The sequence below is a fragment of the Amedibacterium intestinale genome (assembly GCF_010537335.1).
Classification (GTDB): domain Bacteria; phylum Bacillota_I; class Bacilli_A; order Erysipelotrichales; family Erysipelotrichaceae; genus Amedibacterium; species Amedibacterium intestinale.
In genome coordinates this window covers 2,018,499-2,076,169 of the sequence record NZ_AP019711.1, presented here as the reverse complement: position 1 = coordinate 2,076,169, position 57,671 = coordinate 2,018,499, and the positions used below count along the sequence as shown (strand labels likewise).

52 protein-coding genes (2 of these 52 cut by a window edge) are annotated in these 57,671 nt (G+C 32.1%); 17 read left to right on the top strand and 35 right to left on the bottom strand.

Annotated features, from left to right (window positions below):
* Window positions 1–250: the end of an ATP-dependent DNA helicase gene (locus A9CBEGH2_RS10305; protein WP_115716137.1), read on the top strand. It extends 1,103 nt beyond the left edge of the window; the window shows 250 of its 1,353 coding nt (coding positions 1,104–1,353); its start codon lies beyond the left edge, outside the window; the stop codon is at window positions 248–250.
* A gap of 29 nt (window positions 251–279) precedes the next feature.
* Here the strand turns inward: A9CBEGH2_RS10305 and A9CBEGH2_RS10300 are convergent, their stop codons facing one another.
* The 3 genes from A9CBEGH2_RS10300 to glmU are packed head-to-tail and all read right to left on the bottom strand — an operon-like array spanning window position 280 to window position 3,022.
* Complete coding sequence (locus tag A9CBEGH2_RS10300; protein ID WP_115716138.1) at window positions 280–636, bottom strand: DUF1622 domain-containing protein; 357 nt, start codon at window positions 634–636, stop codon at window positions 280–282.
* 43 nt (window positions 637–679) lie between these two features.
* On the bottom strand, window positions 680–1,636 hold the full coding sequence (locus A9CBEGH2_RS10295) for a ribose-phosphate diphosphokinase (RefSeq protein WP_115716139.1): 957 nt from the start codon (window positions 1,634–1,636) through the stop codon (window positions 680–682).
* A gap of 30 nt (window positions 1,637–1,666) precedes the next feature.
* Window positions 1,667–3,022, bottom strand: coding sequence for a bifunctional UDP-N-acetylglucosamine diphosphorylase/glucosamine-1-phosphate N-acetyltransferase GlmU (gene glmU / locus A9CBEGH2_RS10290; RefSeq protein ID WP_115716140.1), 1,356 nt, complete (start codon window positions 3,020–3,022; stop codon window positions 1,667–1,669).
* Window positions 3,023–3,268: 246 nt separating this feature from the next.
* On the opposite strand from glmU, the gene A9CBEGH2_RS10285 reads away from it, so the two are divergent.
* From A9CBEGH2_RS10285 to A9CBEGH2_RS10265, 5 genes are all read left to right on the top strand, one after another.
* Window positions 3,269–3,709 carry a MarR family winged helix-turn-helix transcriptional regulator gene (locus A9CBEGH2_RS10285; protein ID WP_115716142.1) on the top strand — a complete coding sequence of 147 codons (441 nt, stop codon included), beginning with the start codon at window positions 3,269–3,271 and terminating at the stop codon, window positions 3,707–3,709.
* Window positions 3,699–5,027, top strand: coding sequence for an MATE family efflux transporter (locus A9CBEGH2_RS10280; protein WP_118362031.1), 1,329 nt, complete (start codon window positions 3,699–3,701; stop codon window positions 5,025–5,027). The genes A9CBEGH2_RS10285 and A9CBEGH2_RS10280 overlap by 11 nt, the downstream gene beginning before the upstream one ends.
* 72 nt (window positions 5,028–5,099) lie before the next feature.
* Complete coding sequence (locus A9CBEGH2_RS10275; protein ID WP_118362030.1) at window positions 5,100–5,831, top strand: class I SAM-dependent methyltransferase; 732 nt, start codon at window positions 5,100–5,102, stop codon at window positions 5,829–5,831.
* Between the two features lie 52 nt (window positions 5,832–5,883).
* Window positions 5,884–6,465 (top strand): GNAT family N-acetyltransferase, encoded by a 582-nt coding sequence (locus A9CBEGH2_RS10270; RefSeq protein WP_118362029.1) that lies wholly within the window; start codon window positions 5,884–5,886, stop codon window positions 6,463–6,465.
* Window positions 6,466–6,629: 164 nt separating this feature from the next.
* On the top strand, window positions 6,630–7,253 hold the full coding sequence (locus A9CBEGH2_RS10265) for a YigZ family protein (protein WP_163104722.1): 624 nt from the start codon (window positions 6,630–6,632) through the stop codon (window positions 7,251–7,253).
* A gap of 10 nt (window positions 7,254–7,263) precedes the next feature.
* Here the strand turns inward: A9CBEGH2_RS10265 and A9CBEGH2_RS10260 are convergent, their stop codons facing one another.
* The 6 genes from A9CBEGH2_RS10260 to A9CBEGH2_RS10235 all read right to left on the bottom strand — a co-directional run bounded on the left by A9CBEGH2_RS10260 (window position 7,264) and on the right by A9CBEGH2_RS10235 (window position 13,300).
* Window positions 7,264–7,764, bottom strand: coding sequence for an NAD(+) diphosphatase (locus tag A9CBEGH2_RS10260; RefSeq protein WP_163104720.1), 501 nt, complete (start codon window positions 7,762–7,764; stop codon window positions 7,264–7,266).
* A gap of 207 nt (window positions 7,765–7,971) precedes the next feature.
* The gene (locus A9CBEGH2_RS10255) at window positions 7,972–9,423 is read right to left on the bottom strand and encodes a glycoside hydrolase family 1 protein (RefSeq protein ID WP_118362026.1); all 1,452 of its coding nucleotides are present in this window, start codon (window positions 9,421–9,423) and stop codon (window positions 7,972–7,974) included.
* Window positions 9,424–9,436: 13 nt separating this feature from the next.
* Entirely contained in the window at window positions 9,437–10,837 is a 1,401-nt protein-coding gene (locus A9CBEGH2_RS10250; protein WP_118362025.1) for a PTS transporter subunit EIIC, read from the bottom strand.
* 66 nt (window positions 10,838–10,903) lie between these two features.
* Window positions 10,904–11,722 carry a PRD domain-containing protein gene (locus tag A9CBEGH2_RS10245; RefSeq protein WP_118362024.1) on the bottom strand — a complete coding sequence of 273 codons (819 nt, stop codon included), beginning with the start codon at window positions 11,720–11,722 and terminating at the stop codon, window positions 10,904–10,906.
* Window positions 11,719–12,198 (bottom strand): PTS sugar transporter subunit IIA, encoded by a 480-nt coding sequence (locus tag A9CBEGH2_RS10240; protein WP_118362023.1) that lies wholly within the window; start codon window positions 12,196–12,198, stop codon window positions 11,719–11,721. Before A9CBEGH2_RS10240 ends, A9CBEGH2_RS10245 begins: the two co-directional genes overlap by 4 nt.
* Window positions 12,199–12,460: 262 nt before the next feature.
* Window positions 12,461–13,300 carry a hypothetical protein gene (locus A9CBEGH2_RS10235; protein WP_118362022.1) on the bottom strand — a complete coding sequence of 280 codons (840 nt, stop codon included), beginning with the start codon at window positions 13,298–13,300 and terminating at the stop codon, window positions 12,461–12,463.
* 372 nt (window positions 13,301–13,672) lie between these two features.
* Between A9CBEGH2_RS10235 and A9CBEGH2_RS10230 the strand changes: the two genes are divergently transcribed.
* A complete protein-coding gene (locus A9CBEGH2_RS10230; protein WP_115716151.1) occupies window positions 13,673–14,161 on the top strand; it encodes an Lrp/AsnC family transcriptional regulator in 489 nt (162 codons plus the stop codon).
* Window positions 14,158–15,336: an aminotransferase class I/II-fold pyridoxal phosphate-dependent enzyme gene (locus A9CBEGH2_RS10225; RefSeq protein ID WP_163104718.1), complete on the top strand. Its 1,179-nt coding sequence runs from the start codon at window positions 14,158–14,160 to the stop codon at window positions 15,334–15,336. Before A9CBEGH2_RS10230 ends, A9CBEGH2_RS10225 begins: the two co-directional genes overlap by 4 nt.
* An 86-nt stretch (window positions 15,337–15,422) precedes the next feature.
* On the opposite strand, the gene A9CBEGH2_RS10220 is transcribed toward A9CBEGH2_RS10225, so the two are convergent.
* The 7 genes from A9CBEGH2_RS10220 to A9CBEGH2_RS10190 form a co-directional block, all read right to left on the bottom strand.
* Window positions 15,423–21,254 (bottom strand): endo-alpha-N-acetylgalactosaminidase family protein, encoded by a 5,832-nt coding sequence (locus A9CBEGH2_RS10220; protein ID WP_163104716.1) that lies wholly within the window; start codon window positions 21,252–21,254, stop codon window positions 15,423–15,425.
* A gap of 188 nt (window positions 21,255–21,442) precedes the next feature.
* Entirely contained in the window at window positions 21,443–22,846 is a 1,404-nt protein-coding gene (locus tag A9CBEGH2_RS10215) for a phospholipase D family protein (RefSeq protein ID WP_118361388.1), read from the bottom strand.
* Between the two features lie 180 nt (window positions 22,847–23,026).
* Complete coding sequence (locus A9CBEGH2_RS10210) at window positions 23,027–23,782, bottom strand: Fic family protein (RefSeq protein WP_163104714.1); 756 nt, start codon at window positions 23,780–23,782, stop codon at window positions 23,027–23,029.
* 344 nt (window positions 23,783–24,126) lie between these two features.
* Window positions 24,127–25,296 (bottom strand): type II toxin-antitoxin system RelB family anti-toxin, encoded by a 1,170-nt coding sequence (locus A9CBEGH2_RS10205; RefSeq protein ID WP_163104712.1) that lies wholly within the window; start codon window positions 25,294–25,296, stop codon window positions 24,127–24,129.
* A gap of 220 nt (window positions 25,297–25,516) precedes the next feature.
* Window positions 25,517–26,983, bottom strand: a complete 1,467-nt coding sequence (locus A9CBEGH2_RS10200; protein WP_163104710.1) for a family 1 glycosylhydrolase — start codon at window positions 26,981–26,983, stop codon at window positions 25,517–25,519.
* Window positions 26,984–27,069: 86 nt separating this feature from the next.
* Window positions 27,070–27,387 (bottom strand): PTS sugar transporter subunit IIA, encoded by a 318-nt coding sequence (locus tag A9CBEGH2_RS10195; RefSeq protein ID WP_115716161.1) that lies wholly within the window; start codon window positions 27,385–27,387, stop codon window positions 27,070–27,072.
* 1 nt (window position 27,388) lies between these two features.
* Window positions 27,389–27,691: a PTS sugar transporter subunit IIB gene (locus tag A9CBEGH2_RS10190; protein ID WP_115716163.1), complete on the bottom strand. Its 303-nt coding sequence runs from the start codon at window positions 27,689–27,691 to the stop codon at window positions 27,389–27,391.
* 155 nt (window positions 27,692–27,846) lie between these two features.
* On the opposite strand from A9CBEGH2_RS10190, the gene A9CBEGH2_RS10185 reads away from it, so the two are divergent.
* Entirely contained in the window at window positions 27,847–29,043 is a 1,197-nt protein-coding gene (locus A9CBEGH2_RS10185; RefSeq protein ID WP_115716165.1) for an AraC family transcriptional regulator, read from the top strand.
* Here the strand turns inward: A9CBEGH2_RS10185 and A9CBEGH2_RS10180 are convergent.
* The 7 genes from A9CBEGH2_RS10180 to A9CBEGH2_RS10150 all read right to left on the bottom strand — a co-directional run bounded on the left by A9CBEGH2_RS10180 (window position 29,040) and on the right by A9CBEGH2_RS10150 (window position 35,560).
* Window positions 29,040–29,924: an ROK family protein gene (locus A9CBEGH2_RS10180; protein WP_115716166.1), complete on the bottom strand. Its 885-nt coding sequence runs from the start codon at window positions 29,922–29,924 to the stop codon at window positions 29,040–29,042. The genes A9CBEGH2_RS10185 and A9CBEGH2_RS10180 overlap by 4 nt on opposite strands.
* Entirely contained in the window at window positions 29,921–31,330 is a 1,410-nt protein-coding gene (locus A9CBEGH2_RS10175; RefSeq protein WP_115716168.1) for a 6-phospho-beta-glucosidase, read from the bottom strand. The genes A9CBEGH2_RS10180 and A9CBEGH2_RS10175 overlap by 4 nt, the downstream gene beginning before the upstream one ends.
* Window positions 31,317–32,624, bottom strand: coding sequence for a PTS sugar transporter subunit IIC (locus A9CBEGH2_RS10170; protein ID WP_115716169.1), 1,308 nt, complete (start codon window positions 32,622–32,624; stop codon window positions 31,317–31,319). The genes A9CBEGH2_RS10175 and A9CBEGH2_RS10170 overlap by 14 nt, the downstream gene beginning before the upstream one ends.
* Before the next feature lie 252 nt (window positions 32,625–32,876).
* The gene (locus A9CBEGH2_RS10165; RefSeq protein WP_118361396.1) at window positions 32,877–33,650 is read right to left on the bottom strand and encodes a histidinol-phosphatase; all 774 of its coding nucleotides are present in this window, start codon (window positions 33,648–33,650) and stop codon (window positions 32,877–32,879) included.
* Window positions 33,651–33,734: 84 nt separating this feature from the next.
* Window positions 33,735–33,974: a hypothetical protein gene (locus A9CBEGH2_RS10160; protein ID WP_232057278.1), complete on the bottom strand. Its 240-nt coding sequence runs from the start codon at window positions 33,972–33,974 to the stop codon at window positions 33,735–33,737.
* 253 nt (window positions 33,975–34,227) lie between these two features.
* On the bottom strand, window positions 34,228–35,106 hold the full coding sequence (locus A9CBEGH2_RS10155) for a YitT family protein (protein WP_118361400.1): 879 nt from the start codon (window positions 35,104–35,106) through the stop codon (window positions 34,228–34,230).
* Between the two features lie 67 nt (window positions 35,107–35,173).
* Window positions 35,174–35,560, bottom strand: coding sequence for a multidrug transporter (locus tag A9CBEGH2_RS10150; RefSeq protein ID WP_118361402.1), 387 nt, complete (start codon window positions 35,558–35,560; stop codon window positions 35,174–35,176).
* Window positions 35,561–35,716: 156 nt separating this feature from the next.
* On the opposite strand from A9CBEGH2_RS10150, the gene A9CBEGH2_RS10145 reads away from it, so the two are divergent.
* The gene (locus A9CBEGH2_RS10145) at window positions 35,717–37,090 is read left to right on the top strand and encodes an NAD(P)/FAD-dependent oxidoreductase (RefSeq protein ID WP_456298097.1); all 1,374 of its coding nucleotides are present in this window, start codon (window positions 35,717–35,719) and stop codon (window positions 37,088–37,090) included.
* A gap of 44 nt (window positions 37,091–37,134) precedes the next feature.
* On the opposite strand, the gene A9CBEGH2_RS10140 is transcribed toward A9CBEGH2_RS10145, so the two are convergent.
* The 5 genes from A9CBEGH2_RS10140 to A9CBEGH2_RS10120 form a co-directional block, all read right to left on the bottom strand.
* A complete protein-coding gene (locus tag A9CBEGH2_RS10140; protein ID WP_163104708.1) occupies window positions 37,135–37,818 on the bottom strand; it encodes an ATP-binding cassette domain-containing protein in 684 nt (227 codons plus the stop codon).
* A gap of 4 nt (window positions 37,819–37,822) precedes the next feature.
* Window positions 37,823–38,551, bottom strand: coding sequence for a hypothetical protein (locus tag A9CBEGH2_RS10135; protein ID WP_163104706.1), 729 nt, complete (start codon window positions 38,549–38,551; stop codon window positions 37,823–37,825).
* Entirely contained in the window at window positions 38,551–39,789 is a 1,239-nt protein-coding gene (locus tag A9CBEGH2_RS10130) for a hypothetical protein (protein ID WP_163104704.1), read from the bottom strand. Before A9CBEGH2_RS10130 ends, A9CBEGH2_RS10135 begins: the two co-directional genes overlap by 1 nt.
* On the bottom strand, window positions 39,786–40,424 hold the full coding sequence (locus A9CBEGH2_RS10125) for a hypothetical protein (protein ID WP_163104702.1): 639 nt from the start codon (window positions 40,422–40,424) through the stop codon (window positions 39,786–39,788). The genes A9CBEGH2_RS10130 and A9CBEGH2_RS10125 overlap by 4 nt, the downstream gene beginning before the upstream one ends.
* A 139-nt stretch (window positions 40,425–40,563) precedes the next feature.
* The gene (locus tag A9CBEGH2_RS10120) at window positions 40,564–40,932 is read right to left on the bottom strand and encodes a GntR family transcriptional regulator (protein ID WP_115716182.1); all 369 of its coding nucleotides are present in this window, start codon (window positions 40,930–40,932) and stop codon (window positions 40,564–40,566) included.
* Window positions 40,933–41,078: 146 nt separating this feature from the next.
* On the opposite strand from A9CBEGH2_RS10120, the gene A9CBEGH2_RS10115 reads away from it, so the two are divergent.
* Window positions 41,079–42,830, top strand: coding sequence for a DUF885 family protein (locus A9CBEGH2_RS10115; RefSeq protein WP_163104700.1), 1,752 nt, complete (start codon window positions 41,079–41,081; stop codon window positions 42,828–42,830).
* Window positions 42,831–42,878: 48 nt separating this feature from the next.
* Here the strand turns inward: A9CBEGH2_RS10115 and A9CBEGH2_RS10110 are convergent, their stop codons facing one another.
* From A9CBEGH2_RS10110 to A9CBEGH2_RS10085, 6 genes are all read right to left on the bottom strand, one after another.
* The gene (locus tag A9CBEGH2_RS10110) at window positions 42,879–44,555 is read right to left on the bottom strand and encodes a putative manganese-dependent inorganic diphosphatase (RefSeq protein ID WP_118277170.1); all 1,677 of its coding nucleotides are present in this window, start codon (window positions 44,553–44,555) and stop codon (window positions 42,879–42,881) included.
* Window positions 44,556–44,641: 86 nt separating this feature from the next.
* The gene (locus A9CBEGH2_RS10105; RefSeq protein WP_115716187.1) at window positions 44,642–45,085 is read right to left on the bottom strand and encodes a GNAT family N-acetyltransferase; all 444 of its coding nucleotides are present in this window, start codon (window positions 45,083–45,085) and stop codon (window positions 44,642–44,644) included.
* A gap of 63 nt (window positions 45,086–45,148) precedes the next feature.
* Window positions 45,149–46,048, bottom strand: a complete 900-nt coding sequence (locus A9CBEGH2_RS10100; RefSeq protein WP_115716188.1) for a PHP domain-containing protein — start codon at window positions 46,046–46,048, stop codon at window positions 45,149–45,151.
* Between the two features lie 46 nt (window positions 46,049–46,094).
* Window positions 46,095–47,357 (bottom strand): bifunctional folylpolyglutamate synthase/dihydrofolate synthase, encoded by a 1,263-nt coding sequence (locus A9CBEGH2_RS10095; RefSeq protein WP_163104698.1) that lies wholly within the window; start codon window positions 47,355–47,357, stop codon window positions 46,095–46,097.
* 2 nt (window positions 47,358–47,359) lie between these two features.
* Window positions 47,360–48,019, bottom strand: a complete 660-nt coding sequence (locus A9CBEGH2_RS10090) for a uracil-DNA glycosylase (protein ID WP_118277173.1) — start codon at window positions 48,017–48,019, stop codon at window positions 47,360–47,362.
* Window positions 48,020–48,608: 589 nt separating this feature from the next.
* Window positions 48,609–49,529, bottom strand: coding sequence for a calcium/sodium antiporter (locus A9CBEGH2_RS10085; RefSeq protein ID WP_115716193.1), 921 nt, complete (start codon window positions 49,527–49,529; stop codon window positions 48,609–48,611).
* 361 nt (window positions 49,530–49,890) lie between these two features.
* Between A9CBEGH2_RS10085 and A9CBEGH2_RS10080 the strand changes: the two genes are divergently transcribed.
* The 4 genes from A9CBEGH2_RS10080 (at window position 49,891) to A9CBEGH2_RS10065 (ending at window position 55,215) form a co-directional block, all read left to right on the top strand.
* A complete protein-coding gene (locus A9CBEGH2_RS10080) occupies window positions 49,891–50,556 on the top strand; it encodes an ATP-binding cassette domain-containing protein (RefSeq protein ID WP_118277175.1) in 666 nt (221 codons plus the stop codon).
* On the top strand, window positions 50,553–51,521 hold the full coding sequence (locus A9CBEGH2_RS10075) for a hypothetical protein (protein WP_163104696.1): 969 nt from the start codon (window positions 50,553–50,555) through the stop codon (window positions 51,519–51,521). Before A9CBEGH2_RS10080 ends, A9CBEGH2_RS10075 begins: the two co-directional genes overlap by 4 nt.
* Window positions 51,522–51,641: 120 nt before the next feature.
* Entirely contained in the window at window positions 51,642–54,158 is a 2,517-nt protein-coding gene (locus A9CBEGH2_RS10070) for a ribonucleoside-diphosphate reductase subunit alpha (RefSeq protein ID WP_163104694.1), read from the top strand.
* 13 nt (window positions 54,159–54,171) lie between these two features.
* Complete coding sequence (locus tag A9CBEGH2_RS10065) at window positions 54,172–55,215, top strand: ribonucleotide-diphosphate reductase subunit beta (RefSeq protein ID WP_118277178.1); 1,044 nt, start codon at window positions 54,172–54,174, stop codon at window positions 55,213–55,215.
* Between the two features lie 90 nt (window positions 55,216–55,305).
* Here A9CBEGH2_RS10065 and A9CBEGH2_RS10060 read toward each other — a convergent pair whose 3' ends face one another.
* Complete coding sequence (locus A9CBEGH2_RS10060; protein ID WP_118318150.1) at window positions 55,306–56,142, bottom strand: hypothetical protein; 837 nt, start codon at window positions 56,140–56,142, stop codon at window positions 55,306–55,308.
* Window positions 56,143–56,400: 258 nt separating this feature from the next.
* On the opposite strand from A9CBEGH2_RS10060, the gene A9CBEGH2_RS10055 reads away from it, so the two are divergent.
* Both A9CBEGH2_RS10055 and A9CBEGH2_RS10050 read left to right on the top strand, forming a co-directional pair.
* Entirely contained in the window at window positions 56,401–57,075 is a 675-nt protein-coding gene (locus A9CBEGH2_RS10055) for a response regulator transcription factor (RefSeq protein ID WP_163104692.1), read from the top strand.
* Window positions 57,072–57,671, top strand: partial view of a sensor histidine kinase gene (locus tag A9CBEGH2_RS10050; protein ID WP_163104690.1) — the 5' portion only. 765 nt of this gene lie beyond the right edge of the window; only the first 600 of its 1,365 coding nucleotides appear in the window; its start codon is at window positions 57,072–57,074; the stop codon falls past the right edge of the window. The genes A9CBEGH2_RS10055 and A9CBEGH2_RS10050 overlap by 4 nt, the downstream gene beginning before the upstream one ends.

Sequence of the window (57,671 nt, the reverse complement as noted above, 5' to 3'; positions counted from 1 at the left end):
AATTAATCTTTGTCCATTTCTTGAAATCAACACAGAAATGGAAGAAGAAGTTGATGGATTAAGAGATTTTCTAGCTACTGCACATCATTTTGATTTTGGATATGCGATTACCATTCATAAAGCACAAGGATCTGAATGGGATCATGTACTTGTTTATGGTAATTTTTGGGGAAAAGAGAAAAAAGAAATGGCATATACAGCCGCTACAAGAGCATCAAAAAAATTAGTTTGGCTTCAAACAAACGACTAAAAAGGTGGCAAATGCCACCTTTTGTGATTCTAATAATTATTAAACGATGCTTCATCCTTTGAACCGTGCTGTGCTTCCGCTTTAATTTCATAATGAATCATTAAAGAAAGCATAGCTCTTAAAAGGATAATAGAACCTAAAATCAAGATTTCATTCAGACTTCTTACAAGTACCGTTTTTAAAATTTCGGCTCCCATTTTAAATTCCAGTCCTAATGCCAATGCATTGGCTAATTCGATTCGAATAGGATACCTTTTCTTTGTAAAGAATGAATGTATGTAATAATAGAATGCCTTTACAGCTCCACAGCTGATAACGATAATTCCTATCAGCTCAAGTAAGGATATGATTTCTGGAAGTAACGATGCAATAAAATGTTCCAGCATATGAATTTCCTTTCTGTCTGCCAGGCAGACGATTTATTTCTTCTTAGTTTCCTGCGTATTCTGCAACAACTTCACTTACTGGTTTATTTTCTTCCATTGCCTTGATAACATTTCCAAGTACAGGTCCTACAGACAATACATGCATTTTGTCATATAGTGGAAGTTTATCATTTTGTTCAATTGTATTTGTACAAATGAACCCATCAAGATTTGCAGCTTTTAAACGATCAATTGCAGGTCCAGATAATACACCATGGACACAGCTTGCATATACAGCTTTTGCCCCTTTATCACGAAGCATATTGATTCCTGCAGTCAATGTTCCAGCAGTATCTACGATATCATCAACGATAACTGCAGTTTTTCCTTCTACATCCCCAATCAAGTTCATAGCTTCTGCTACATTTGGTTTTGGACGACGTTTATCAATGATTGCGATTGGAGCATGCAGCATTTCAGCAAGTTTTCTTGCACGTGTTGTTCCACCATGGTCAGGAGAAACGACAACGATATCTTCTAAGTTTAAAGACTGTACGTATTTTCCAATGATACAGATTGCAGAAATATCATCTGCAGGTACATTGAAGAATCCCTGAATCTGTGTAGCATGCAATTCCATTGTCATAACATGGTTAGCTCCTGCTGTTTCCAGTAATGTTGCGACTAATTTAGAAGTAATTGGCTGTCTTGGTTTTGCTTTACGATCCTGTCTTGCATATCCAAAATATGGCATTACTACTGTGATATGTGCAGCACTTGCACGTTTACATGCATCAATCGCAATCAGCACTTCCATTAAGTTGCTGGATACAGGATTGCATGTAGACTGTACGATATATACATTTTTACCACGTACAGATTCTCCAAGTTCTACCATAATTTCCCCATCTGCAAAGTGTTTTACTTCACATAACCCTAAAGGGATACCCAACTGAGCAACAATTTCATTTGCTACTCCTACACTAGATGTTAACGCAAATACAACCGCTTTGTTTTCCATTTTTCTTCTCCTTTTTCCAAATACTTGTATTTATTTGTTTTTATATACTGTTCCATAACCTTTTTTTATGGACTGACGTGATCTTGCAATTCCCATATCTCCATCTTCAACAGAAGATGTAATGGTAGAACCAGCCGCAAGCAAAGCATTTTCTCCAATGGTTACCGGCGCAATCAAGTTACAATTGCTTCCAATGAAAGCCCCATCTTTAATTGTCGTACGGAATTTGTTTTTTCCATCATAATTGACCGTAACAACTCCACAGCCAAAATTCACACCTTTTCCAACATCGCTGTCTCCAACATAAGTTAAATGTGCACATTTGCTTCCTTCTCCAAAGTTTGTATTCTTGAATTCCACAAAGTTACCAATACGACAATTAGAAGCTACTACTGTGTTATTTCTTAAATGAGACATTGGTCCAACAGTAGAATTTGCCCCAACTTTGCTTTCTACTACTTTACTGCTGTCAATCACAGCACCATCTTCAATAACTGCATTACGCAGATAAGAATTAGGGAAAATAGTTACATTGTTTCCAATCACTGTGTTTCCTTCCAAATGCACATTTGGATAAATCACACTATCTACCCCAATGCTTACTTCTGTATCGATATACGTATTATCTGGATCAATTAACGTAACACCATTCATCATGTGTTTTTTATTCACATGCTGTTTCAGCCACTTCTGTGCTTTCGCAAGATCCACACGATCATTGACACCCATAGTTTCATCTACATCATCAACAACCATAGCATTTACAGATAATCCTTTTTTATTAAAGATTTCTACTAAATCTGTTAAGTAATATTCATTTTGTGCATTGTTGTTTTTGATTTCCTTTAACCCTTCAAACAACAACTCATTTTTGAAACAGAAAATTCCAGTATTGATTTCTTTAATTTCCAGTTCTTCACTGCTGCAATCTTTTGCTTCAACAATTTTTTCAACTAGATTTTTTTCATTACGAACGATTCTTCCATAACGTGCACCATCTTCCAGCACTGCTGTAACAACACTGCAGGCATGATCTTTATTTGCTTCAAATACCTTTAAAATCGTTTCACTTTGAATGCATGGACCATCCCCACATAAAATGATGGTATCGCCCTTTTCTTCCTTCAGCATTTCTGCCTGCATTGCCGCATGTCCTGTTCCAAGCTGAGGTTCCTGCAAAGCATATTCTACGCTATCTTTCAAATATTCTTTGACACTTTCTGCTCCATGACCTACCACAACCACAATACGATCAACATTTGCTTTTCTTAAGCTTTCTACAATATGGCCAATCATTGGTTTATGCAAAACTTCATGCATGACCTTGCATTTATCCGATTTCATTCTTGTGCCCTTACCGGCAGCTAAAACTATCGCAGATCTCATATTATTACCTCCGTACCTATTTTAACAAAATTCACACTTAAAAAAAAGCTTATCTAGACATTTCTAATAGTTTTTGAAAAATTTTACATCTATACATTCCTATCCTCATCTTACATTGTATTATTCTTCCTGTTTTTTAGAAAAATCATGATGCTGCATTATGAAGAAAATTGACAAAAAAAAGGAAAGCCCCTAAAATAGTTAAGTAATTATAATTAAATTTGCTTAACTATAAAGGAGGATACTATGCTTTTAAAAGATACTCTTAATCATTTTTTCTACACAATGAGTGTAAACGAGCTTCAACTAATGAATGAAAAATTCAAGAATCTGAATATCACATACAATAGCCTGCTGTATTTAGATCTTATTGCCCAGACACCAAAATGTACGATCACACAACTTGCACAAACACTTCATATTTCCAAGTCTGCCGTTACCTTAAAAGTGAATGAACTGGTTAAGCAGGGACTTTTAATCAAGCAACAAAGCAAACAGGATAAGCGTGTCTACTATTTACATCTAGAAGAAGAAATCAAAGACATCTATACACAGTATGACAAAGCTTTATATAAAGCTATGCAAAAAGTAAATGAACAGTTTTCTATAGAAGAACAGGAAATTTTTTCTAAAATACTAAAGGAAATTGAAGAAAGTTATATAAAGGAGATTTTTAATGGAAAATAAATTAGCACAAAACTTTACCATCACATCATTATTAAAATTTACAGCACCTACCTGTATTATGCTTGTATTTATGTCTTTATACCAAATGACAGATGCTGTTTTTGTATCCAATTTTGTTGGTGAAAATGCTTTATCTGCATTAAATATCGTATTTCCCATTCCAAGTATTATTATCGCAATTGCCATCATGCTGGCAACTGGAGGAAGTGCCATTATTGCGAAAAACATGGGAGAGGGAGAACCTAGAAAAGCAAAACAAAACTTCTCAATGATCATTATGGTCGGCATCATTCTTGGTTTTATTGTTATGATTATTGGACTGTTATGGATAGAGCCAATCATTAAGATTTTAGGTGGAACTCCTAAGTTATATTCATATTGTTATGATTATCTATTTATCTTGCTTCTAGCATGTCCATTGACCGTTGTACAAATGTTGTTTCAAACCTTTTTCGTTACTGCCAGCAAGCCGCATCTAGGTTTAGCTTTAACCATATTAGGTGGTGTATCCAATATCGTTTTTGACTATTTGTTTATCGTAGTTCTTCAAATGGGAGTAGCTGGAGCCGCCATAGGAACTTCTATAGGTTATGCTCTTCCTGCAATCATCTCACTTCTTTATTTTGCATTGAATCGTAAAGGAACACTTTATTTGATAAAGCCTGTCTTTGATAAAAATGTATTATTAAAAACATGTACAAATGGTTCTTCTGAAATGGTTACAAACCTTGCCATTGCGATTGTTACTTTATTGTTTAATAAAATCATGTTAAAGTATATGGGAGAAAATGGTGTAGCGGCAATTACGATTGTCTTATATGCACAGTTCTTGCTTACTTCTATTTTCATGGGATTCAGTTCTGGTATTGCTCCTGTATTTAGTTACAATTATGGAAACAACAACAAAGTACAAATAAAAAAATTATTCAAAATGAGCGTAGGTATCATTTCTGTTTTATCTCTTGCAATGTTTCTTATTGCCATCCTGTTTGCTACTCCTATCATTTCTGTATTTACAAGTCCCGACAGTGAAGTATTTGCGATTACTTACCACGGCTTCTTCTTATTTTCTATCAGTTACTTATTTACAGGTATGAATATCTTTTCTTCAAGTATGTTTACTGCATTTTCCAATGGTAAAGTATCCGCAATGCTATCTTTTTTAAGAACATTTGTGTTTTTGATTGCTGCCTTGCTTATCCTTCCAGAGCTTATGGGCGTTGATGGCATCTGGCTTGCTGTTCCTATCGCAGAGCTATTAGCTATCATCGTTTCTATTACTACCATATATAAAAATAAAGAATACTTTCAGGCTTAAATTCTTTCTAAATTCTCGTATAGCAAATAAGAATAACAGTAAAAATCATATATGTATAAGGAGAAAAAACATATGAAAGAAAACAAATATGATGATGAACAATTTTTTAAAAAATACAGTGAAATGGAACGTTCTAAAAAAGGATTAGAAGGTGCTGGAGAGTGGCATGAACTGCAAAAAATTCTTCCAGATTTCCATGATAAAAAGGTTCTTGATTTAGGATGCGGCTATGGCTGGCATTGTAAATATGCTGCAAATCATGGTGCTGCTTCTGTTTTAGGAATAGATATATCCCATAAAATGCTAAACATCGCAAAACAGAAAAACAAGGATGAAAAAATAGAGTATCAATGTATCGCAATGGAGGATTTAGATTTTGAAGAAGCATCCTTTGATGTTATCATAAGTTCTTTAGCTTTCCATTACGTAAAAGATTTTGAATCCCTGGCAAACAATATTTCCAAATGGCTAAAACAAGGTGGAGAATTTGTATTCTCTGTTGAACATCCTGTCTTTACTTCCTATGGCACACAGGACTGGTATTATGATGAAAACGGAAATATCCTTCATTTTCCAGTAGATAACTATTATTATGAAGGAAAGCGAGAAGCTGTTTTTTTAGGAGAGAAAGTAATCAAATATCATAGAACACTGACAACGTATCTTAATACTCTACTACAAAAAGGATTTATGCTTCAACATATCATAGAACCAAAACCTCCACAATCTATGATGCATTTGGAAGGTATGAAAGATGAAATGCGTCGTCCTATGATGCTTTTACTATCTTTTAAAAAGTTGTAATTTAAACATCTTCATCGTAAAACAATTAAAAAATGTAAAGAGGTAATCGTATATGAAACCAAATCTTATCTGGCAAAAAAATAATTTTACTATTCGTTTTGCACAGCCTAGTGATTTTGAACCATACTTCAACAATAGTTTTTGTCCTTCTGATAAAGAAGTCATTCGCTTAACTGGCTCTAAAGAGAAATATACAAAAGCAGAAGTCAAAGCTTTCTTTCAAAACGCAATTAAAAACGAAGACTTCTATCTATTTCTCATTCTTTCCCCTAATCAGGATATCATAGGAGAAGTTGTAATAAATGAAATAGATCATAGACTTCGCTGTGCTAATTTTCGTATTGCCATCTTTTCAGCCAATGCACGAGGAAAAGGCATTGGCAGCTGGGCAGTAAGATGTATTCGAGATTTCGCCTTTGAATATCTAAAACTTCATCGCTTAGAACTTGATGTTTTTGATTTTAACCCAAGAGCAAAACACTGTTACTTGAAAGCTGGATTTAAACAGGAAGGTATTCTTCGAGATGCTGTTTTAGATGGAGAAACTTATGCAAACAGCATTATCATGTCTATTTTAGAAGATGAATGGAAAGAAATAAAAAAAGTTGAAAATAACAAGGAAAATCCTATATAAAATTACAAGCTATATTATAAGTTTCCAATACAGCATCTAAATTTCCCTTTTGATTTTTCTATTTTCTAGCACTTTTGCTGAGAAATAAGCAATGCATATCATACCATGCGTACAGTTCTTTTCTAAAACCAGTTTTCTATGATAAAATACAGGTGGTGAGAAATATGTATCGATTAAAAGAAGACCATATGGAAGAATTAGAAATTAAAAAAAGTCGTTTTCTTTGTTATTTGCATAAAACATTTAGTGAAGAAGATGCGAAAGAATATATCTTAAAAATAAAAAAAGAACACCCAAATGCCAGACACCACTGCTATGCTTTTATCATTGGAGAACATAATGAAATCCAAAGAAGCAATGATGATGGTGAACCAGGTGGAACAGCTGGTGTACCTATGCTGGAGTGTTTAACAAATCGAAATATGCAAGATACCCTTGCGGTAACTGTTCGCTATTTTGGAGGTATTAAATTAGGTGCAGGTGGATTGATTCGTGCTTATTCAAAAAGTGTTGCCAATGCACTTGATCATGCTGTATTAACACAAAAGGAAATCATGCAGGAATATACACTATCTTTCTCTTATGATTTGGTAGGTAAACTTGATTATTACTTTAGAAGTCATCAAATTGAGATAAGTGATAAGCAGTATGACGAAGAAGTTTGTTATACCTTTTTATCAAAAACAGATGTAAACGACGATATTTTAGAAATCACAAATGGAAAATATCAGGCACAGTTTCAAAAAGAAATCTTACTTGATGTGGAAGTTCATACGATAGAGGAGTAATCCTCTTTTTTTATACCTTCACGTTTTTATACATATCAAGAAAGTACAACAAAAACTGCTCTGCCAAAGAATTTTTCGCAATCTCATTTTTAGCTTCTTCAAAGGAAAACCACTTTGCTTCATCTACTTCCTCTTTATCTATATCTAAAGTTTCACTATCCAAAACAACAGCAAAGTTTAACATAAGCGTATTTGTTTTTTCATAATAAGAGCTTTTTAAATATTGATAAGAAATAATATCTCTTCCTATTTCCTCTTTCATCTCTCTTTGTATCGTTTCTTCTGCATTTTCGCCCTTATTCACATAACCAGCTACTAGTATATTACGATTTTTTCCATACTGTTTAATTAACAGTATCCTATCTTTTTTAGGATTTAACGCAATCATCGATACTGCTGTATTAAACATCGGAAAATATAGTTTATCACAAGAACTGCAATAAGGTATCTTCCCTTCTTTTTCTATACTTTTTAAAACAAGTTCTTTTCCACACTGTTCACAATATTTCATAAATCCTCCTATTTAGTTTTTCTACCAAATATTATAATAACTTCTATTGCTAAAACAATCTTCATTCATATGTTTTAAAATTATTAATTAAACACCACTTTCTTTGAATTTAATTTATCAAGATACATATTTTCTTATAATTTATAATCAAAAATTCAAAAAGAGCAGAACCTTGTCTGCTTTTTTTGAATATATTATTCTGAAACTCTAAATAGACAAATCTTCTCCATTAGAATTAATTACTTTTTTATACCAATAGAATGAATCTTTGCGATATCTATTATATGTTCCATTACCTTCATCATCAGCGTCTACATATACGAATCCATACCTTTTTGTCATTTGGCAATTTCCACAACTAACTAAATCAATACATCCCCACGGAGTATAACCAATTACATTGCATCCATCATTTAATGCATCCTTAATTGCTTGAATGTGTTTCGATAAATATTCAATGCGATATGCATCATGTACACTTCCATCAGTTTCAAGTTTATCATGTGCACCTAATCCATTTTCGACAATAAATATAGGCAAACCATAGCGATCATTCATATCATTTAAAGTAATTCTAAGACCAATTGGATCTATACACCAATCCCAATCTGTTTTCTTCAAATATGGATTTGAAAGATTTCTAATAAAGGCTCCTATAGGTTCTTTTTTATCTTTATCATTACTTATAACTGCTGTATGATAATAACTAATGGAAATAAAATCTACTTTACCTTCTAATAATATTTTTTCATAGTCTGGATAATAGTCTATGTTAATATTATTTTTCTTATAATAATTTAAAATTGATTTTGGATAAAATCCCTTAGCCTGTACATCTGTAGGAAAATAATTAAATTGATTTTGTTGTTGAGTGGCTAATACATCTTCTGGTTTACATGTATATGGGTAATTTTGCAATCGAGCAATCATATTTCCAACATAACTTTCTTTTGCATGTTCATGAAAATATTTGACAGTTAATGCACTAGCAATTAATTGGTGATGAAGTGCTTGATGTATACACTCTTCATTTGAGCGCTTAGACTTTTCGACAAATAGACCTCCACCTAAATACGAAGAATTCATAATCATGTTAATCTCGTTAAATGTAATCCAGTATTTAACCTCATGAGCATATTCATCAATCAAAAATTTTGTATAATGTGTAAAAAATTCAATAAGTTTAGGACTTTCCCAGCCATTGTATTCTTCTAAAAGAGAAACAGGTATTTCATAATGTATCATCGTAACCAATGGTTCTATACCATATTTATGACACTCTCTAAATACATTATGATAGAACTCTACCCCATCTTTTAGAGGCTCTTTTTCTTTACCAGTTGGAAACAGTCTACTCCATGAAATACTCATTCTAAAGGTTTTAAACCCCATTTCTGCTAATAATGCAATATCTTCCTTATATCGATTGTAAAAATCGCTCCCTCTACGAAAAGCAAAGTTATATTCATTTTCATGCAATTTATGGTCATTGTACATTTCTTCAGTAACATTAATTGGAAATGTTTTATCTGTATCATCTTTCTCTACTCTTCTAATATAATCTAAATGTGATTTCCCTCTACCTCCAATAGCATAACCTCCTTCATATTGAGATGCTGATGTAGCACCACCCCATAAAAAATTTTTTGGAAAACTCATGACTTTTTACCTCCTATTTTACCTTTTCTGGCTTATATAAAATAAATGTTGCTATAAATGAAACTATTAATGTAATTACGACTCCTATGCAGGCATGAATCAAATTATTTGCAAGAGCACCTTCACCTACATATGCAGTTAATTGGAATAGATTAGGTGGCAAAAATGCCAAAGTTCCAACATGCATTAATCCATAATATAATCCTCCAAATCCACTGCCTATCATGGCTCCAATCATTGGTGTTTTATATCTTAATGTAATACCATACATTCCTGGTTCACTGATTCCTGGAACGATATCAGAGAAAGCACTACTAAATGCAAATGATTTTAATTTTGAATCTTTAGTTTTTACTCCAACCGCTAAACACGCTCCACCTTGACCAAAATTTGCAATAAAGAATGATGGCATCATTATTGGATCAATTCCTGTTTCTGCAATTTGACTAATAGCAATTGGTACAGTTCCAACATGCATACCAACCATAACTACCCAAGGAATAAATGCAGATAATAATGCTACTGCTATAAACCCAAAAGTATTGTAAAATGTTGTAACTAAGCTTGCAAAACCAGAAGATAACATAGTACCTATTGGTGCTAAAAGACAAAATGTCAATGGTGTCATAATTAGTAATGTTAAAACAGGTTCTAGAACGGTTCTTATAGATTTTGGACTATACTTTGAAATTACTTTTTCAACATAGCTCATTACCCATACAGATAGAATAACCGGAACAACAGTACTGCTATAGGATGCAGGATAAATAGGTAATCCAAAAACACTTAAAGATGTCCCTTCATTTACTGCTGAAATGAATGAAGGGTGTATTAAAGCAGCTCCTATCATTCCTCCTAACGCTATATTTGCTCCAAATTTTTTAGCAGCAAATCCACCTATAATTACTGGCATAAAATAGAATGCTGAATCTGCTACAAAACTCAAAGTTATTAAAGTCGGAGAGTTAACATCTAGCCATTCAAATTGTTGGATGACTAATACAATAGCTTTTAATAATCCTGATGCTATAAGCATAGGTAATATTGGTACCATACAACCTACTATACCATCGACAATTGCTGAAAATATTCCTTTAATTGTCTTTCTTTTCTTTTTAACTTCATCATTTTTTTTATCTAAATTTTCTTCTATGATTTCACTTTTATTAAGTCCTGTTAATTTTATAAATGCATCATAAACTTCATTGATCTCATTTCCTATAATAATTTGAAGCTGTTCTCCTGTAAACTGTGCTCCAATAACATCTAACTCTTTGATAGCATCTAAATTTACCAATCCTGTATCCTTAAAATTTAAACGTAATCGTGTATAACAATGCATTGCATTAGTGATATTTTTTTTACCACCAACATTTTCTAGAATAGACTTAGCTAATGCGTTATAATCTTTCATTTACTTATCCTCCCATTCTATAATTTTGGTTGTTTAATATTGGCCACCTATTATACAAACCGTATATTATACTCGTGTACACATTCTATTAATGTGTAACATGAGATATAAACGTTCTTCTTTGTTCAACTTTCTTTGTAGTTTTTCATCAAAAACTTGTTCAATGAGTAAGGTACATTCATATGCTTTTTCAAATCTCTTTTTTATTTCATCATACATTTTTTCATTATCGCTATCTATTTGTTCATTTTTGATAATGCGTTTAATTAAATAATCCATATGAGTAACAAATCTAGAATAATTAAAACTATTTACATCTATCTTTATTTTATATACTTTTTCTAAAATACTCCTAATTTGATGAACTAATTCTTCTGAATCAATTGAACAGTCGCTATATTTTTTTATTTGGCTATTTATAAAATGCAATGCTAGAGTTCCAACTTCCTGTGTCGGTAAATCATAGCCAGTATATTCTTTAATTGTTTTAAGTGCTTTTTCAGCATAAAGAATTTCTTTAGGATATAACAGTTTTAAATCTTCTTGAATTGGCATCTCCATTTTTACATTCTCTACATTACGTTTAATAGCAAAATTAATATGATCCGCAATGGATAATGCTGCGCTTGATAACATTGTTACATTTAAACTTTTCTCTAGTTCTTCAACAATTTTAATGCTTACCTCTATGACATTAACCGGTATTTCTTCTAATACACTATAATCAGATATATTATGACTATAAAAAGTCCTATCAATCTTTTCCAAAGGGATTTCATAAGGGGGTCTTATGAAACCTATACCTTTCCCAAAAGCTACGACCTCTCTTCCTTTAGAATCTATACATAAAGAGACATTATTATTAATGTTTTTTATTACTTTCACATTTCATCACCTAACTTAACTACTACAGAATCATTATCAACAATTCCTTTATTTGAAATAATTGTTAAATTAATATCTTTAGTAATGATAACCATTGGAGTAGTTAGATTTGCATTTTCTTTTCTAAAAAAATCTAAGTCTACTTCAATCAACTTTTGTCCTTTTTTTACTTTCTGATTATTTGAAACAAAACATTTAAAACCTTTACCATTATAATTAACAGTATCTAACCCTACATGTATCATAATTTCTGTGCCATTTTTAGCTTTTAAACCTAGAGCATGTTTTGTTTCTGCAACCATAGTAATAGTTCCATCACAAGGAGAAGAAATTGTATTGTTTAATGGTTTAAATGCAATTCCATCACCTAATAACTTATTTGAAAAAACTGGATCTGGTACATCTTCTATTGCTATGCATTCACCTTTAACTGGAGCATACAAATCCATTTTTTTATTTCTAAATAATCCAAACATAAATACCTCCTAATATTTAAAAAGGTTCCTTAAAGCCATCCTAAAAAAACTAAAGTCATTTTAGGACAAGCCTCAAAGAACCTTTGAGTAACAAACCTATCTTACAATATAAAGTATAATGAAAACGATTCCAAATGTCAACGCTTTTTTTTATTCTTTCTAAATCCTATTTCGTTACCTTATTTTAATGATACAGTGTATAATTCTAAAATCGAATTAGAAAACATTTTATTATATTTAGACTATCATCTTTCGACACCTTCTAATGATCTAGTTCTTTTGTTAGTTTCCAGAGTTCACTCAGAGAAATAAAACAGATTGCATCACTTTTCTCTTTTGCGACTTGACGTTGTTTTTTCACATTTCCTTCATATAATTTATGCAATGTATTTTTATCCATCATATATTGCACATAAGAAAATTTCTTCATCAAAAACCATTTTACAATGATTTGATAAATTGCAGTTTCTTTATCTTCACTTGCTAATAAGATATCTTTTATATGTTCTTTTTGTTCCTGTGCCATTGCATTTGCCATTTCATACATTTCATCATAACTGTCAAAAACGATGGAATCCAGTTGTCTTTGTACAATACCAGCTTTTCTACGCTGATGGAAAAAGGCTGTTACACTCTCCAGCATTCTACTAATCGTTTCCTTTGAAACACTCATGGCTATAATTTCATTTCTAGTTCCTTCATACTCATTTTCTGGTTCACTAATGACATAGTAAAGTGCCTTTGCAAGTATGTATTCTTCTTTATCCCCTATTGTTAAAATTAATGCTTTTTGCTCTCCGTCAAAATTTCCATATACGATATATGGACAGCATATTGTTTCTTTAGGAAGTTTAAATGCATCTTTATATCGAATAATCTGATTTGCAATTGCATCTTTATTTATATTTAATCTTAAGTTACATACAATTCGTAAATCATTATCTTCTTCAAATAAAGCCTGTAAAACTTCTTTCGTTTCTTTCATTTCTTCATTTGTTTCAATGATGGAAAGGTAGTCTTCTAAAAATCCATTAAAATCACTGATTCCGCTATCCTCTTCTCTTTTATCCTTCACCTCATATAATATATCATAGATTGCCATAGTTTTTTCCTCCTCTCCCAGTCGATGTTCATACTTTTCGTTTATAAAAACTATGTAAATGTCCCTTTCTTCTATTATAAAAAATAAAAGGCATATCAGCCAAATATCCCTCTTCTAGGATTTATACTTAATGTGATATTTACAATTACATTTTACAACTATTTTGATTTTTTTCAATAACTATTTAAGCGTTTTCATTCTTTGTTTGGCATTTTATAGTATATCTATCTTTTCAAGTCTTGTCTCTATCTACATTCATTATTCTTCTATATCTTACATATCCTATTATCGTATGAAACCTTATGTTTTATATTTACTAATTGTATTGCAAGGAGTAAAATATAGACAATATATTTAAAGAAGGTGAATGCTATGAATAAAGAAATGCTGTTGTCTTTATTAGAGACAAACGCAAGATATGATACTAGAGATCTTGCGGACATCTTATTAGAAGATGAAGAAAGTGTTATCCATACCATGAAGGATATGGAAAAGAAAAAAATTATATGTGGTTATCATACAATCATTAACTGGGATAAAACAAACAAAGATAAAGTTATGGCTATGATTGAAGTAGAGGTCGCCCCTGAAAGAGATTATGGATACGATCGCATTGCGAGAAATATTTATCGTTATCCAGAAGTGGATACGATGTATTTAATGAGTGGTAAAAGTGAATTCATTGTAATTATCTATGGAAAGACAATGCAGGAAATATCTAATTTTGTTGGCGCAAAACTGGCTACTACCGACCATGTTACCTCCACTTCTACTTTTTTTGTATTAAAACAATATAAAATCAATGGTGTTATTTTTGATGAAGAGGATAGAGCTGAAAAAAGGTTGGTTGTGACACCATGAGAGATTATGAATCCTATTTAAGTGAAACGGTTCGTACAATCAAACCAAGTGGAATTCGTCGTTTCTTTGATTTGGCGAATGATATGGAAAATGTAATTTCTCTTGGTGTAGGGGAACCGGATTTTGATACTCCTTGGCATATTCGAGAAGCAGCTATCTATTCTATCGAAAGTGGAAAAACACATTACACCGCAAATCAGGGACTTCTTAGTTTACGTGAGGAAATCTGTTCTTATATGAAGAGAAGATTTCATTTAGAGTATAATCCAAATGATAATGTAATTGTTACAGTTGGAGGAAGTGAAGGTATCGATATTGCCTTACGTGCCTTTGTAGATATCGATGATGAGGTCATCTTAACACAGCCAAGCTATGTAGCTTATACTCCAGGTGTCCAGCTATGCAAAGCAAAGCCAGTTTATGTACAGCTGGAGGAAAAAGATCAATTTAAACTAACACCAGAAAAGTTATTGGCTGCTATCACACCAAAATCAAAAGTTTTATTGATTAATTTTCCTAGTAATCCAACAGGTGGTGTGATGACAAAAGAAGATTATGAAAAACTAGTGCCAATTATTAAAGAACATGAATTGATCGTTATCAGCGATGAAATTTATGCAGAACTTACCTATGATGATAGTTTTTATTCTTTAGCTAATTTCGATGAAATCAAAGATCAGGTTATTATCATTAGTGGTTTTTCAAAAGCCTATGCGATGACCGGATGGAGATTAGGGTATGTCCTGGGAAATAAAACTTTTATCAAGGCAATGAATAAAATTCATCAATATATCATTATGTCAGCCTCTACCCCTGCACAATATGGTGCAATTGATGCCATGCGTAATGGAGATATCCATGTGCAGGAAATGCGTGAATCTTATCTTGCTAGAAGAAATTATATAACCAAGGGATTTAATCGTTTAGGGTTAACAACACATCTTCCACAAGGGGCGTTTTATATTTTTCCGGATATTCGCTCTACTGGATTAACAAGTGATGAATTTTGTGAAAAACTATTACAGGAACAGCATGTTGCCTGTGTTCCGGGAACTGCTTTTGGAGAAGCAGGTGAAGGTTTTATTCGTGTGTCTTATGCATATAGTATTGAGCATATAAAAGAAGCATTAGATCGTATTGAGAAGTTTTTAGATAAACTTCATGCAAATAAATAGTATTAATACAAAAGAAACCGACTCATTACGGAATCGGCTTCTTTTTTATTCATCTGCCTGTTTTAAAGAGGACAATTGCAGAAGAATTAATCATTTAATTTTCTTCTTTTTTTAAGAAGTGAAACAATAGCTCCACCAGATAACAAGGCAAATGCCAACAATCCTTTTGTATTGCTTTCTACACCTGTTTTTACATCATCTTTGTTTTCGATAGAACTATCTTTATCCCCAGATGATGGTTTTTCTGGTTTTTGTTCTGGAAGTGTTCCTTGTTCTTTTAATACAAGAGAAGTAATTGCTTTATCTAATGCAGCATAGGCTTCATTAACTTCTTTCTGTGTTGCTTTTTCGTTATCAATTACTTTCTGTGCATTTGCTATCGCATTTTCTAACACTTTCCAGCTTTCTGGAGTATAGTATTTACTATCCAAGCGAAGTGCTGTAGACAATTTATCCATTAATGCTGTCTTATCTACATTTGTTTCTTCTTTTAACTGCAATCCATTCATTGCTTTTTCCAAAGAAGTTTTTGCACTGTCTACTTTTTCTTGTGTAGCATTTTCATCTGCATTTATTTCTTTTGCTTCAGCCAATGCTTTTTTAAATACATTTACACTTTCTTCTGTATAACGTGTTGTATCAATTAAATCTGCTCGTTTAATTAAATCGTTCAATGCCGTTTTATCTACTTCTCCAGGCCCTGGTTCTGTAATAGGATCAAGTGCCTGAATAGCTTCAGATAGATTTGCTGTTGCTAATAACACATCATAATCTGTAGCATTATCATCTTTCATTACAACTTCTGCTTTTTCTAATTTTTCTTCTAATACTTTCCAAGAATCTGGAGTATAATCTTTTTCATTTAATTTTTTAGCGTCATCAATTGCAGCTTTTAATCCAGATTTATCAACAACGATTGGCTGGTCAATCTTTTCTCCCATTAAACGAATTTCTGCTGCTGATGCATATTTATTTGTTGTATCTCCAATTGTTTTTGTTGCTTTTACTTTTACATTCGTTACATTTTCAACTGCATCAAAGTTTACAGCCTGCCATCCTTTCGTACCGAATTTAGCTTCTTTCACTTTTGTATAGTCTTTGCTATCTTTTGTTTTTACCCAAATTTCCGCTTCTGTAATAACTCCATTATTTCCATTTGAACGTGGCATCATTCTTAATCCGGCAACTGTTGCTGGTTCTTTCAACGCAATATCAATCCACTGGTTATCTTGAGAAGTTCCACCCCAGCTTGTATGCCAGATTGTTCCTTCATCACCATCTAGTACATTTTTTGCAGGGCCTTCATCACCTGTTGTCGCTTGTTCATTTCCAGCCGTTGCTTTCATTCCATCTGTCGCAATATCACGAGATTCGTCACTTCCATCAACACCAGCAGATGTATCCATTCGTATTATTGCTCCTCTTAATGCATAGAACGCTTCTTCAATATCTTCTTGTGTAACGTTATCCTTATCTAAAGCTACACGAGCTTTTGCGATTTCTTTTTGGAATGCATTCCATACTTCTGGCTCATAATCTGTTTTATTATATTTTGATTCTGCTTCTTTGATTAAATCATTCAAACTACTTTCATTGATTGTTTCTTTTACCTGTTCAATTACGACATTATCTAATACAATTTCTTTATAACCGCCAAAGTTTGCTGCTGAACCACTTGTTCCCTGTAAATCTGGAGCTTTATTTGTGGAATAAATACCAAACCATGTTTGTCCACTTGCATCTCCAATAATTTCTGTTGTATAATGTCCATCTTTATCTTTACCCATAGACATAGGCAATTCATCTAATTCTACATTGCCATTGTATTCTCCATTTCCAACAGCAACCGCATAGGTTCCTTCGCTTCCTGTTTGATAATCAAAGCTTACTTTATATTTTTTACCTGGTTCAAAACGGAAGTTTTGTGGAATTGTTTGATAAATTAGATTATTTTTCTGTGTTAATCCATTTACTTTTACAGACCAGTTTCCATCAAGTACATCATCCATTTTCTTTACATCCCATCCAGCTTGTGTATATGGGGCATGCAATTCAGAAAGGTGAATACGATTGTCTTCTACGCCTTCACTTCCACTAACAACAAATGGATAAATTCCCTGTACATTGTTTTCAAAATCCTGTTCAAATTTAACAACTTCACCATCTGCATTTTTTGTTATATTTTTAGCTTCATTTTCTACAATACGTACATCATCAAAGTATGTTGCTCCTTCTCCTGCATCACGAGATAGTGTTAATGTAACTTCTCCTGATTGTGGAGCTGTAAAATGTACATACATATGCTGGAAATAACTACTTCCATCAACCGTTGCACTTGCATTGCTATGTGTATATGCTTTTACATAATTTTTCGCAATTGATCTTGTTGTATAGTTAGAATCTAATACTTTATCGCCTGATTTAACAGTCATTTTGGCTTTCGCATCGCTTCGATTGTCAACACCAACCAATACCGCATATTGCTTTCCTGGAGTTAAATCTGTCAATGTCTGTGTCATTGACACTTCACCACTTAATTTCATCATTGGATTGCTGTATTGACTCTTCGCAATTTCTGCTTTTCCACTTCCCTGTTTTGTCCATGCATCAAAATGACCACTGTTGAATCCTGCATCTACGATATGCATTCCTTCACTCCATGTAATATCAAGATTTCCTTTTTCACCTTTATATACAACATAAGGAACTTCAGATTCAGCCTCTAATGTAATTTTTCCATTTTTTACTGGTACTGTTTTTTCTTCTGTTTTTCCCAAATCTGTAAGTTTATAAACTTTAACATCTTTTAAGTCTTTCCAGCTATCAGGAAGATCCCATTCGCTAGTACCTCCCTGTGTATTCCAATGATAAAGTTTTTCATCTTCGGATTTTACAGGATCACCTGTTTTCGCATCCCAGAACCAAGGCAATAAATAAGTTTCTGTTCCTTTAGCACCTGTATCTCCTCTTGATACAGCACCTTTAGAAATTACTTTGCCATTTAATGTCATCGTTCTATCTCTATATGCAGGATCATTTGGATCATCAGAACCTCTTTCAAGAACTAAAGTATCTTTGCCATCTTTTAAAGTAATCTTCATTTCTGGTGTCCATGTATAAGGTTTACCATCTGGATTTGTAGCAGTAAATGATTTTCCATCTTCCCAATCTACAATTTCATGATGCTGAATAAATTTTGTAGTTAAATCATGTGTGTAAATATTTTTAATATAAGCATCATAGTCGTTACGACCTTGCCATCCTTCAAAGTCTTTCATATTATATCCGCCAAGTAAAGGCGCAATCGCTGCTCCACCATAATTTGGATAATCTCCTACCCAAGAATCTTTTTGATGGTTGCGTAAGAAACGCATTACTTCACTGTTTTCACCTTTTAGTGTATAACCTCCATATGTAAGGTCTGTTGCCCAATGCTGGAATGTAGAATCGTATTCATTTGCAGAACCCCATTCTGTAGCCATTCTCCATCCATTATCATTAATTTCTTTTGATAACTTACGTGTCTGCCATGAATCATCGCTTCCACCTGTCTTATTTCCCCAAATATCTACATAAACAAAGTCAAGCTTTTGTCCAACTTTTTCTTCCAGTTCATCAAAACGTTTTTCTCTTGATCCTGTTCCTAAGTCATATACGCTGTCAATTCCAATACCCTGGTCAATCCAGTTCCAGCCATAACGAAGGTTTCCATTTGCATCACGACGAACTAAATCTTCATTAAATGCTTTGGCTTCTGGATACATTTCACCAGCATTGACATGAATACCAAATCTAGCACCATATTCTGCACCTTTTTCCATTAAGGTATTCATATCTTTTTCTCCACCGATTCTTTGTCCAATATTTGCATAATCCGGATGACCTGAGTCATGACCTTCATTTCCATATCCTTTTAATAATACAGATTGTCCAAGTCCATCTGTGTGCATTGCGACACGTTTTACATTATCCAGTGTTGTTAAGAATGGGTTTTGTGCCTGCCCACCAAAATTCATCGCAATTCGATAAGAAACAAGTTCTGGAACATCTTCACTCTTATATGGGTTATGCATAATATCACGGAAAGCAACAGCACCATCCTGCCAGTCGATTTCTTTATCTCCATTGATATTTCCTGCAATCGTAATTTTTGCCTGTGGATTTGCAGTTTCTTGTACTAAATGCCATTTCCCTTTAGAATCTTTTTCTTCTCTATGCCAATACCATTTCGTACTAGAAAGACCTAGTGATACATGTCCATCTTTTTCTTCTGTAGTTGCCATAACTCTTGTGTTGTGACTTCCTCCAGATACCCCAACAGAAACAGCACGTCCTTCATTTTCTGCATTACTCCAAAGCCCTGCGCTCATTTCATCATTAGAGATAAATGCATACATATAATCTCTGTTTCCAGATGCGGTTTTATCATTGACTTCAATATATTCATCACCACTAATGGTTGTGTTTGAAGACATTGCGGCACCTTTTAAGTTTGCCCCTTTCTGATCACTGTTAACTGAAATCAAACTATGATTTGGAATTTCAATGCTTTGAATTGCATAAATATGTTTTCCATTTTCATCTGTATATTTCTCATTCAATTTATTTTTAACATCTGTAATTTCAAAGGATAAAGCATCATCTTTTACTGATAAAACAGCTGTAATATCAGCATCAATTGTTCTTTCCTCTTTATTGAGTTTATTATTGTATACATGCATTTTATAAGTTGCCTGTGTTTTACCCTCATTAACCGTAAATTGAACATCGTCTGCTGAAAGTTTTATATCTTCTCCATTGATACGAATCGTATTTATATTAGAAGTTTGCCCATAGAATGTTTTATTTTTCAAATCTCCTTCTTTCATTACATATTTTTGAACACTTGGGAAGTTTTTATTAATAGAAACATCCATGTATGGAGTAGATAATGTTTCTGTTACTAGTTCTGGAGCCTTTGTTAATTTAATTTCCCCCAGATTTAATCCATCTCTACCTACTGTTATTTCATCTGTATAAGTTTCATATCCTTGTGCAGAAACAGATACCATGTATGTTCCTGGTTGAAGGCTTACTTCAAAATTACCTGATATATCTGTTTTTACACTTTCTGATCCTGCTTTAACTAAAGCATCTTTTATCGCATTACCCTCTGCGTCAAGAATTTTTCCTGTTACATTAACTTTTTCTGCCTCTTTTTGTCCAGGATAATGAATATCTTTCAATAGAATATTAGAACCACTATTTCCCCATGAACCTGCTTTAATCGCAATCTGATTTCCCATAGATGCAAAGATTCCAGAGAAGTCTTCTTTATCAAAGATTACTTTATCATTTAATTTAAAACTCATTTTATGATCAGCTGTCCATTCTACACGAACTTTATATTCCACACCTTTTTTTGGAGCAGCTTCTCTAGTTCCTTGATACCAGTCACCATTGCCATCTTTATATTTCTGCCAGAACCATCCACCATTATCATAGCCGATATACATACCATTATGATCGGTATTATATCCCAAATAAATACCAAAACGATCGCTATTATCTATATTGGTGTTTTCATTGTTTGACTTCATCGTAAATTCGAAATACCCTTCTTTTGTAAAATCAAACGTATTTGGATTGACTGTCATATAAGGATTTGTTCCAGGATTGTTTCTATCCCCTGGAGCGGATACAATATGAAGCCATCCATCTTCTACCTTAGAAGAATCGCCTTCTTGTACATTTTGCCCTTTCCATTCATCATAAACCCCATCTTCATAAACTACTTGTTTCTTTGTTTTTTTCTTTGTTGTATCTACAGTCTGTTCCTTTGCAGATACTGTATAAATATTTGATAAGACGGGTGTGCTAACCATTGCAGCAGCCATTGTAAGGTTGAATACCTTCAATAGTTGTTTCTTTTTCTTCATATTTTTCCTCCTCGTATCTCACATAGAAAAGATATCATGTAATCGCTTGCAAAGTATATAAAAATATTCACTTGTTTTTTATACATTTTGCTTAGCGTTCTAAAAGAATTTTTAAAATTTTCAATATATCTACAATTTAAGACAATATTCTTATGTAAAAAAAAAGATGATACAATTAAGTTCATCTTTTATAAAAATCCTCGAATCGGTACTGTTATTATACGAAAGATACTATACATGATTTTTTTCCCAATCCCTAATTCTTTAGGAACATAGTTCTTTCCATAGGTATATTCTCCATCTTTTCCCATTGTTTTACTATACGTTTTATTTTCTTCTACTTCCTGTCTCATCTGTTTATTTAATTCTTTAGAATCCACCGCAAGCATTAACTCTGTATCCTGATACGTGCTTCTCATATCCATATTATATGATCCAACAAGGCTCATCTCATCATCAATTAACAATGCTTTGGTATGACTGGAGTGTTTTCCCATATATTCATATACCTGTACCCCTGTATTCCATATCTTTTTCTTTTGATTTAAGTAGTCGCTGCATCCCCATGGATTTGCGCCGCTGGCTACATCATTTGTGATAATATCAATCTTTTTCTTCTGTTTCGTTAGATTTGTTAAATCACGATACATCTCCTTGCCACAAATAATATAAGGAGTCACAATTGTTGTATCGTTTCCCTGTTTTATTAGCTGAGTAATTGCATACCACATGTAGGGTTCTTTATTTTCTGCTTCAATCGGATTAGAAAGCAATGTAATCTTATCTGTTTCTATTGTTTTCTCTTCATAATTCCATTTTTTATAGGCATCTGGATATTGTTCCTGCAGTTTTTTGTATCTTTCTTCTAGCTGATGAATACTTTCCTCTATCTTTTTATTTACATTTTCACATGTATACTGTTTACTGTCAGAAAGTTGCCATACGCTGTTAAAATAATCTTTTAACTGATGAATCGATGCATTTTTATTCTTCTGTGTCTCATATACAAAAAGTTCTCGATCAATATTTTTTTCTTCTGTATATTCTCCTAAAAATAAATTCATAGTATTTCTTCCGCCTAATACATACATCTTATCATCAACGATGACATACTTATCATGTAACCTTGCCTGCAGTTTCCATGGTGTTAAAAGATTTATAGAGTTATATACCTTAACTTCAATATTTTCATGTGATGCCAAGGCTTTAAAGTAAGAATTTCCTCGCATATCTAAAAAGCCGCTGATTCCATCTACAATTACTTTTACTTTGACATTTCTTTGTGCTGCATGCAGTAAAGCTGCCATCATATCCTTTCCTGCAGCATCCGCATTAAAATCAAACGTAGACAATATAATTTCATCCTGTGCTTCTTCTATCATATGAAGTCGATAAAGAAGAGCATCTGTATTATCATCAATATAATCTACTCTTTCTGTCCCTGTTTTATCTGCATAAAATGCAGTTTGCTGAATACTTGTTTTATACGTTTCATTTACTTCTTTATGTGGAATATAAGGAATGGTTGCTGCACCTATATATACCAGAATAAAAGCTAAAAATGCCCATTTTATATATCGTTTTTTAAACATATTTGTTTCTCCTCATATATTCTTATTTACTACAATAATTAAGTGTATCCCCCTTTCCTGTTTCGTCAAGCATTTTTATAGAAATATAAGTTTAATTTAATATTCTGCTATATAAATATAAAATAATCTTAAAAACACGTATTTATAAGATATAAAAAACGCAGTTCATTTCCTGCGTTTTTAAATTGATTGATTTGGATTCATATCTACTTCATATTTTTGAATATAATCAAGTGTTTGTTTCAAAAAATCTAATTTTTCATCCAATCGTTTTTGGCAATTTACAAAGATTTCTTTTAATTCATCAAAATTTTGATTCTTCTGTGCTTCGTATAACGCACTCTTGTATTCTTTTGAATAGACATCATCAATCATGATTAAATCTACACCATTTTCGATACATTGCTTCAGTATCAAGAAACGACCTATTCTTCCGTTTCCATCTTGGAAAGGATGAATATTTTCAAATCTAGCATGAAACTTAACAATAGCATCAAAATCTTTTTGAGAGTCATTCCACTTCTGAATTAATTCTTCCATTCGTCCTTCAACTTCCCATGGTTCAGCCAGTTTTAAATCTACACCGGAAATTTGATTTGGAATCTTTTTCCAGCAGCCTGCAAATCCTCTTTCATGATCTAGTGTTCTGTCTTTTAACATTCTATGAAAGTCTAAAATAAGTCTTCTGCTTAAAGGCTCACCTAATGTTTCAACTACATAATCAAAAAGATCTGTTGAATTTGTTGTTTCTAACACATCATCAATTTTGTGACTACCTTCAATAATCTGTTCATTTAAATACTTCTCTAAATTTTCTTTACTAAAGGTACTTCCTTCTAATTTATTAGAATGATATAAAAATTCTGTCTTGACTGATTGATATGCTGAATTCGGAGTATCTTTTAAAAACTGTATAGTTTTTGCATCAATAATCATGATTTTTCTCCCTTCCTACTCGTATTTTATTATAGCATACGGCAGACGTAAAGTCCGCAACCTAATTTAACGGAAAATCAATCAAAATTAAAACATACCTCAAATAATCAAATTAAATGACTTATCATATCATTAAAGAGTCGTAGTTCTACTATTTTTATCTTATGAGTTCAAAATCAATAGAATTCTTTCTGCTTAAGCAGAATGAATAATTTACTTTTGACTATTTTACTTATAGTTATTTTTATAGTTCTTCATCTCTTGGAGAACTTTCCTATTAAAAAAACACCGTAAATTTTGATTTTCTGACGGTGTTTTGTGTAGTTCAAATGCTCTTCAATATCTTATAAATCTGTTTTTTTAAAGAGTTTAAAAATATCGGATACAAAAGATTGATTATTTATTTTCTCATCTACATATTGTTTAAACTTATCTGTATCAATCGTATGACCTATAAAGATATTTTTGTAATTAGGATACTTCTGTTCCATCGTTTCACGAGTAATAGAATAACTGCTGCCGCTAAAATTATAATTGAGATATTGGAGATTTTCTATCAAGGCAAAAGAAGATACAGAATTATAAATCAAAGCTTTTTCAATATAGGAATTTTCATTTTGATACCAGTCTGTAAAATGATAACTTATCGTGATTCCATTCTTTTCTGAATCAATTTCAAACACATAACCATATTCAGAAAGAGGTAATGCATCTATAAGATTTCCTGTATTGCTGTTGTCTCCAACATAGTTACTTTTATATTCTATAAGATGTTCTATATCACTTTTATCCATATCAAAAGGACTTACTGGTACTGTATCAATTGTATATTGTTTTGTACTATCTATTAGATAATATTCATTTGGTGTATCTGCATTTATTCGATATACATTATAAAACAAGTTTTGGTATTCAATAAGTTTACTTTCATTAAATACAGTTGTCGTTTTATACCTGTAAACTGGTGGTCGTTTATACTGCACTACTCCAATATAATCCACGACAAAGAAAATTCCTAAAAGCACTAAAAATACAACAATAGAAATTATCCCTTTTTTCCAAAATGATGAAAACTTTAATTCTCTAAACATACCTGTAACTATCAGCAAAAGCCCTGCAATGGAATAAATTTCTCCCCAGCTGCTTTCTGAAGGAAATATGTTAAAGGCACAAATGCAGACGAAAATACCAGCTGCTGTGATACACATAGAAATTTTTTTATGTTCATATTTCATTTTTTTATCGGTGTAATCAATCGTATCTAGTATATTTTGTTCCATATATACCATTGCGTTTTCTTTCTCAATCGTTTCCCCAGCTAATAACTCATTCAAAGAAATTCCTAGCTCTTTGCTGAGAGGTTCCAAAAGAGATAAATCTGGCATATAATTTCCATTCTCCCATCGAGATACTGTTTTATTGCTTACCCCTAGTTTTTCTCCAAGCTGTTCTTGTGTGAGTCCCTTTTTCTTACGATTTACCGCAATAAATGCTCCGATTTTTTTACTATCCATAATTCCAGCTCCTTTCATAAAAATATTACTCAATCCTGCATAAATTGAACACCCCACAAATAGCGAATCACTTATAATACTCCTACTTTTCTTCAAAAAAAAGAGATTCTTTCAGTCCAGGACTGCCAGGTTTACCTCTGTAAAAATTTCTAAAAAAACCGAAGTATATGCTTATCTATTAAGCAACAACTTTCGGTTTTCACAAAACTTTTATAAACATTTATAAGTTTTCAATGTCATTTCCATTACATGCAATGACTTTTTTATACCAGTAGAAAGAGTCTTTCTTCAAACGATTCTTTGCCCCATTTCCTTCATCATCCATATCCACATATACAAAGCCATAACGTTTTTTCATTTCACCGGTTCCTGCACTTACTAAATCAATGCATCCCCATGGCGTATATCCAATTAAATCTACACCATCTTCTTCAACAGCTTTTTTCATTTGTATAATGTGATCACGCAGATAATCAATACGATAATCGTCATGAATGCTTCCATCACTTTCTACATGGTCTTCTGCACCTAATCCATTTTCTACAATCATCATAGGGATTTGATATCTATCCCATAACAGATTTAAAGAAATACGCAATCCTTTTGGATCGATTGGCCATTTCCATGCGCTTTCTTTTAAATATGGATTCGTAGCTGTTTTTATTCCATTTCCTAATGCGCTCTTTGCATCTTTTCTTGTTGTAATTACTCCTGAATTATAATAACTAAATCCAATATAATCCACTTTTCCATCTAAAAGTGTTTTCGCATCATCTTCTTCCTGATTCACACAAATTTGTTTTCTTTCCCATTCTTTTAACACATAAGATGGATAATACCCTCTACACTGTACATCACTAAATAAGTATTTTAATCTTCGAGCTACCATCATTTCCATTTCTACATCATCTGGATTACAAGTTTCCGGATAAGTCAAAATATGTGCCAACATCATTCCTACTTTATTTTCTGGGTCAATTTTATGTCCTAACTGTACTGTTTTTGCACTCGCTATAAAAATATGATGAAGTGCTTGATAGTATTTTTCTTCATTCATATCATGCACACCCAATGTATCATATCCACGAAGAAGATTAATTTCATTAAATGTCATCCAGTAGTTTACTTTTCCTTTATATCTTGTAAATACCGTTTCACAATAATGAAGGAAAAAATCTATAAGTTTACGATTATACCATCCATCATATTCTTCACTAAGATGAAGTGGCATATCAAAATGATTTAATGTTACAACTGGCTGAATTCCATGTGCTAAACATTCATCAAATACATTATCGTAAAACTTTAACCCTTCTTCATTAGGTTCTGTCTCATCTCCTTTAGGAAAAATACGTGTCCAGGAAATAGACATACGGAAACAGTTAAATCCCATTTCTGCCATAAGTGCGATATCTTCTTTATAATGATGATAAAAATCAACAGCCTGATGACTTGGATAATACATCGTTTCATCTAAAACTGCCTTATAGGAAGAAGGGACTTTTTCACTTCCTCTTAAATATACAATATTATTGTCTTCATCTAGAAAACTATGTTTTCTTGGACGTGTCAAAGAACCATTTGTTTTTGTATCTGAAGTTGCCAGTCCTCTTCCTCCTTCTAAATATCCTCCTTCATATTGGTTGGCAGCCGTAGCTCCTCCCCATAAAAAACCTTCTTTAAACACACAAATACCTCCTCTTATTATATGAATTTCTATACCTTTACATATTATAAAAGACAGAAACGGATATGTAATCTGTCTTTTATGTATTATTTATTTACTTTTATAGATTCGTATAAATCAATGAACTGTGTCGCAATAATTTGAAATGCTTCTGCACTCATTAATTGATCTTCCGCGTGAATCAACAATAAATTAGCTTGTACTGATTCCCCACCTGCTTCTTTTTGAATCAATTCTGCATGTGCACTATGACCTTGTACAAAAGCTTCTTCACCTTCTTTAATCATCTTTCTTGCTTCTTCAATCTTACCCTGCTTTGCCAGCTCAATCGCTTCAATATACATGCTTCTTGCTGTTCCTACCGCAGAGATAATTTGAAAGCTAATTAATTCAAGACCATTCATTCTAATCACCTAATTTTTCTTTTACAAACTCAATTACTTTCTTTCCATCCATAGTTCCATATGCCTGCATATCAATTGGTTCTACAATCTTATTTGGAAGTTGTTTCTTTACATTATTTAATTGAAATCTAACCTGTGGTCCTAATAAAATAATATCTGCATCTTCTCCATATTTAGATGTCTCCGTTAATGCATGCGCATTAATTTCACATGTGTATCCAATCTTATCAGCATATTCTTTCATTTTTGTTACTAAAATACTTGTACTCATTCCTGCTGCACAAAATAAAACAATATTTCTCATTTCTATATTCTCCTTTTCTTTAACCGCTTTCATTATATTTAAATAATCGTCTATATTTTTTATAAATTATAGAATTTTATCAAAAATTATATTTTATTCTCAAATTCTTATATTTCCTTTATACTATAAGTATCTATAATATCAAGGAGGTTTCTATGATACAAACTAAAAAAGAACTTATCTTATTACTTCCACAATTTTATGACACATTGCACCTTCCTGTTTTTTTACTCGATAAAAACTTACTAATACAACATCAAACATCTGCTTTTCCATCTTTAAAAATAGATGCTTTTCAAAAAATTCTTTTTGATAAACATATTGATAAATCAAAAATAAGTTTCTATTTTAGCTATAATACTGTATATATGTTTTTTCCATTTAAATTAGAAAATATATGTTATGTCTGTTTAGGCCCATTAGTAATTAAAAAAGTAACTGCTCATGATAGTCCTAATAATTACGACTTTCTAAAACAATGCATGCAAACTATTTCATCAGACACATTTCTGGGACTACCTAGTGTCAGTCAAAATATATCTAATATTTATCATCTTGTTTATACGGTGATAACCGGAAATGTTATTAGTAAAGAAGAGTTAAAAGAAAGCTTTCATAAAAGTGAAAGTCATTTAAAAATGGATAATGCTTTACAGTACGAATCTTTTTCAGTTAGAGAAAACCCTCTTCATAGTTATAGTTATCAATATGAAGAGAAAATATTAAAATATATTTTAAATGGAAATAGCACAATGGCTCGTGTAGTATTAAAAGATCTATTACAAATCAAAGATGGAATTGAACTCTCTACAAATCATTTACAAAGTGCAAAATACAAAGCAGTATCTGCAGTTACTGTTTTTACAAGAACAGTTATCAGTGCAAATGTTTCTATTGCGAAAGCGTATGCTTTATCTGATGTTTATATAAAGCTTATTGATCATTGTGAAGATTTACACCAAATATTAAAAACAATTAATGATGCAATAACTGATTTTACCAAACTAGTACAACAATATAAATATTTAGATACTCCCCCATGGATAAAAAAGATAAAAGAATACATATCTCATAATTTACATCAAGATATTACTTTATCACAACTTTCTGAAGTAACAGGAATGAACCCATCCTATATGTCTGCGCAATTTAAAAAAATAACCTCTCAAACCATTAAAGAATATATCCATACATTAAAAGTTCAAGAGGCTCAATATCTGATTAAGAATACTAACTATACATTATCTGAAATTGCAATAATTTTAAACTTTTCAAGTCAAAGTCATTTTAATTCTATATTTAAAAGAATCACCAATCAAAGTCCTATGCAATTTAAGAAAAATAAAAATTAATGTTCTTTATGTCTTTCAATATAATGATAATATGCACCTAGTAAATTAGCATCATTGTTATACTTGCATTTATCTAATTCTGCATGGGGAAATTTAAATGGGAATGTTTTATAATATTCCTCATAAGCTTTTTTTAATCCGTTCAAGTAAATTGGATTTTCACTTGCTCCTCCTCCAACACATATTTTTTCTGGATCATATACAATTTGAATATTATATAATTGCTGAGCCACTTCATAACAATATTTTTCAAAAATCTCTGTGGCTACAGAATCATTTTCTTCAATCCACTGAAAGATTTCTTTTCCATCTTTTGTGTCAATTCCTTTTGCCTGGGCAATTCTAGAAACTAAGTTATATACACTTCCAATGCTTCCAAAAGTTCCACCTGTGGCATGAGAAAGTTTATCTTTTGCGAAAATAATGCTTAGTTCTCCTGCAATCAAATGTGACCCTTTATGAATACTTCCGTTAATAATGATAGCGCCACCTACACCTGTACCAAATGTAATGACAAGTCCATTTTTAACCCCCTGCATATTCCCAATTTTCATTTCACATATCGCACCACATCGTGCATCATTTTCTATTTCAATCGGAAGATTGAAATATTTTTCCCATTCCTTTACATCTGTATGGTTGTTATACAATAAGCTTCCACCCATAGCGATATACTTCTTATCCACATGGATAACACCAGGCATACTGAATGCAATTCCATCTATATTATTCATACTTTCTAAAACTTTTTTAATCTGTCTTAAAAAAGCTTCCTGTGTATCTCTTGGTGTATCAACTTTTCCTTTTTGTGAAATTTCTCCATTTTCAATCACACAATATTTTATGAAAGTACCCCCAACATCAAAGGATGCAATTCTCATAATTTTTCTCCTTGTGATGCAATAACATCTTTATACCAGTAGAAAGATTTCTTGCGATAACGAGCAAAGTTTCCATTTCCTTCATCATCACGATCTACATACACAAAACCATAACGTTTTTTCATTTCTCCTGTACCTGCACTTACTAGATCAATACATCCCCAAGGTGTATATCCAATGACATCTACTCCATCTATGAGAATAGCTTTTTCCATTTCTAAAATATGTTCCTTTAAATAAGCAATACGATAATCATCTTCTACATGCATTTGAACATCAGGTTGATCATTATATCCTAATCCATTTTCTACAATAAATAATGGTACTTCATAACGTTCATAGAAACGATTTAAAATATATCTTAATCCCTTCGCATCAATTTGCCATCCCCATTCACTTGTGGCAAGATACGGATTTTTTACACCTTTAGAAACATTTCCTTCTGTCATTTCTGCACTTTGATCTGTCGTAGATGCACTGGATGAATAATAGGAGAAGCCAACAAAGTCAACTTTTCCTTGTTTCATAACTTGCAGATCTTCTTCACGAATATCTAACTTAAATCCTTTGCGCTCTACAATCTTCTTTACATAATGAGGATAATATCCTCTTACTTGAATATCACTAAATGCAAATGTTTTTTCTCGCATCATTTGCTCTGCCAACTCTACATCTTCAGGTTTTGCGGTCATAGGGTATTTTACAAGTGTTAAAACCATACATCCTATTTTATTTTCAGGATCAATTTCATGCCCTAACTTTACGGCTTTTGCACTTGCTACAAATTGATGATGTGCTGCCTGATAGCTTCTTTGTTCAAAATCATCTCTTGCTCTATCTAAAACACCCGCAATTTCAGGCATTAGAATAACGGAATTGATTTCATTAAAGGTCATCCAATATTTAACTTTACCTTTATAACGATTAAAAATAACTTCACAAAAATTCATATAGAAATCAATCAATTTACGATTTGCCCATCCCCCATATGCTTTTACTAAATGTAATGGCATTTCATAGTGAGAAATTGTAACAACAGGTTGAATATTTCTTTCTAGCATGGCATCGAATAAACGATCATAAAACTCTAATCCTTTCTCATTTGGATATTCTTCATCTCCATTAGGAAATATACGAGTCCATGCGATAGAAGTTCGAAAACACTTAAATCCCATCTCCTGGCATAAATCTAAATCTTCTAAATAATGATGATAAAAATCGTTACCTGTATGATTTGGATAGTAAACACCTTCTTGAATACCTGGAGTAAAATGGCGAGAAACGCCTTTTTTACCTCCAGCAGCAATATCCATTAAAGACAATCCTTTTCCATCTATATTATAAGCACCTTCTGCCTGATTTGCAGCAATAGCTCCTCCCCATAAAAAATCTTTACTGAGCTTCATTTAGTTCCCCTTTCTCAGCTTCTAAAGCTGCTTGCTCTTCTTCACATGCTTTTTTATCTGCTATCTTAAAGAATGGATAATATATAATAATATTTACTACAAGCAATAGAAGAAGCATTACTAATACTTTAATACCTCCAGCTAAGAACCCTCGAACAAAGAATGGAGTTGTAAATGGCAATAAAGACATCGATGGATTAAAATCAAAAGTAATAAACTGCATTGCGAATAATCCTAATAAACCTAAAATTGTACTACTGAATACCATTGGAATAAAGAAAGTTGGATTTAACATTAATGGGAACCCAAAAATCATAGGTTCATTAATATTGAACAGATTTGGAATAAAGGCAACTTTATTCAGCTGTTTATAACGTTTACTTTTTGCACGAAGCATACAAAAAGCTAAACCAACTGTATTCCCATTTCCACCAAATGATGCAAACATTGATACTAGTGCAACTGTTAAATACGTTAATGGTTCTCCAGCAGCTAGATCTTTCATGTTTGTAACGATTAATGTCATCTGCAAAGGTACAAAAGGTGCGTATACCGTATTTGGATGAATCCCAAAAAACCAAAGAAGATTTGCAACAAAATATAATATAAGAATTGTAGGTACAGATAATCCTACTTTAATTAACACATCTCCAATCGTAGAGGAAAAGAAATTTAAGAAATCTCCATATGGAGTAAATCCAAAACCAACACGAATAGCAAATGCAACTAATACTACAATCATAGAAATAAAGATTGGTTCAAAAGATTCGCTAACCATTGGAGGTACACCATCCGGCATTTTAAATTTTAATCCTTTTTTAGATAAAGCATGATATATATGTGCTGTAAGTAAAGAAATAATTAATGCTACTAAAATACCATTTCCACCTAAATTATCTAACTGAAATGCTGCAATAGCTACCCCATCTTTTCCAATAACAGTTTGTGGTATTACGACAAGAAAGCTTAACAAACCTAAAAATCCACATGATAATGCATTATCATTCTTACGTTTTGCAAAACTATAAGCTAAAGAAAAAGACACATATAAAGCTAAAATATTTAAACTGGCATTTAATACTGCCTGCATATGGTCATATATACCAATACTTTTTAGCCAATCTGCATACCAAGTAAATGGAAGATTTGCTAAAATTGCAAAGAAACAAACTCCAAATGTAACAGGACCTGTTCTCATGAACCCTTCTGCAATTGATTGAATCGTATCATTTTCACTCATTTTTTGTGCAATAGGCGATATAAACTTATTTAAGAATTTTTCAATTGTTTCCATTTATTTTCTCCTCACTTTTATCACGACTTGACGAACAATTGTGCGCGCTTTCATCTTGTCAACGGCTACATTATACTGTCACACATGTATGATTTTATCAATTATTTTTGATTTTTTATATATTTTTTAGTTTTAGATCTAAATCATCGATTACTTATGAAGATTTCGAATTCTATATATCATAAAAAAAGACAGTGATACAGTGCTGCGACTACCTTCACTTGTCTTTTAAAATCTTATATATAAAAACAATTAATAAATTAAATTATCTTCTTTTTTCAAAGAAATTCCTTTCAATATCTCATCCACAATGTGATAACATTCTTCATCTGCATATTTCTCCGGTTTATGTGCATCCAGTCCATAAATACATTTCACATCATACTGAGAAGCAATTTCCCAAAATTTTCGATATGGATAGGTATAACGATATTCTTTCCCTAGCTGTCGTTTTCCATAACGAAGTCCATTTAAATTGATTTCTAAATACACATGATGTTTTTCTGCACTTTTGCAAATGATATGTGCTGCTTTTTCACATGCTTCATTCCATTCTTCTTTTCCAAACATAAACAAGTCTGGATGTGCAATGATATCTGGCAGTTCTTTTTCACATGCTTTTTCAATTAAAGAAGCATATTCTAAGATATCTTCATCACTGGAATGTGTATAGAAATCCTTCCCATACAAGCAGGCATCATGCTGTCCTAAAAGCATGTAATCCATATCATTTTTATACTGTTTTAATTCTTCTAAATGACTTTCATAATACTCAAATTCTAAACCTAATGAAATATGTATCTGATCTTTATATTTTTCTTTTAGTGCTTTTACAGAGGATATATAATCCTGTAACTCTTCCTTACGCATTCTCTCCCCTGCACTATATCCATTCGTATAGGGTGCATGATCAGAAAACCCTATATGTGTATAACCATTTTTGATAGCTTCTAGTACATAAGCCTCATCACTTCCCTGTGCATGTCCACATCTTTCAGTATGCGTATGATAATTGAATTTCTGCATATACAATACCTCCCCTTCATAATCATAATGTTTCTAATCACATAAAGACTATAAAAATTTCTTATAATCGTTTTTATGATAAATCTATGTTTTCTTCTTATACCTTCTCCCTTTTGTAGAACCATCATCAACAACGAATTTACTTTTAACTAATTCATTTAATAATACTTTAATTCTTCTATCTTTTACATCTAATACAGCCATGAAATCACTCGCCTTATACCAAGTATCATCTTTCATAAAATTCAAGATTTTATCATACTGCATTTGTGTCTTCTTTGTTACTTTTTTATCTGAAAAATTTCTGGCACTTTTTTCTGGCACTTTTTTTCTGGCACTTTTTTTACAAATTGCATAGTCAACAATGTACGATCTGGGTCAAACTTTTCTTCAATTATCGGTTCAACCCAACCTCCATTTTTTCATATAAAGTTAAACATTTACATCATTTTATCTAAAACATCTCCTCGATACACCTTTTATTTTTGAAATTGAAAATTTCTTATTTATGATAGCACTCGTATCATGTGATGTTTCTGTTAAATAACAGGCTTCCTTGTTCCATGCCCTTACTTTTCTATAACTCTTCTTTATATGTAAATCCTAGCCCTTGTACTTCGTTAGTATCTGTCACAATCACAAAAGCTTCTGGATCTATATGGGATACGATCATCTGTAAATCGTGGAGCTGTTTCTTCACAATCACAGCCATAATAACTGGACGTTTTTCTTGAGAATATCCACCAACTGCCTGTAATAATGTTGTACCTCTATTTAACTCTTTATGGATATACTCCATGATTTCTTTATGCTTGTTTGAAATAATCATCACATTTTTGGCTTCCTGTCCACCAATCATCAAGGTTTTATTAATCATAAAACTGCTTACCCATACAGATAAAATCCCCATTAATGCTGGCTGCAACCCATATACCATTGCCCCTAACAAAACAGTTAACGCATCAATCAACATGACCAGGGATGGCAAAGGAAGATGCGTATATTTATTCAAAATTAATGGAGGTATATCCATTCCACCTGTACTGGCACCAGTACGAAATACACATCCTATTCCTATTCCCATTAAAGCCCCACCATAAATCGTAGCTAAATACTTATCCATGATAAAAACATCTGCCCCAATCACATGATTAGCCAAATAGGAAAATAAAGAAAGAAACATAGGATATGCAAATGTACTGAATATGGTTTTTGCCGCAAAGCGTTTCCCTAAGATAACTGCTCCTAAAAGAAACAAAACAACAGTTAATACATTAATTACAATTTCTGGAGAAATATGAAAAATAGGTTCTATGGCAATTGCGACACCCGCAAGTCCCCCTGTTAAAACATCATTCGGAAGAATAAACCATGCTACTCCAATCGCAAGTATGATATTTCCAGCTAAAAGCCAGCATGATTCGATTAATAATTCTGATTTTTTTAAGGAAAACATAAGATCACTTCTTTCTATACAAAAAGATTATAACATAAGAAAAGGATTCCAGGTTTCTAACAATAACCTAAAATCCTGAAAAAATTTCTTGCAGGAAAGAGCGGGGCTGTACCTTTGGAACACAGACACTATATGTCTCCAATGTTCCATGAATTTCACTTCCTTTTCCATTTCCTTGTACTATATATAACTGATTGTTTTTCCACTCTGCCTTTATATCCTTAGCAAACTCAAAATGATCCAGATTATTCATGACCATGATTACATAGGAATCGCTATGTACCCCACTTACCAGGTCATTATAGACATCCTGGACTTTTTCCTTGATTTCATAACTTGCATTGTTTTTTGTATCATAGCATATCGTATATAAAAGTTCACTTTTTGAATCGCATACGATTATACATATAAGCAAAGCTGCCCAAATTCCAGTTAACCACTTTAATGTTTTCATTGTTTCACTCCTTGCATCATGAAGTATAGACAGCGCTTTCACTTTTATACTGTTAACTTTTATTTTTTTACTGGACTTTTTACTTCTTTATGATAAAATACCCTAGGAAATTATGTTTCCCTATCATTATCATTTAAATTATGGAGGTATACTCGTATGATGAATTATGACTTGCTGATTATCGGTGCTGGACCTGGTGGAATCTTCTCTGCCTATGAAGCAAAAAAATTAAACCGTGATTTAAAGATTGGTTTATTTGAATCTGGAAATTCTTTAGAAAGAAGAAAATGTCCTATTGACGGAGTAAAGATCAAATCCTGCATCAACTGTAAAACTTGTGGAATCATGAATGGTTTTGGTGGTGCTGGAGCTTTCTCTGATGGAAAATACAACATCACTAATGAATTCGGTGGTACTTTGTATGAATATGTTGGAAAAAAAGAAGCTATTGATTTGATGAATTATGTAGATCAGATCAATGTGGAAAATGGAGGACAGGATACAAAGCTTTACTGTAATGAAAATTCTCACTTGAAAAAAGTATGTATGCAGAACGACTTGCATCTATTATCTGCCAATGTTCGTCACTTAGGTACTGATATCAACTATATCGTATTAGAAAACCTGTATAAACAGTTAAAAGACTGCGTGGATATTCACTTCAATACACACATTGATTCTGTAGAAAAACTGGAAGATGGCTATCGTATTACTTCTGGTGATTCCAGCTGGACAGGAACTACCTGCATCATCTCTACTGGACGCAGTGGAAGCAAATGGATGGGAAATATTTGTAAATCATTAAATATCAAAACAAAAAGCAATCGTGTAGATATCGGTGTACGTGTAGAGCTTCCGTATGCGATTTTCTCTACACTGACAGATGAATTATACGAAAGTAAAATCGTATATCGTACAGAAAAATTCCAGGATAAAGTTCGTACATTCTGTATGAATCCAAGAGGTGTTGTCGTTAGTGAGAACACAAATGGAATCGTAACAGTTAATGGACACAGTTATGAAGATCCTGCACGCTATACAGAAAATACAAACTTTGCCTTGCTGGTATCTAATCATTTTACAGAACCTTTCAAAGACAGCAATGAGTATGGAGAAAGCATTGCACGTCTATCTAACATGCTAGGTGGCGGTGTTATCGTACAGCGTTTTGGAGACTTGATTCGTGGACAGCGCTCTACGGAAAGCAGAGTAAGAGAAAGCTTTGTAACTCCAACCTTAACTGCTACACCTGGAGATTTAAGTTTGGTCATTCCAAAAAGACAGCTGGATGATATCATCGAAATGATTTATCAGTTGGATAAAGTAGCACCTGGAACTGCAAATGATGATACTTTATTGTATGGAGTAGAAGTTAAGTTCTATAACTTAGAAGTAGAACTAGATAAAAATCTTGAAACATGTCATAAAGGATTGTATGTCATTGGAGACTGCAGTGGAGTAACTCACTCTTTAAGTCATGCCAGTGCAAGTGGTGTTTATGTAGCTAGACACTTATACGGAAACAAATAGGATGAAAAGATAAAAGAAGCCTAACAACTGGCTTCTTTTTTACTCTATTCTGGCCTATATTTCTGCAAATATGTTTTTAAATCTCTGCCGCTGTCATGTAGTGTATCTACATAAAAGTCTTCTACTACATTTCCATCATTTAATACAATACAGCGATCCGCAATGGATTCCACCTCTTCAATATCATGTGTTGAAACAAGAAGTATCGTATCTTCCTTTATATGGTCAAGAAGTAATTTTACTGCATCTTCTTTCGCATAAATATCTAATGAGGTAAAGGGTTCATCCAAAAGGATAAGTTTTGCCTGCATTGCAAATCCAGCCGCAAGTTCAACTTTCATTTTCTCTCCTTTTGATAAAGAGGATATTTTTGTATCTGTTTTTAATCGCATGGATTCACATAACTGTTTATATTTTTCCAAATCAAAAGATTTATAATACTGATGTAAAAACTTACCATACTCTTTAATTTTCATATATGGCATAGAACTTCCATCTGCACTGATAAAAGCAACCTGCTCATATTGTAGATTTACCGGTTTTTCTTGAAAAAGAATTTCTCCATCATCAATTTCACATAAGCCAAGTATACATTTTAGTAATGTTGTTTTCCCACTTCCATTTCTTCCTAATAAAGCGCATAACTCTCCTTCTTTTAAAGCAAAGTTTGCTTTCTGAATACCATTCTTATTATCGTATAATTTTCTTACATTTTTTACTTCTAACATTTTTCTATCCTCCCATCTTCTTTTTCATCCAAGTCTTTTTACTTCCTATGATATTTACAATGAAAAATCCAATATAAAATGCTATTTGTCCTAGAAATCCTATGTTCATCAAGATATACCATGACAATACAAATACTATTACAAGATAGATTATCTCTAATAACTTCTGTTTTTCCTTAATGAGTACTAAAACGACATATTCTATACAACCGCTTATAAAAAGTATAAATAGAAAACAACGCATAATATTTTTTATCGTATAAGGAAATAATTGTCCCATTAGAGGAAGCTTTGGTAAATACAGATAAAACATTTGAACTGCCTGTGCAATACGTTCTGCTTTTTCTACATGCTCATTTAAAGCTAATCCTTGAATAGAGTAACTGTAGTATACACGCATAAACATTACATACCACAAGATAAAAACTACCATAAGAAACAGAATGTCTGCCCATATATATGCCAAACGATTTCCCTGAATCAACATCCATCTTGTTTTATATCGATAAATAGAGTACAACAATAAGATAGATACAGCACCGATGATAAATATACAAATAAACCAATAATATAAAGCTTTATTGTCTGAAGCTACAATATCTATATATTCCCCATTCCACTGTATCATAAAATCGCTACTGGAATAAAATACCCATAAAAAGGCTAGCAGGAGTAAAACTTTCCATCCTAGTTTACGAAGTAAAAAAGTAAACTGTTGAAAACATAGCTTCATCATCTTTTCACCTCTATTTCATAGTACACGGAAGGAGAATAATCCCATATATTATTTCTCAAATTCTCTTTTATTTCTTTCTTATAGTTTAAAAGAATCCAATTACCTTCAAACACAACTCCGTTTTCATCTAATACTTTTATAACAACATCAGGTGTCATTCCCACTTTTTCTATTAGATAAAGTAATCCATCTTTATAGTACATATCAGTAATAGAGGTTGATGAATCTATGGTATAATTCTTAATCACTTCCATATTATCACAATCAATAACATGAATCTCATCTTCATCCTCTAAAATTAAATATTTATTATTTATACATATATTTTCATAATAAAACATATAATCATTTGAATAAAGATCTAATGGAAGACTTTTTTCATTTATCAACTTTCCATCTTCTCCATATGCGGAAATGTAGTTCTTTTTGTTTTTATCCTGTGATATTACAACCGCTTTTCCATCTACCTCTTTCATTACAAACGGATATCTGTCTTTAGAAAATTCAGCTATTTTTTTAATTTTTTCCTTATTCTTATTACTATAGTCAATATAGTATAATCTTGATGGTGTTACCATTGATTCAAATCTTGTTGTGATTAAATAATTTCCATCACTCGTAGTTAAATAATTGTCTGAGTAATCTATACGTATCGTCGATTCTGACATTCCATCATTTACATATAAGTAATAATTTTCTCCTGTATCATTTGCTTCTTCACTGTAATCATCATACAAATATTGTACTTTTTCTTCAATTAGCTTTATATTTTTCGTACTCTTTAATGTAAAAGTCTCATTTTGTTTTGGAGAAAAAATATTAAACCAACTATATTTGAAAGTTGCTTGTTCCAGTTCATAACATGTAATTACTTTTTCAGTGATATTACTATGAAAGCTAGTTATATATTCAACTTCTTTTTTTGATAATTCTTTTCTTCCTTTTATAGAACTTTTAATAATAGATGTTTCAAACGATGGTGGGAATTGCTCTGTTTGATAAAGACCTTCCTCATATGTATAAGAAATATTTTCTCCCATTAAATCAACAGATACTGCCCCCTTGTTTTGAAAAATAGTACTTTCTATTGTAATTCCTTCTAAATACTCTTTATTGCCTTGTATAGTAGTAAGAGGAAATTCAGCTTTTGACATAATATGGATGCTACTTGCCATACATAAAGATAACACTATAACAGGTACACTTAGTATAAATATCCATTTTGTTCTCATCATATACTTAACCTCCTTTTTGAAAATACTCTTCTTACATAGAAATGCGATACAATAAGTAGAAGCAAATAAGAAAAAATTTCACGAAATATATAAGTATCATTAAAAAATGCGAAATTAAATAAACTTAAAATGAATACGAATGCAAGACTTACTGCCACATTAAACCCTTTATCTTCTTTTATAAGGGTATTGGATAAGATCATCAAACAATAACTTATCTCAATAAGTATTAAGAATATTTTCAGTGCATCAACAGAAGAAAGTACATACCATGATAATGCATCACTATTTAATAATGCGAAGAATAAAGCATTGGATTCATACACATAGGCAGATTTATGTATAAATAATAATCCAAAAGCTGCCACATACTGGATTGTTACCAAACTAATGACTCCAATAAATGCCAATAACAACTCACTATATGCATAAGCATTAGAAGATATAGGAAGAAGTTTTACTCTTGTAAGTCCTCCGCTTTCTACAAATCGTTTTACCCTTTGAAAATTAAACCATATAAGCAATACCACAGATAAAAGAATACCAAGTGTAAATTCAAACTGAAAACTTATATCTCTAATATCTAAATACGTAATATCTTTTATTTTCCACCAGCAAATAAGAAACTCTGCCAAGGCGATCGATGTAAAACTGCCTATGATTTTTTTAAATAAGATCCACAGGATGACTCCATTAATTGAAATATATCTTTCATAACTTACCTCCTAAACTGTATTATGATACTAATATACCAAATGTAAATAAAAATGAATATTACCAATACTCACTTAACAGGGATACTACTTCTTGAAAAGATAAGTTTACACTTTTACATTCCTCTATAAATCCCTGTAAATGTTTTTGTATATATTCTTTTTGTATTGTTTCTTTAATTTCCTCATTTACACATATTACACTTTTCACATTGGATATTGTACGTATGATACCCTCATCTTCCAGTATCTTATATGCTTTTTGTACGGTATTGGGATTAATTGCTAAAGATAGAGCCAGCTCTCTTCTGCTTGGAAGTTCTTCATTATTTTCAACAGATCCAATCAGAATTTGTTTTTTTACATATGCAACTAACTGTGGATAGACTGCTTCTTTTTTATTAAACTGTATTTCTTTAAAAGAAACCATGTTTATCCCTCCTTAACTGTATTATAGTCATAGTACAGTTAACATGTCAACACATTTTATATATTAATATTTTGTAAGAGGAAAAATGTTTGTTGCATGGCAAAAAGCTTGTTATAATAGATAAGATGATGGAGAGGAGTTTTTACATGTTAAAAAAAATAACATTATGTGCTTTATCTGCTGCTATGATATGTTCTTTAGGAGCATGTTCAAAAAAGGATCCGCAAGAAGAAATAGCGGCATTTGAAACTTTTATAAATAAAGAATTTCAGGAAAGTATGCAAAATGATTATCTAACAATGCATTCCTATTTTACAAAACCCAAGGATATTGGAATTGATGAAACAAAAGCAAAACCAGAATTTCAGATTACAACAGATAAAGATACAGATAAAATAAAAGAAACGCTAAAAGAAAAAAAGAAAGCTTTGAAAGAATTTGATTATGACTTATTAAGCAAGAAACAGCAGGAAGTTTATACTAGCTATAAATATAACTTAGAACTTCAAGAAGATGCATTAGATAAAGATTATCGTTATATGGAACAGTTATTTACTACAAATAATGGGATTCATATTTCCATGCAGAGAAATCTGGAACGATTACGTGTAGAAAATGAAAATGATGTAAAATCACTTATCAGTCTTGTTAGAAGTACCAAAAGCTGTATGGAAGAAGCTATTTCCTATACGAAGCAGCAAATTGAAGAAAATACTTTAATTCTTGATAAAGAAGGAGTACTTTCTGTATGTGATAATATTTTAGAAAATAACACTTTCTATAAAACATTAGAAAATAAAGTAAAAGCTGTACATTTAGATGCAAAAAAAGAAAAAGAGTATCTTAAGCAGTTACAAGATGCTTATGAGAAAGAACTGATTCCTGCTTATACTTCCTTAAAAACATTTGTTAATGGTATCAAAGATGAAGATAATCATATAACAGGATATGATACGATTAAAAAAGGAGACGATTATTATGAATATCTCTTTAAGAAGAATACACAGAATGATCGTTCTATTAAAGACAGCATTGAGTTGCTAGATAGTATTATTAGCGATGCAAAAGATGCAGAACTTTTATTGGCATCTAAAGATTATGATGTTTATGCCGACTGGCTGGATAATAAAATTTATACAGAGTACAAAACTTACGAAGATGTCGCAAAAGCTTTAGAAAAATACACTTTAGAAAATTATCCAGGCATTGAACTTCGTCCTTATAAAATCATACCAGCGACGGATTTAAAAAACGACCTTATTTCATCAGAAATCCTTCCATTTAGCGTTGACAGTGAAGATCCAATTCAAGTTTTAATTCGTTCTGAGTTAGGCACTAATTCTCCTAATTCATTAAATGCATATTCCATCATAGCTCAAACCATTGCACCTGGTACTTTGTATCAGACTCTATACAACAATCAAACAAATCCTAGCTTATGGATGAATTACTGTGCAGATAATTCATCTTTCCGTAATGGCTATGCAATCTATGCTGCTGAAAATGCAATAAATCATCTTCAGCATGAAGAAAAACGTGCAATACAGCTGCAAAGAAAATCTCTTCCACTACAAAGTGCATTGCTTGCAAGAGCAGATATTGGTATCCATTATGAAGGCTGGACATATGAAGATTTTAAAAAGAACATAACGAGTTTGAATCTTGATAGTGAAACTACAGAAAAATTATATAAAGCAATTTGTACAAATCCAGGAAATTTCCTAAGTGCAGGTATTGGGTATATGGAAATTTACGAATTACATAAAGAAGCAAAAGACACTATGAATGACAAATACGATGATAAAAAATTTATAGAAACATTATTAAAAAGTGGAAATGCCCCATTCTCTGTTATTCAGGAAAATATAGAGGATTATATAAAATCCCCTGAGAAATAAACGAAAAAGATACTCTTAACAAATGAATAGAGTATCTTTTTCTTATATTTAAATAACTGCGTTGATAATTGCCCTTGATAACAATGGAACGATCTGATTTTTTCTTGATAGTATATCTTCCTGGAAACTGTGTTCTTCCCCTTCTCTGTTAGGGAAAGCTTCAAAGATTGCATTTTTCTTTTCTCCAGCAGAATAGAAGATAGAACCATTTTCTAATATACTTGTAAAGGCAATCACACACAAATCCAATCTGTTTTCTTTTGTAAATTTATCAAGTTCTTTTTGAAGTTCATCTTCAATGACTTTTACTTCCACAACAGAGGATATAATTACCTGAGCAATCATAATAACATTTCCATCAATTTCAAAACGTTTAATATCCTGATTAATCAGTTCTTTCACACTTTTCTTGCTTATATTGGAACTTACTTTAAACATATCAGCCGCAAATTCTTTTATGTCAAGTCCAGCAATTTTTGCCAGTGTTTGCGCAAGTCCTTTATCTTTTGGAGTTGTTGTAGGAGATCTGAATTTTAAAGTATCAGATAGTATCGCACCTAATAGTAAACCTGCTAAATTTTCTGGTATATCCATCTGATTTTCCAAATATATAGAAGTAATGATAGATGCTGTACTTCCAATAATTTCATTACGGAAGGAAATTGGTCTTGTTGTCGCAATATCACCAATACGATGATGATCAATAATTTCTATCAAATCTGCACTTTCAATTCCTTTTACAGACTGTGCATATTCATTATGATCGACCAAAACAACTTTTTTATTATGATAATTCAAGATATGGTAACGGGATACATATCCTTTTAAATAGTTATCATTATCTACAACTGGATAACTTCGATAACGTGTCTTCAACATCTTTTTCCCAACATCTTCAACAAATTCATCAATGTTGAAACTAATTACATTTTTCTTCATGATCAGCTGTACTGGAGGTGAAAAATATAAATAACGAGAAGTGTTCATTGTTCCATGTCCGGATATTAGGATAGAACAGTTATATTCTTTTGCCAATTCTACAACATCTTCAGGCACATATTCTGTCCATACGATAACTAAGACTCCAGCACCCATTTTAATTGCGGTTTTCTGTGCTTCAACATCATTTCCAAGCAATACCATACGATCCTTTATATCATAGTTGGATAACCCAGATTCTGTTAGGGCTATGATACTTACCTTTCCACTAAAATGTGGAGTTTGTGCATCATAAATGACTCTTCCCTTTAATGTTTTCGCAATATCCTCCATCTTTGTTTCTTTTAATAACTGAATACCTACAGCTGTGTCACCCAAACCAATATTAGAAATATCGCTTCTAGTAACCATTCCCATTAACTGTCCTTTTTCATTCACGACCCCATAAGATTGTTTATTATATTCATTCATCAATTGCAGGGTTTCATATATGGTAGTTTGTGGAGTAATGGTTAATGGTGGATCCATCTCTATTTCATCCATAGTTGCTCTTGCATCTTCAAACAGCATTGGAGTTTCAAAACCAAAACGTTTTAATAAGTATTCTGTTTCTGTATTTATCTTACCTAATCTGCAAGGTATCGCATCTATGCCTTTTCTCTGCAGAAACTTTGCATATGAAATAGCAGATACAATAGAGTCCGTATCTGGATGTTTATGTCCACATACATATACACGATTACCAAGATTTTCATTTATACCTTTTAAAGCTTCTTCTCTTGTCATAGTCTCTTCCTTTCCTGTCTTATACCATGATTATAAACTGATTTATATAAAAAAGCTAGGAAGGTAAATGAAAGAATACGCTTTTATCACATAGAAAGTTCCATAACCTTTTCACCATTAAAATCCAGTTCTCCATTAAAGCGAAAACCTAAACTTTTATACATGTGAATAGCGGCTTTATTATTTTCATAAACACTTAAATAAATTTTGTCTTTATGATATGCTTCTTTCACTATATGAATAAGTTCTTGAAATGCCTTTTTACCATAACCTTTTCCTTGAAAATTCTTATCAATCATAAAACGATCGATCCACACCTGATTTTTCGGTGTAGTCAATGAAATCATTCCATACATAGCAAAACCTATGGGTATATCTTTTTCATAAATGCCAGCACATACCCATTCCGGATTCTTACTTGCATCTAATAAACATTGTTTTACACTCTCTAGAAAGCCTTCCTGTTCATCTTTTATAGATAAGTTTTCAATCTCTTCCTGATTCTTTTTATTTATTTGTTTAAACTGCATGATTTCATCCTTTCTGTTATTACTTTTTCATGAAAAACATTACGAAAAAAGATAGTTGTTAAACTACCTTTCTTTATCTATTGCATGTAAAAAGTTTTGTAAAATTTCTTCCTTCCCATCAACATGACTTCCATAATTTCCCATTTCTATGCTTGGTTTAAGCTTTCCATGAAAATCACTTCCGCAAGTAATTAATAAACCATGTTTCTTTGCATAATCTGCATAATAGCGATTCATTTCTTCATCATGATAGTTACTATAGGCTTCTATTCCATCAATACCACATTCGATTGCTTTTTCCAATAATTCTTCATTATGATAAAACGTTCTAAATGGATGTGCTAAAACAGCTATTCCTCCAGCATCGTGTATTTTTTTCACTGTTTCTTTAAAAGATGGCATTTCAACATGTACATAAAGCGGACTTCCTTTTTGGCATTTATCCCAAAAGAAATTTACAGGAGCTGGATCGCTTCGTTTACCGCCTTTGCGATAGTCCTTAAAATCTTCAATATCTGCATGTGCTGGATCATTAAACATTCTTTCACACATTAAAAACCATGGATTTTCATTTCCTGCATCTTTTAAAACCTGTTCTTCATCTATATGTACAGGATACATAGCTCTTAGTTTTTCTACACGAACATGAAAAGCTTCATCCATTCTCTTCTGCAAAACTGCTCCGATAGTTTGGAAATATTCCTGCTTATAATCAAAATTATATCCAAGCAAATGACAATCACTGCCATTTTCAAACAACGTAGAAAATTCGATAGCAGGAATAACACGAATTCCTTCTTTTTTTCCTTCTTCTATCATTTCATCAATTCCAAGCATACAGTCATGATCACTTAATGCAATGACTTCCAATTCTTTTTCTTTCGCTATCGCAATCAGTTCTTTTGGAGTTAATTCCCCATCTTTGCTGTAGTTGGAATGCATATGTAAATCAAAGTTCTTCATTTTCATCACCTTGCTTATTATAGTACAAAACAAGATGCATGAAAAGTTATAAATAATTTATCCTGTTACTTTTCTCTTTATTCAATAATCCTGTATCGTAAATCCATTTTCTTACTTCACTAATAAAATACAGAGAACCTGTCACAACAATTGGTTTTTCTTTTTTTAATGCTTCCTGAATTGCAATTTCATAGGAATCTTTTACTGTGATATGTGGTCTGTTTTCTAGTATATGTATATCTAATGCTCGTGCATTCATAAAAGGACATACGGTAATATCTTTTGTAATGGTTTCTAATTGTTGAAGCATTTCTTCAAAGTTTTTATCTTTTAATACAGAGAAGATAACTTGTATATCCTGTATACCTTTTAAAGAGTTACATAACGCTTTGATTCCATGAGAATTATGTGCTCCATCAATGATAAACAAAGGTTCTTCTCTAAGTACCTCAAAACGTCCGATCCAAACTGCTTCATACAATCCTTTGCGCATTTGTTCCTGTGTGACATGTAACTTCTTATGTTCATGTAAATAGAATATCGTTTCTAAAGCCAGGGCTGCATTGCTGCATTGATATTCTGCTTTGGTAGACAATGCAATATCCCTATATCCTTTATAGTTAAAATATAAATGTTTATCTTTCCATACAGGAATTACTTCCTCTGCACATATACATGTACTTTTCATGTTCTTTGCATGTTGAAAAAAGACTTGTAGACATTCTTCTTTTCTTTCTGCAGTTATTACATCAATTCCCTCTTTGATAATACCAGCTTTTTCTTCCGCAATTTTCTCATAGGTATCTCCTAAAAGTTCCATATGATCCATGCCAATGTTAGTAATCACACTAACCATTGGGCTTAAGATATTTGTAAAATCCAGCCTGCCTCCAAGACCAGTTTCAAACACGGCAACATCTACCTGCTGTTCTTTAAACCATATACAGGCAATGGCCATATCAATTTCAAACATGCTTAGATCCCATTTCATCCAGCCATCATAATACTGTTGTGCAATTTCTACAAACTTTTCTTCACTGATATAAATATCATTGATACGAATACGATCTCGATGCGTAATGATATAAGGAGATGTAAAGCTTCCTGTTTTATATCCTGCACTTTGTAAAATACTACGTATATAATTGGTTGTACTTCCTTTTCCATTTGTTCCTGCAATATGGATTGCCTTTAGATCTTTATGAGGATTCCCTATACTTTCCATATAGTTCTTAAAATGTTCCAGTGTATTTCCTCTGTTTTTTCTATGTTCTATTTCTTCAATTAACGCTTTTGCATCTTTCCACATATTTATTCCTCAATCTTCCAGTTAATCGGTGTTCTTCCCATTTCTTTTAATAATTCATTTGTTTTAGAAAACGGTTTACTTCCAAAAAATCCCTGGTATGCAGATAGTGGGGAAGGATGTGCTGACATAAGAATTTTATGCTGTGGGTTTGTAATAAGCTTGGCTTTTTTCTGTGCCCAGTTTCCCCACAAAAGAAAAACAATGCCTTCTTCATGTTCATTTAATGTTTCAATCACTTTATCTGTAAAGATTTCCCATCCTTTTTTCTGATGACTTCCTGCTTTTCCTTCTTCTACGGTTAAGACAGCATTCATCATAAATACCCCCTGCTTTGCCCAGTCAATCAAATATCCATGACTTGGCATATCAATATCCAAATCACTTTTTAATTCTTTATACATATTTTTTAAACTTGGAGGCAGCTTTACTTCTTTTCTTACAGAAAAACATAACCCATGTGCCTGCTGAGGTCGATGATAAGGATCTTGACCTAACATAACGACTTTTACATCCTGATAGGAACATGCCTCAAAACATGTAAACAAATCTTCTCTTGGAGGATAGATTGTTTTATGGGCATATTCTTCATCTAGAAACTGCATAAGTTTTTGATAATATTCTTTTTTTTCTTCCTGTTCAAATAACTCTTTCCATTCTTTCATATTCTCACTTCCCTATGTTTCTTTATTTTACCATATTTATCATAATTCTTTCTGAATTCTAAAGTTTTCTAAAATTTATCTTACAATTAAGCAAGATATAAGTATTTATAATATAATCATGTTATAATTTAGACAAGATAGATGTGCTAATATACACATCACAAAAGAGGGGAAATTATTATGAAAGAGCAGCACGATTATGTACATAATGTTACATTGCCAAAAACTTCTTCCAGCAAAATTTCTAATATCGTTTTTAGTATAAAAGGTGTTCTTCTGGTTATAATATTTATGTGCTTATTTATTTTAATTTCTTATATGTTTCTTTAGAAAAGGGGTACTATAATGATTAAAAATTATTCAATCAGTTATGATCAGCTTATCGATCATGTCTTTACATTCCGAAATGTTTTAATTGCGGAAATCTTTTTGGGAATTATACTAGTCGCAAGCAGCTTACTATAAGACTTATTTAATTGTTTTTCTATACTCTTCTATAACGTAAGGAATTCTTATATTCTTTATTTATAGAAGAGTATTTTTATATAAAAAAAGCTGCAGTTTTGTATCCGCAGCTCATATGAATAAATTATCGCAGGATTATATATACCATGTAAATAACATACGTAATTACCATGATACTTCCTACACGTCTATCTAAAGAGAATTTTTTACATACAAACCAGAATCCTAAAGAAATCAAGGTAAGGATTCCTACATCCATAAGTGCAGTCATTTCTACATGAATAGGACTTAAAATAGAAGATATACCTAGAATACATAATATATTAAACAAGTTAGATCCAATGATATTCCCCATGGCAATTTCATTTTCCCCTTTTTTAGCAGCTACAACACTTGTTACTAATTCAGGAAGACTTGTTCCTATCGCAACGATCGTTAATCCAATTAGTGTTTCGCTCAATCCTAAAATTCGTGCTAAAGAAGTTGCGCCTTCTACTGTCAGCTTTCCTCCAATTACAATTCCTGCAATTCCAAGAACTAGAAGAAGCAGTAATTTAGGCATAGAGCGATGCTCTTCTTTTTTCTCTTCTGTTTCATTTTTTGTATGTTTGATTTGTACATATAACAGAAAACCAAAACATACTAGAAGTATGGCAGCTTCAATTCTACTAATAGTTAAATCGGGCAATAAGAATAGAAACAAAACACCTGCTGCCAGTGTAGATAATGGCCAATCTCTTTTCATAATTGCCGGATTTACAATTAGAGGATAAATACAAGCACTTAAACCACCGACAACTAATAAGTTAAAGATATTAGAACCAACTACATTTCCTACTGCAATTTCATTTGCTTTTTCCAAAGCCGCTGTAACACTGACGGCAAGTTCTGGCATTGATGTTCCAAATGCAACAATCGTTAAACCAATAACAAGAGTTGGAACCCCTAATTTTGTGGCAACACCAGAAGCACTATCAACAAATACATCTGCACCTTTTACTAAAAAGAAAAAACCTAAAACGATAAAAACACATGCTAAAATCATACTATCATTTCCTTTCCAGCAATAAAAAAAGACTTTTATTGCTTAATCAACAAAAGTCTTGCTACTTACGAAGTGAACCGGATTGAAAGAAACAATCGTATTGACGATACACTCCACGCATGCGTGAGCTACTCCCTTTTTATATTTATATTTTATACAAAAAACACAAATAATACAATTCTTTTTTTAAAATAAATTTTATTATCTTGTATGCAATCCTAAACTTTTTGTAGATACTCTCTATGATTTTATTTTATTTCATCTTATTTAATACAAAAATGGAATATTTATTGACGGGTATTCTCCTCTGGGTATAGAATTTGTATGAGATGAACAAATAAATAAGAAAAAGGAGAAAGATATGAAACTACTTAAAATGGAGGAAGTATATTTTGCTTACGATACAGAATGGAATTTAAAAGATATCAGTTTTTCTATTCATGATAATGAAGGATGTATCTTACTGAGTGGAAAAAATGGAGCTGGAAAAAGTACTTTATTAAATGTTTTATGTGGGTTTCTTCCTGCAGATGAGGGAAAAATCACAAACGATATGAAAATAGGATATCTTCCCTTTGAACATCCCCTGTATCCTCATTTAAGTGTCTTGGAAAATCTTCGTTATTATTATCGTTCTTTTCGTGGAAAGAACCTGAATCTGCAAGATGAAGAGGTACAGCAAGTTTTAGAAATGCTGTCGATTGATTATCTCCAGCAAAGAATCGATCAGTGCAGTTCTGGACAGGCACAAAAAGCAGGAATTGCCTGTATACTTTTAAGCAATGCGGATTTGATCATAATGGATGAACCTTTTGTTGCCTTAGATGCGAAAAGCAGTGAAAAATTATGTGCTTGGATACAGAAAAAGAAACAAAAACAAACCTTCCTTATCACCAGTCATACGACCTCAGATATTTTAGATATCGTTGATCGTCTGTTAGTACTTGATGGACAGCAGCTGGCATTAGATAGTAAAGAAGAAAAAGAAATTCACGCTTATTTTCATTTAGGAGATGAACAGCTATGATTTCATTTGAATTATTGCGTATCATAAGAAACCCAAAATGCAAATATGGTCTTTTGATAGCTTTAGGAATATTCGCTTTTCATTCACAGATGCAACAATTTTTAACATCACAATACTCATCTATTTCCTTTACTATGCTTGTTGTGTTTTTGTTTCTTTTATTGTTTTATCAGATTGCGTGGGAAGAAGAACAGCCACACTGCTGGAAAAGTATACTGGCATATCCAAAATCTTATCGTAGAAACTATATAGGAAAACTTCTTGCATTGCTTCTATTTCAAATTCCTGTTGCAGGAATTGGCATCTTATTTTACTACAGTTTAGAATCTACTGTATCTATCGCATTTTTACGTTATCTATTATGCTTTCAATGTTTATATTTCACTGGTTTTTTCTATTCCTGTTTTAAGACATCAAAAGGTTATCTTTCTACCATGGGGACAATTACTGTTTTTAATATCACAAAACGAATGACACCTTTGTTTCTTCTTTTCTGTATCTTTAATGAAAAACAGTGGGCAAATTTCTTTTTTACTTATTGGCAGTTTGTCCTATGTTTTTGTATCCTTGTGCTAATTGGATTATGTATTGCGTTGCCTTATTGTATGAGAAGAAAGTTATATCGAGAAATGGTTTTAAGTAAAATGTTTCCCAATCTTAAATTTACTCCTATGCAGCTGCAGGCAATGCGATATAAAAACACAGCCGATAATTTATTACAAAAATTATTTATCAAATTAGATAATGGAAAAGCGAGCTACTGGCCCATATGTGCAGCATTGGAAGTAACACTAAAATTGCACTTATTTCCACTTCTTTTGTTTTTCTTTTTTTTCATTTGGTATCTTCAAAGTTTTCATATATTGCTTCTTGTGGCAATGTCTGTTTGTTTATTTAGTTTCTTTTACTATTTAAAAAAAGAAAGAGACAATATCAAAAAAGTGTATATTTATACAGAGAAATAAACGTTGCATAATGGATGGTACAAGCAATCATTATTTACGAAATTATTAACAAGCACATGAATTGCGATACTCCCTTTTCGTCCATTATAATAATATTTATAAGTATGGAAGGATGAGACTATGGATATTGTAAAACGAGATGGTTCAATACAAAATTTTGATAAAAAGAAAATTGAGGATGCAGTAATTAAAGTATTTACAGGTACAAATACGATATGCAATAAAGATTTATGTAAAGATATTTCCCAGGAAATAGAAACGATTTGTTTATCTTATCAAACGACTCCCTCTGTTGAAATGATACAGGATTTAGTAGAAGAACAATTAATGAAGCATGATTATTACTCACAGGCGAAAGCTTATATCCTATATCGTCAAAAACGCATGGAAAATAGAGAATTAATGATGAAGCTTGTTAAGGATTTACAAGAGGAAGCGATACTTCCTGTTATGCAGAAAATACAAAAAGATTTCTCAGCAGAGGTCTATGATTTTAAAGCATTGCGTATGAAATTTTTATCATTCTTAAAAGAAGATATGAGCAAAGATATGCGTTTACGTATGCTTATGAAAGCATGTGTAGAACTTATCAGCAGAGAAGCTCCTAAATGGGAATATATCGCATCTCGTTTTTTATCATGGCAGCTAAAACAAGATGTACATGCTCGTATGGCAAGACTCGGCATATCTTCTTTTTATGATAAGATTACTTATTGTACAAAAGAAGGATTATATGGAGATTATATCTTAAAACAGTATGCCAAAGAAGAAATTGATGAATTACAATCTTACTTAAAAGATGAACGTGATGAATTGTTTACTTACAGTGGTTTAGAGCTTGTTATGAAACGCTATTTATTAATCTCTCATAATCATGAAGTATTGGAAACACCACAGGAAATGTTTATGGGAATTGCGATGCATTTAGCAATAAAGGAACAAGATCGCGTATACTGGGCTAAACAGATTTATGATATTTTAAGTATGTTAAAGGTAACAATGGCTACTCCAACCATGTCCAATGCCAGAAAACCATACCATCAGCTATCCAGCTGTTTCATTGATACTGTTGATGATACCTTATCCAATATTTATAAATCAATTGATAATTTTGCACAGGTATCAAAACATGGCGGTGGAATGGGTATGTATTTTGGAAAAGTTCGTGCCAATGGAAGTGATATTCGTGGTTTTGAAGGAGCTGCCGGTGGAGTTATTCGCTGGATTAAACTTGTTAATGATACCGCAACTGCTGTCGATCAGCTAGGTGTACGTCAAGGTGCGGTTGCTGTTTATTTAGATGCATGGCATAAGGATCTGCCAGAGTTTTTAAACCTTCGTACAAACAATGGGGATGATCGAATGAAAGCACATGATGTATTCCCAGCAGTTTGTTATCCTGACTTATTCTGGAAAATGGCAAAAGAAGATTTAAATGCTACATGGTATTTTATGTGCCCACATGAAATTTTAAAAGTAAAGGGGTATGCACTAGAAGATTATTATGGAGAAGAGTGGGAACAACGCTACTTTGACTGTGTAAATGATGCACGCATTTCAAAGCGTGAAATGATTTTAAAAGATGTTGTTCGTCTAATCTTAAAGTCTGCAGTTGAAACAGGTACTCCATTTACCTTTAATCGTGATCATGTGAATCGTATGAATCCAAACAACCATTGCGGTATTATCTACTGCAGTAATCTTTGTACAGAGATTGCACAAAACATGTCACCATTACAAATAGAAGAACCAGAAATTGTTGAAGTAAATGGAGAAACCATTGTTGTAAATAAAAATAAACCAGGAGATTTTGTTGTATGTAACCTGGCAAGTTTAAGTCTTGGAAATATTGATGTAAATAATCGCAATGAATTACAGCAGATTATTTCTGTTGTTGTGAGAGCTTTGGATAATGTTATTGATTTAAATTATTATCCAGTTCCTTACGCAAAAATTACAAACCAGAAATATCGTCCAATTGGTTTAGGAGTAAGTGGCTATCATCATATGCTTGTGAAAAATGGAATGTCTTTTGAAAGTGATGAACATTTACAGTTTGTAGATCAGTTATTTAAAGATATTAACTACTATACGATTCAAGCAAGTATGCAGCTGGCAAAAGAAAAAGGTATGTACGAATTATTTAAGAACAGCGACTGGGATAATGGTTCTTATTTTACAAAACGAAATTACATACAAGAAAAATGGAAGAATCTGGAAAAAGAGGTGCATGAACATGGAATGCGCAATGCATGGCTGATAGCTGTTGCCCCTACAAGTTCTACTTCCATTATCGCAGGTACAACAGCAGGAGTAGATCCAATTATGAATAAATATTTCCTGGAAGAAAAGAAAGGAAGTATGATTGCTCGTGTAGCACCTGATTTAACTCCTAAAACTTTCTGGTTATATAAAAATGCACATCTTATTGATCAGGAGTGGATCGTAAAAGCTGCAGGAACTCGTCAGCGTCATATTGATCAGGCACAATCTGTCAATTTATATATTACAAACGAATTTACTTTACGCAAAGTCTTAATGCTGTATATTCATGCATGGGAATATGGTGTAAAAACAATATATTACGTTCGAAGCAAATCATTAGAAGTAGAAGAATGCGAATCCTGCGCTTCTTAGAAAGGAAATGTATATGAAAGAACTTTTAAGAAAACCTTTATTTAATGAGTATGGAGATTGTGAAGTTGTCAATCGAAGAATGATCAATGGAAATACAACCAATCTAAATGACTTTAATAATATGAAATATACATGGGTATCTGATTGGTATCGCCAGGCAATGAATAACTTTTGGATTCCTGAAGAAATCAATTTGGGACAAGATGTAAAAGACTATCGTCAATTAAGTCCTGCAGAAAAAAGTGCTTATGATAAAACATTGTCTTTTCTGATTTTTCTAGATTCTATCCAGACAGCTAACTTACCTAATATTGGGGATTATATTACAGCGAATGAAGTAAATCTATGTCTTACGATCCAGGCTTTCCAGGAAGCAGTTCATTCACAGAGTTATAGTTATATGCTTGATTCTATTTGTTCTCCACAGGAACGCAATGATATTTTGTATCAATGGAAAAATGATGAACGCTTGTTAAACAGAAATAAGTTTATTGGTGATTTATACAATGACTTTATGGAACATAAAGATGGAGAACATCTAATGAAAACATTGATGGCAAACTACATTTTAGAAGGAATTTATTTTTACTCTGGATTTATGTTCTTTTATAATTTAGGACGTATGGGAAAAATGAGTGGTTCTGTGCAGGAAATTCGTTATATCAATCGTGATGAAAATACCCATCTATGGCTATTTAGAAATATGATATTGGAACTTCAAAAAGAAGAACCTGAATTATTTAGTGATATACATATCAAAGAATATAAAGCAATGCTTCGTCATGGTGTAGAAGAAGAAATTCGCTGGGCTGCATATGTCATCGGCAATGACATTGAAGGTCTAACAATGGAAATGGTATCTGATTATATCAAGTATCTTGGAAACCTTAGAAGTAATTCTCTTGGTTTTGGTATCTTGTATGAAGGATATGAAAAAGAGCCAGCTTCTATGGAATGGGTAAGTATGTATTCTAATGCGAATTTAATTAAAACAGACTTTTTTGAAGCAAGAAGCTCTGCCTATGCGAAAAGCAGTGCACTTGTTGATGATTTGTAAAATACTAGAATAGGTTGTGAAAAATAAGTGAATTTCTCCTTAAATCACAACCTTTTTTACTATCTTATTACTAAGTCAATATTTAAAAACTTACGATTTTACTTCTTTTAACCTGTCAAGAATCTTACTTTTTAATTCTCCACTGATTTCTAAAACGTCCATTGCTTCTTCTCTGCTCAAATACATATTTTTCTCTATTTTTTCTATAGCCTTGAGCGTTGTATTTACTTCTCCTTCTAATCTTGACTTTCTTTCATAATATTCAATTACATTACACATATCATCCATTGCCTCCTCTAGTTCTCTTGTCATTTTTATCTGATACTTTTCTTCTAATATCTGCTTTTTCTCAGCTGCTTCCATATCTGATACAAATAAGATGTGTAAAAATCTGATGACTTCATTTTCACTGTCTTCTTTTAATGGATATACCATAATGATATTCATCAATGTCTTATCCTCTTTTTCAGGAAATGTATGTACTTCTATCATTTCCTCTTTTTTCACATCCATATCCATGATAATCCATATAGAATACACTTCCTTCATTTCTCCATATCTTGATTTCATGAATCCTTCTGACTTATTCTTTTGTCGATCAATCAATCTACTCACATAATAAACTGCTCTGTTAATCAATGGATACCCTGGATTTTCTTTGCTTTGTGCTTCTATGTTTACAAATATCTTCGTTTTAGGAAGTTTTACTTCATAGAGCTTGTCATACTCTATTCTTGCACCTGGTATGCTTTCATCTACAATATTGCTTTCTTTTATACCGCAATATCCCTTGTTATCTAAGACAAGTTTTTCAAGTATATAACTTACTACATCTTTATTTGACAATACTCTTTTACAGTAATCATCAATTGCCTTTCCTTTTCCTCTAGTTTCCATAGCAGATGCCAGTTCTGTATTCTCTATCATTCTTTCACCTCTTTTATCTTTCATAATTTATTACGATGCAAAAAGATGAAAATACAAAACTTTCTATAAATTTATTCTTATTTCCCTGTATTTTTACTATAACATAACGAATAAAAGTTTAGTATATACTTCATGTGATACTACAATACCATAACTATTCTTTTATTATTCAAATAAGAAAATATTCAATGTATTCCCCTACTCTTTTAAGGATTTCTTATGCTACAATGAAAATATAAATCCTACGGAGGTGATTGGATGCGAATACTTATTGCGGATGATGAAAAAGATTTAAATCAAATCCTGGCACAGAAACTTAAACAGGAAAGCTATAGTGTTGATCGCTGTTTTGATGGTGAAGAAGCTTTGGATTATCTGGAAAGTGCAGAGTATGATGCCGCAATTCTTGATATTATGATGCCAAAGAAAACAGGGCTTGAAGTATTACAAATACTAAGAGAAAATGGAAATCAGTTACCGATTCTTCTTTTAACCGCAAGGGATAGTATAGATGATCGTGTTCTTGGACTTGATCTTGGGGCAGATGATTACCTTGTAAAACCCTTTGCTTTAGAAGAATTACTTGCCAGACTTCGCGTTCTATTAAGAAAAACATCGACACAAAAAAATAATGTTTTACAAGCTGGAAATCTATCGCTGCATCTTGATAGCCATCAGGTGAAAAGAGGCAATAGAGAAATCCAGTTATCTTCTAAAGAATTCTCACTTCTTCGTTATATGATGCAAAATAAAGGAGTCGTATTATCCAGAGACACTTTAGAACAGCATATTTATAGTTTTGATTTTAGTGGAGGCTCTAATGTCATTGATGTTTATATCCGTTATCTTAGAAGAAAAATTGATGATGGTGAAGATGAAAAACTTATACATACAATACGCGGACAGGGTTATGTTTTGAGGGATCCATCATGAAACGATTTTCTATTCGTGCAAAACTAACACTCCTTTATACTCTTTTATCCACTATCATCGTATGCATTATTTTAGGAATTCTATTTTCTTTGGGAGAGCAGCAGATACTTACAAATGCAAAACATACGTTAGAAGAACGTGTATCTTCCTCTTTAAAAGAAATTCATATCAATGATGGAAAAGTAAAATTTGATTCTGAACTCATGCAGCTGGAAGATGGTGTATATTTATCTGTCTATAACCAGTATAAAGAATTGCTTTATGGAAGAATTCCATATGGATTTTCCAATGATTCTCCCTTAGAAAATGGTTATATTCGTGAAATAACCAGTAACCATACACGTTATTATGTTATGGATATTTCCACTCCCCTTAATGAAAATGAAATGCTTTATGTAAGAGGAATCTTATCTTTAACAAAGACAGAATCTACTTTTTATAATGTACTTCGTCTTGCACTCATACTTCTGCCTTTATTTATATTTCTTACTGCTGTTATTGGATATTTTATGGCAAAAAAAGCGCTCTCTCCTGTGTATCAGATAACAAATACTGTACAAAGCATACAAAAAGAAAAAGATTTATCAAGAAGAATT

Excerpts from the sequence above, each read along its gene's own strand:
- A9CBEGH2_RS10300 (WP_115716138.1), bottom strand. The coding sequence starts at position 636 with ATGCTGGAACATTTTATTGCATCGTTACTTCCAGAAATCATATCCTTA.
- A9CBEGH2_RS10295 (WP_115716139.1), bottom strand. The coding sequence starts at position 1,636 with ATGGAAAACAAAGCGGTTGTATTTGCGTTAACATCTAGTGTAGGAGTA.
- glmU (WP_115716140.1), bottom strand. The coding sequence starts at position 3,022 with ATGAGATCTGCGATAGTTTTAGCTGCCGGTAAGGGCACAAGAATGAAA.
- A9CBEGH2_RS10285 (WP_115716142.1), top strand. The coding sequence starts at position 3,269 with ATGCTTTTAAAAGATACTCTTAATCATTTTTTCTACACAATGAGTGTA.
- A9CBEGH2_RS10280 (WP_118362031.1), top strand. The coding sequence starts at position 3,699 with ATGGAAAATAAATTAGCACAAAACTTTACCATCACATCATTATTAAAA.
- A9CBEGH2_RS10275 (WP_118362030.1), top strand. The coding sequence starts at position 5,100 with ATGAAAGAAAACAAATATGATGATGAACAATTTTTTAAAAAATACAGT.
- A9CBEGH2_RS10270 (WP_118362029.1), top strand. The coding sequence starts at position 5,884 with ATGAAACCAAATCTTATCTGGCAAAAAAATAATTTTACTATTCGTTTT.
- A9CBEGH2_RS10265 (WP_163104722.1), top strand. The coding sequence starts at position 6,630 with ATGTATCGATTAAAAGAAGACCATATGGAAGAATTAGAAATTAAAAAA.
- A9CBEGH2_RS10260 (WP_163104720.1), bottom strand. The coding sequence starts at position 7,764 with ATGAAATATTGTGAACAGTGTGGAAAAGAACTTGTTTTAAAAAGTATA.
- A9CBEGH2_RS10255 (WP_118362026.1), bottom strand. The coding sequence starts at position 9,423 with ATGAGTTTTCCAAAAAATTTTTTATGGGGTGGTGCTACATCAGCATCT.
- A9CBEGH2_RS10250 (WP_118362025.1), bottom strand. The coding sequence starts at position 10,837 with ATGAAAGATTATAACGCATTAGCTAAGTCTATTCTAGAAAATGTTGGT.
- A9CBEGH2_RS10240 (WP_118362023.1), bottom strand. The coding sequence starts at position 12,198 with ATGTTTGGATTATTTAGAAATAAAAAAATGGATTTGTATGCTCCAGTT.
- A9CBEGH2_RS10235 (WP_118362022.1), bottom strand. The coding sequence starts at position 13,300 with ATGGCAATCTATGATATATTATATGAGGTGAAGGATAAAAGAGAAGAG.
- A9CBEGH2_RS10230 (WP_115716151.1), top strand. The coding sequence starts at position 13,673 with ATGAATAAAGAAATGCTGTTGTCTTTATTAGAGACAAACGCAAGATAT.
- A9CBEGH2_RS10225 (WP_163104718.1), top strand. The coding sequence starts at position 14,158 with ATGAGAGATTATGAATCCTATTTAAGTGAAACGGTTCGTACAATCAAA.
- A9CBEGH2_RS10220 (WP_163104716.1), bottom strand. The coding sequence starts at position 21,254 with ATGAAGAAAAAGAAACAACTATTGAAGGTATTCAACCTTACAATGGCT.
- A9CBEGH2_RS10215 (WP_118361388.1), bottom strand. The coding sequence starts at position 22,846 with ATGTTTAAAAAACGATATATAAAATGGGCATTTTTAGCTTTTATTCTG.
- A9CBEGH2_RS10210 (WP_163104714.1), bottom strand. The coding sequence starts at position 23,782 with ATGATTATTGATGCAAAAACTATACAGTTTTTAAAAGATACTCCGAAT.
- A9CBEGH2_RS10205 (WP_163104712.1), bottom strand. The coding sequence starts at position 25,296 with ATGGATAGTAAAAAAATCGGAGCATTTATTGCGGTAAATCGTAAGAAA.
- A9CBEGH2_RS10195 (WP_115716161.1), bottom strand. The coding sequence starts at position 27,387 with ATGAATGGTCTTGAATTAATTAGCTTTCAAATTATCTCTGCGGTAGGA.
- A9CBEGH2_RS10190 (WP_115716163.1), bottom strand. The coding sequence starts at position 27,691 with ATGAGAAATATTGTTTTATTTTGTGCAGCAGGAATGAGTACAAGTATT.
- A9CBEGH2_RS10185 (WP_115716165.1), top strand. The coding sequence starts at position 27,847 with ATGATACAAACTAAAAAAGAACTTATCTTATTACTTCCACAATTTTAT.
- A9CBEGH2_RS10180 (WP_115716166.1), bottom strand. The coding sequence starts at position 29,924 with ATGAGAATTGCATCCTTTGATGTTGGGGGTACTTTCATAAAATATTGT.
- A9CBEGH2_RS10175 (WP_115716168.1), bottom strand. The coding sequence starts at position 31,330 with ATGAAGCTCAGTAAAGATTTTTTATGGGGAGGAGCTATTGCTGCAAAT.
- A9CBEGH2_RS10170 (WP_115716169.1), bottom strand. The coding sequence starts at position 32,624 with ATGGAAACAATTGAAAAATTCTTAAATAAGTTTATATCGCCTATTGCA.
- A9CBEGH2_RS10165 (WP_118361396.1), bottom strand. The coding sequence starts at position 33,650 with ATGCAGAAATTCAATTATCATACGCATACTGAAAGATGTGGACATGCA.
- A9CBEGH2_RS10155 (WP_118361400.1), bottom strand. The coding sequence starts at position 35,106 with ATGTTTTCCTTAAAAAAATCAGAATTATTAATCGAATCATGCTGGCTT.
- A9CBEGH2_RS10150 (WP_118361402.1), bottom strand. The coding sequence starts at position 35,560 with ATGAAAACATTAAAGTGGTTAACTGGAATTTGGGCAGCTTTGCTTATA.
- A9CBEGH2_RS10145 (WP_456298097.1), top strand. The coding sequence starts at position 35,717 with ATGATGAATTATGACTTGCTGATTATCGGTGCTGGACCTGGTGGAATC.
- A9CBEGH2_RS10140 (WP_163104708.1), bottom strand. The coding sequence starts at position 37,818 with ATGTTAGAAGTAAAAAATGTAAGAAAATTATACGATAATAAGAATGGT.
- A9CBEGH2_RS10135 (WP_163104706.1), bottom strand. The coding sequence starts at position 38,551 with ATGAAGCTATGTTTTCAACAGTTTACTTTTTTACTTCGTAAACTAGGA.
- A9CBEGH2_RS10130 (WP_163104704.1), bottom strand. The coding sequence starts at position 39,789 with ATGATGAGAACAAAATGGATATTTATACTAAGTGTACCTGTTATAGTG.
- A9CBEGH2_RS10120 (WP_115716182.1), bottom strand. The coding sequence starts at position 40,932 with ATGGTTTCTTTTAAAGAAATACAGTTTAATAAAAAAGAAGCAGTCTAT.
- A9CBEGH2_RS10115 (WP_163104700.1), top strand. The coding sequence starts at position 41,079 with ATGTTAAAAAAAATAACATTATGTGCTTTATCTGCTGCTATGATATGT.
- A9CBEGH2_RS10110 (WP_118277170.1), bottom strand. The coding sequence starts at position 44,555 with ATGACAAGAGAAGAAGCTTTAAAAGGTATAAATGAAAATCTTGGTAAT.
- A9CBEGH2_RS10105 (WP_115716187.1), bottom strand. The coding sequence starts at position 45,085 with ATGCAGTTTAAACAAATAAATAAAAAGAATCAGGAAGAGATTGAAAAC.
- A9CBEGH2_RS10100 (WP_115716188.1), bottom strand. The coding sequence starts at position 46,048 with ATGAAGAACTTTGATTTACATATGCATTCCAACTACAGCAAAGATGGG.
- A9CBEGH2_RS10095 (WP_163104698.1), bottom strand. The coding sequence starts at position 47,357 with ATGTGGAAAGATGCAAAAGCGTTAATTGAAGAAATAGAACATAGAAAA.
- A9CBEGH2_RS10090 (WP_118277173.1), bottom strand. The coding sequence starts at position 48,019 with ATGAAAGAATGGAAAGAGTTATTTGAACAGGAAGAAAAAAAAGAATAT.
- A9CBEGH2_RS10085 (WP_115716193.1), bottom strand. The coding sequence starts at position 49,529 with ATGATTTTAGCATGTGTTTTTATCGTTTTAGGTTTTTTCTTTTTAGTA.
- A9CBEGH2_RS10080 (WP_118277175.1), top strand. The coding sequence starts at position 49,891 with ATGAAACTACTTAAAATGGAGGAAGTATATTTTGCTTACGATACAGAA.
- A9CBEGH2_RS10075 (WP_163104696.1), top strand. The coding sequence starts at position 50,553 with ATGATTTCATTTGAATTATTGCGTATCATAAGAAACCCAAAATGCAAA.
- A9CBEGH2_RS10070 (WP_163104694.1), top strand. The coding sequence starts at position 51,642 with ATGGATATTGTAAAACGAGATGGTTCAATACAAAATTTTGATAAAAAG.
- A9CBEGH2_RS10065 (WP_118277178.1), top strand. The coding sequence starts at position 54,172 with ATGAAAGAACTTTTAAGAAAACCTTTATTTAATGAGTATGGAGATTGT.
- A9CBEGH2_RS10060 (WP_118318150.1), bottom strand. The coding sequence starts at position 56,142 with ATGATAGAGAATACAGAACTGGCATCTGCTATGGAAACTAGAGGAAAA.
- A9CBEGH2_RS10055 (WP_163104692.1), top strand. The coding sequence starts at position 56,401 with ATGCGAATACTTATTGCGGATGATGAAAAAGATTTAAATCAAATCCTG.